Source organism: Rhizobium sp. AAP116 (assembly GCF_001295785.1).
GTDB lineage: Bacteria > Pseudomonadota > Alphaproteobacteria > Rhizobiales > Rhizobiaceae > Allorhizobium.
Genome location: NZ_LJIB01000027.1, coordinates 171,585 through 227,000, shown reverse-complemented (window position 1 = coordinate 227,000; position 55,416 = coordinate 171,585). Strand labels below are relative to the sequence as shown.

The 55,416-nt window shown below is 61.3% G+C and carries 58 protein-coding genes (2 of these 58 running past the window's edge); 34 read left to right on the top strand and 24 right to left on the bottom strand.

From position 1 onward, the window contains the following. Together IP85_RS17315 and IP85_RS17310 are read left to right on the top strand one after the other, a co-directional pair. Nucleotides 1–307 carry the final stretch of an HlyD family type I secretion periplasmic adaptor subunit gene (locus IP85_RS17315; protein ID WP_054150915.1) on the top strand. 986 nt of this gene lie to the left of the window's left edge, so the window shows 307 of its 1,293 coding nt (coding positions 987–1,293); its start codon lies off the left edge, out of view; its stop codon occupies nt 305–307. A gap of 3 nt (nt 308–310) precedes the next feature. After that, a complete protein-coding gene (locus IP85_RS17310; protein ID WP_245280892.1) occupies nt 311–967 on the top strand; it encodes a ribbon-helix-helix domain-containing protein in 657 nt (218 codons plus the stop codon). A 33-nt stretch (nt 968–1,000) separates the two neighbouring features. Here the strand turns inward: IP85_RS17310 and IP85_RS17305 are convergent, their stop codons facing one another. Then, nucleotides 1,001–1,963, bottom strand: a complete 963-nt coding sequence (locus IP85_RS17305) for a transglutaminase-like cysteine peptidase (RefSeq protein WP_054150914.1) — start codon at nt 1,961–1,963, stop codon at nt 1,001–1,003. Between the two features lie 328 nt (nt 1,964–2,291). Between IP85_RS17305 and IP85_RS17300 the strand changes: the two genes are divergently transcribed. From IP85_RS17300 to IP85_RS17290, 3 genes are all read left to right on the top strand, one after another. Then, nucleotides 2,292–3,470 (top strand): hypothetical protein, encoded by a 1,179-nt coding sequence (locus IP85_RS17300; RefSeq protein ID WP_054150913.1) that lies wholly within the window; start codon nt 2,292–2,294, stop codon nt 3,468–3,470. Nucleotides 3,471–3,612: 142 nt separating this feature from the next. After that, the gene (locus IP85_RS17295) at nt 3,613–4,149 is read left to right on the top strand and encodes a cytochrome b (protein WP_054150912.1); all 537 of its coding nucleotides are present in this window, start codon (nt 3,613–3,615) and stop codon (nt 4,147–4,149) included. A gap of 22 nt (nt 4,150–4,171) precedes the next feature. Then, a complete protein-coding gene (locus IP85_RS17290; protein ID WP_054150911.1) occupies nt 4,172–4,981 on the top strand; it encodes a RibD family protein in 810 nt (269 codons plus the stop codon). Here IP85_RS17290 and IP85_RS17285 read toward each other — a convergent pair. The 4 genes from IP85_RS17285 to IP85_RS17270 are packed head-to-tail and all read right to left on the bottom strand — an operon-like array spanning nt 4,934 to nt 8,286. Beyond that, on the bottom strand, nt 4,934–5,731 hold the full coding sequence (locus IP85_RS17285) for a class I SAM-dependent methyltransferase (protein ID WP_054150910.1): 798 nt from the start codon (nt 5,729–5,731) through the stop codon (nt 4,934–4,936). The two genes, IP85_RS17290 and IP85_RS17285, sit on opposite strands and share 48 nt — an antisense overlap. Continuing rightward, nucleotides 5,728–6,771, bottom strand: a complete 1,044-nt coding sequence (locus tag IP85_RS17280; protein WP_054150909.1) for a glycosyltransferase family 4 protein — start codon at nt 6,769–6,771, stop codon at nt 5,728–5,730. The genes IP85_RS17285 and IP85_RS17280 overlap by 4 nt, the downstream gene beginning before the upstream one ends. Then, entirely contained in the window at nt 6,768–7,166 is a 399-nt protein-coding gene (locus tag IP85_RS17275; RefSeq protein ID WP_054150908.1) for a 6-carboxytetrahydropterin synthase, read from the bottom strand. The genes IP85_RS17280 and IP85_RS17275 overlap by 4 nt, the downstream gene beginning before the upstream one ends. A 13-nt stretch (nt 7,167–7,179) precedes the next feature. Beyond that, on the bottom strand, nt 7,180–8,286 hold the full coding sequence (locus IP85_RS17270) for a zinc-binding alcohol dehydrogenase (RefSeq protein WP_348625563.1): 1,107 nt from the start codon (nt 8,284–8,286) through the stop codon (nt 7,180–7,182). A gap of 54 nt (nt 8,287–8,340) precedes the next feature. Between IP85_RS17270 and ribA the strand changes: the two genes are divergently transcribed. The 3 genes from ribA to IP85_RS17255 are packed head-to-tail and all read left to right on the top strand — an operon-like array spanning nt 8,341 to nt 11,043. Beyond that, a complete protein-coding gene (ribA, locus tag IP85_RS17265) occupies nt 8,341–9,447 on the top strand; it encodes a GTP cyclohydrolase II RibA (RefSeq protein ID WP_054150906.1) in 1,107 nt (368 codons plus the stop codon). Nucleotides 9,448–9,475: 28 nt separating this feature from the next. After that, nucleotides 9,476–10,288 (top strand): CDP-alcohol phosphatidyltransferase family protein, encoded by an 813-nt coding sequence (locus tag IP85_RS17260; protein ID WP_054150905.1) that lies wholly within the window; start codon nt 9,476–9,478, stop codon nt 10,286–10,288. Further along, nucleotides 10,285–11,043 carry an FkbM family methyltransferase gene (locus tag IP85_RS17255; RefSeq protein ID WP_054150904.1) on the top strand — a complete coding sequence of 253 codons (759 nt, stop codon included), beginning with the start codon at nt 10,285–10,287 and terminating at the stop codon, nt 11,041–11,043. Before IP85_RS17260 ends, IP85_RS17255 begins: the two co-directional genes overlap by 4 nt. Before the next feature lie 8 nt (nt 11,044–11,051). Here the strand turns inward: IP85_RS17255 and IP85_RS17250 are convergent, their stop codons facing one another. After that, entirely contained in the window at nt 11,052–11,972 is a 921-nt protein-coding gene (locus tag IP85_RS17250; RefSeq protein ID WP_054150903.1) for a lysylphosphatidylglycerol synthase transmembrane domain-containing protein, read from the bottom strand. A 134-nt stretch (nt 11,973–12,106) separates the two neighbouring features. Between IP85_RS17250 and IP85_RS17245 the strand changes: the two genes are divergently transcribed. Continuing rightward, nucleotides 12,107–13,708 carry a sulfatase gene (locus IP85_RS17245; protein WP_054150902.1) on the top strand — a complete coding sequence of 534 codons (1,602 nt, stop codon included), beginning with the start codon at nt 12,107–12,109 and terminating at the stop codon, nt 13,706–13,708. Here the strand turns inward: IP85_RS17245 and IP85_RS17240 are convergent. After that, entirely contained in the window at nt 13,695–14,615 is a 921-nt protein-coding gene (locus IP85_RS17240; protein WP_082347782.1) for a helix-turn-helix domain-containing protein, read from the bottom strand. The genes IP85_RS17245 and IP85_RS17240 overlap by 14 nt on opposite strands. A gap of 122 nt (nt 14,616–14,737) precedes the next feature. On the opposite strand from IP85_RS17240, the gene pobA reads away from it, so the two are divergent. Both pobA and IP85_RS17230 read left to right on the top strand, forming a co-directional pair. Next, nucleotides 14,738–15,910, top strand: a complete 1,173-nt coding sequence (gene pobA, locus IP85_RS17235) for a 4-hydroxybenzoate 3-monooxygenase (RefSeq protein ID WP_054150901.1) — start codon at nt 14,738–14,740, stop codon at nt 15,908–15,910. 207 nt (nt 15,911–16,117) lie between these two features. Then, nucleotides 16,118–17,563: an aldehyde dehydrogenase gene (locus tag IP85_RS17230; protein ID WP_054150932.1), complete on the top strand. Its 1,446-nt coding sequence runs from the start codon at nt 16,118–16,120 to the stop codon at nt 17,561–17,563. A 64-nt stretch (nt 17,564–17,627) separates the two neighbouring features. On the opposite strand, the gene IP85_RS17225 is transcribed toward IP85_RS17230, so the two are convergent. Continuing rightward, the gene (locus tag IP85_RS17225) at nt 17,628–18,140 is read right to left on the bottom strand and encodes a MarR family transcriptional regulator (protein WP_054150900.1); all 513 of its coding nucleotides are present in this window, start codon (nt 18,138–18,140) and stop codon (nt 17,628–17,630) included. A gap of 165 nt (nt 18,141–18,305) precedes the next feature. Between IP85_RS17225 and IP85_RS17220 the strand changes: the two genes are divergently transcribed. The 3 genes from IP85_RS17220 (at nt 18,306) to IP85_RS17210 (ending at nt 21,207) form a co-directional block, all read left to right on the top strand. Further along, entirely contained in the window at nt 18,306–19,862 is a 1,557-nt protein-coding gene (locus IP85_RS17220) for an AMP-binding protein (RefSeq protein WP_054150899.1), read from the top strand. Between the two features lie 49 nt (nt 19,863–19,911). Further along, entirely contained in the window at nt 19,912–20,739 is an 828-nt protein-coding gene (locus tag IP85_RS17215) for a p-hydroxycinnamoyl CoA hydratase/lyase (protein WP_054150898.1), read from the top strand. A gap of 276 nt (nt 20,740–21,015) precedes the next feature. Next, nucleotides 21,016–21,207, top strand: coding sequence for a CsbD family protein (locus IP85_RS17210; protein WP_054150897.1), 192 nt, complete (start codon nt 21,016–21,018; stop codon nt 21,205–21,207). 115 nt (nt 21,208–21,322) lie between these two features. Here the strand turns inward: IP85_RS17210 and IP85_RS17205 are convergent, their stop codons facing one another. The 5 genes from IP85_RS17205 to IP85_RS17185 are packed head-to-tail and all read right to left on the bottom strand — an operon-like array spanning nt 21,323 to nt 27,590. Then, complete coding sequence (locus tag IP85_RS17205; protein ID WP_054150896.1) at nt 21,323–23,059, bottom strand: biotin carboxylase N-terminal domain-containing protein; 1,737 nt, start codon at nt 23,057–23,059, stop codon at nt 21,323–21,325. Between the two features lie 47 nt (nt 23,060–23,106). Then, the gene (locus IP85_RS17200; RefSeq protein ID WP_054150895.1) at nt 23,107–24,708 is read right to left on the bottom strand and encodes a 5-oxoprolinase/urea amidolyase family protein; all 1,602 of its coding nucleotides are present in this window, start codon (nt 24,706–24,708) and stop codon (nt 23,107–23,109) included. 7 nt (nt 24,709–24,715) lie between these two features. Next, the gene (locus IP85_RS17195) at nt 24,716–25,522 is read right to left on the bottom strand and encodes a putative hydro-lyase (protein WP_054150894.1); all 807 of its coding nucleotides are present in this window, start codon (nt 25,520–25,522) and stop codon (nt 24,716–24,718) included. Between the two features lie 21 nt (nt 25,523–25,543). After that, nucleotides 25,544–26,308, bottom strand: coding sequence for a 5-oxoprolinase subunit PxpA (locus IP85_RS17190; protein ID WP_054150893.1), 765 nt, complete (start codon nt 26,306–26,308; stop codon nt 25,544–25,546). Between the two features lie 22 nt (nt 26,309–26,330). After that, on the bottom strand, nt 26,331–27,590 hold the full coding sequence (locus IP85_RS17185; RefSeq protein ID WP_054150892.1) for an NRAMP family divalent metal transporter: 1,260 nt from the start codon (nt 27,588–27,590) through the stop codon (nt 26,331–26,333). 319 nt (nt 27,591–27,909) lie between these two features. Between IP85_RS17185 and IP85_RS17180 the strand changes: the two genes are divergently transcribed. Further along, nucleotides 27,910–28,560 carry a GntR family transcriptional regulator gene (locus IP85_RS17180; RefSeq protein ID WP_054150891.1) on the top strand — a complete coding sequence of 217 codons (651 nt, stop codon included), beginning with the start codon at nt 27,910–27,912 and terminating at the stop codon, nt 28,558–28,560. 23 nt (nt 28,561–28,583) lie between these two features. Here the strand turns inward: IP85_RS17180 and IP85_RS17175 are convergent, their stop codons facing one another. From IP85_RS17175 to IP85_RS17165, 3 genes are all read right to left on the bottom strand, one after another. Next, nucleotides 28,584–29,339 (bottom strand): SDR family oxidoreductase, encoded by a 756-nt coding sequence (locus IP85_RS17175; RefSeq protein WP_054150890.1) that lies wholly within the window; start codon nt 29,337–29,339, stop codon nt 28,584–28,586. An 80-nt stretch (nt 29,340–29,419) separates the two neighbouring features. Next, nucleotides 29,420–29,929: an acyl-CoA thioesterase gene (locus IP85_RS17170; protein WP_054150889.1), complete on the bottom strand. Its 510-nt coding sequence runs from the start codon at nt 29,927–29,929 to the stop codon at nt 29,420–29,422. Between the two features lie 397 nt (nt 29,930–30,326). Continuing rightward, the gene (locus tag IP85_RS17165; RefSeq protein ID WP_245280891.1) at nt 30,327–30,866 is read right to left on the bottom strand and encodes a histidine phosphatase family protein; all 540 of its coding nucleotides are present in this window, start codon (nt 30,864–30,866) and stop codon (nt 30,327–30,329) included. Between the two features lie 265 nt (nt 30,867–31,131). Between IP85_RS17165 and IP85_RS17160 the strand changes: the two genes are divergently transcribed. Then, nucleotides 31,132–32,226: a GH25 family lysozyme gene (locus IP85_RS17160; RefSeq protein ID WP_054150887.1), complete on the top strand. Its 1,095-nt coding sequence runs from the start codon at nt 31,132–31,134 to the stop codon at nt 32,224–32,226. A gap of 22 nt (nt 32,227–32,248) precedes the next feature. Here IP85_RS17160 and IP85_RS22445 read toward each other — a convergent pair whose 3' ends face one another. Next, nucleotides 32,249–32,425 (bottom strand): hypothetical protein, encoded by a 177-nt coding sequence (locus IP85_RS22445; RefSeq protein ID WP_171901566.1) that lies wholly within the window; start codon nt 32,423–32,425, stop codon nt 32,249–32,251. A gap of 365 nt (nt 32,426–32,790) precedes the next feature. Here IP85_RS22445 and IP85_RS17150 point away from each other — a divergent pair, with 365 nt between their 5' ends. Further along, on the top strand, nt 32,791–33,045 hold the full coding sequence (locus IP85_RS17150; protein ID WP_054150885.1) for a hypothetical protein: 255 nt from the start codon (nt 32,791–32,793) through the stop codon (nt 33,043–33,045). 149 nt (nt 33,046–33,194) lie between these two features. Here IP85_RS17150 and IP85_RS17145 read toward each other — a convergent pair whose 3' ends face one another. Next, on the bottom strand, nt 33,195–33,470 hold the full coding sequence (locus IP85_RS17145) for a BON domain-containing protein (RefSeq protein ID WP_054150884.1): 276 nt from the start codon (nt 33,468–33,470) through the stop codon (nt 33,195–33,197). A 101-nt stretch (nt 33,471–33,571) separates the two neighbouring features. Between IP85_RS17145 and IP85_RS17140 the strand changes: the two genes are divergently transcribed. Together IP85_RS17140 and IP85_RS17135 are read left to right on the top strand one after the other, a co-directional pair. Beyond that, nucleotides 33,572–35,263, top strand: a complete 1,692-nt coding sequence (locus IP85_RS17140; RefSeq protein ID WP_054150883.1) for a sensor histidine kinase — start codon at nt 33,572–33,574, stop codon at nt 35,261–35,263. A 62-nt stretch (nt 35,264–35,325) separates the two neighbouring features. Further along, nucleotides 35,326–35,556: a hypothetical protein gene (locus tag IP85_RS17135; protein WP_054150882.1), complete on the top strand. Its 231-nt coding sequence runs from the start codon at nt 35,326–35,328 to the stop codon at nt 35,554–35,556. A 5-nt stretch (nt 35,557–35,561) separates the two neighbouring features. On the opposite strand, the gene IP85_RS17130 is transcribed toward IP85_RS17135, so the two are convergent. Together IP85_RS17130 and IP85_RS17125 are read right to left on the bottom strand one after the other, a co-directional pair. Then, the gene (locus IP85_RS17130) at nt 35,562–35,753 is read right to left on the bottom strand and encodes a hypothetical protein (protein ID WP_054150881.1); all 192 of its coding nucleotides are present in this window, start codon (nt 35,751–35,753) and stop codon (nt 35,562–35,564) included. Nucleotides 35,754–35,755: 2 nt separating this feature from the next. After that, nucleotides 35,756–36,076 carry a hypothetical protein gene (locus tag IP85_RS17125; protein WP_054150931.1) on the bottom strand — a complete coding sequence of 107 codons (321 nt, stop codon included), beginning with the start codon at nt 36,074–36,076 and terminating at the stop codon, nt 35,756–35,758. Between the two features lie 100 nt (nt 36,077–36,176). Between IP85_RS17125 and IP85_RS17120 the strand changes: the two genes are divergently transcribed. Continuing rightward, nucleotides 36,177–36,455: a hypothetical protein gene (locus IP85_RS17120; protein WP_054150880.1), complete on the top strand. Its 279-nt coding sequence runs from the start codon at nt 36,177–36,179 to the stop codon at nt 36,453–36,455. Between the two features lie 281 nt (nt 36,456–36,736). Here the strand turns inward: IP85_RS17120 and glgA are convergent, their stop codons facing one another. Further along, entirely contained in the window at nt 36,737–38,188 is a 1,452-nt protein-coding gene (glgA, locus tag IP85_RS17110; protein WP_054150878.1) for a glycogen synthase GlgA, read from the bottom strand. Between the two features lie 128 nt (nt 38,189–38,316). Next, nucleotides 38,317–38,580 carry a DUF2934 domain-containing protein gene (locus IP85_RS17105; protein WP_054150877.1) on the bottom strand — a complete coding sequence of 88 codons (264 nt, stop codon included), beginning with the start codon at nt 38,578–38,580 and terminating at the stop codon, nt 38,317–38,319. Nucleotides 38,581–38,867: 287 nt separating this feature from the next. On the opposite strand from IP85_RS17105, the gene IP85_RS17100 reads away from it, so the two are divergent. Then, a complete protein-coding gene (locus IP85_RS17100) occupies nt 38,868–39,674 on the top strand; it encodes a Ku protein (protein ID WP_054150876.1) in 807 nt (268 codons plus the stop codon). 6 nt (nt 39,675–39,680) lie between these two features. On the opposite strand, the gene ligD is transcribed toward IP85_RS17100, so the two are convergent. Both ligD and IP85_RS17090 read right to left on the bottom strand, forming a co-directional pair. Continuing rightward, a complete protein-coding gene (gene ligD, locus IP85_RS17095; protein ID WP_054150875.1) occupies nt 39,681–42,269 on the bottom strand; it encodes a DNA ligase D in 2,589 nt (862 codons plus the stop codon). A gap of 2 nt (nt 42,270–42,271) precedes the next feature. Beyond that, complete coding sequence (locus tag IP85_RS17090; protein WP_054150874.1) at nt 42,272–43,111, bottom strand: Ku protein; 840 nt, start codon at nt 43,109–43,111, stop codon at nt 42,272–42,274. A 415-nt stretch (nt 43,112–43,526) separates the two neighbouring features. Between IP85_RS17090 and IP85_RS17085 the strand changes: the two genes are divergently transcribed. The 13 genes from IP85_RS17085 to IP85_RS17025 form a co-directional block, all read left to right on the top strand. Beyond that, nucleotides 43,527–45,164, top strand: a complete 1,638-nt coding sequence (locus IP85_RS17085; RefSeq protein WP_054150930.1) for a globin-coupled sensor protein — start codon at nt 43,527–43,529, stop codon at nt 45,162–45,164. A 135-nt stretch (nt 45,165–45,299) separates the two neighbouring features. Then, the gene (locus IP85_RS17080) at nt 45,300–45,599 is read left to right on the top strand and encodes an STAS domain-containing protein (RefSeq protein WP_054150873.1); all 300 of its coding nucleotides are present in this window, start codon (nt 45,300–45,302) and stop codon (nt 45,597–45,599) included. Beyond that, the gene (gene cheY1 / locus IP85_RS17075) at nt 45,596–45,961 is read left to right on the top strand and encodes a chemotaxis response regulator CheY1 (RefSeq protein WP_006726298.1); all 366 of its coding nucleotides are present in this window, start codon (nt 45,596–45,598) and stop codon (nt 45,959–45,961) included. Before IP85_RS17080 ends, cheY1 begins: the two co-directional genes overlap by 4 nt. Nucleotides 45,962–45,977: 16 nt before the next feature. Further along, complete coding sequence (locus IP85_RS17070) at nt 45,978–48,245, top strand: chemotaxis protein CheA (RefSeq protein WP_054150872.1); 2,268 nt, start codon at nt 45,978–45,980, stop codon at nt 48,243–48,245. A gap of 4 nt (nt 48,246–48,249) precedes the next feature. Next, nucleotides 48,250–48,720: a chemotaxis protein CheW gene (locus tag IP85_RS17065; RefSeq protein ID WP_054150871.1), complete on the top strand. Its 471-nt coding sequence runs from the start codon at nt 48,250–48,252 to the stop codon at nt 48,718–48,720. Next, nucleotides 48,717–49,619, top strand: a complete 903-nt coding sequence (gene cheR / locus IP85_RS17060; RefSeq protein ID WP_054150870.1) for a protein-glutamate O-methyltransferase CheR — start codon at nt 48,717–48,719, stop codon at nt 49,617–49,619. Before IP85_RS17065 ends, cheR begins: the two co-directional genes overlap by 4 nt. Further along, nucleotides 49,619–50,665, top strand: coding sequence for a protein-glutamate O-methylesterase CheB (cheB, locus tag IP85_RS17055; protein ID WP_054150869.1), 1,047 nt, complete (start codon nt 49,619–49,621; stop codon nt 50,663–50,665). The genes cheR and cheB overlap by 1 nt, the downstream gene beginning before the upstream one ends. Further along, nucleotides 50,665–51,054: a response regulator gene (locus IP85_RS17050; protein ID WP_006726293.1), complete on the top strand. Its 390-nt coding sequence runs from the start codon at nt 50,665–50,667 to the stop codon at nt 51,052–51,054. Before cheB ends, IP85_RS17050 begins: the two co-directional genes overlap by 1 nt. Further along, complete coding sequence (gene cheD, locus IP85_RS17045; RefSeq protein ID WP_054150868.1) at nt 51,051–51,605, top strand: chemoreceptor glutamine deamidase CheD; 555 nt, start codon at nt 51,051–51,053, stop codon at nt 51,603–51,605. The genes IP85_RS17050 and cheD overlap by 4 nt, the downstream gene beginning before the upstream one ends. A gap of 13 nt (nt 51,606–51,618) precedes the next feature. Next, complete coding sequence (locus tag IP85_RS17040; protein ID WP_006726291.1) at nt 51,619–52,008, top strand: hypothetical protein; 390 nt, start codon at nt 51,619–51,621, stop codon at nt 52,006–52,008. Nucleotides 52,009–52,180: 172 nt separating this feature from the next. Then, on the top strand, nt 52,181–53,875 hold the full coding sequence (fliF, locus tag IP85_RS17035) for a flagellar basal-body MS-ring/collar protein FliF (protein ID WP_054150867.1): 1,695 nt from the start codon (nt 52,181–52,183) through the stop codon (nt 53,873–53,875). A gap of 268 nt (nt 53,876–54,143) precedes the next feature. After that, nucleotides 54,144–54,893: a helix-turn-helix domain-containing protein gene (locus tag IP85_RS17030; protein ID WP_054150866.1), complete on the top strand. Its 750-nt coding sequence runs from the start codon at nt 54,144–54,146 to the stop codon at nt 54,891–54,893. Between the two features lie 10 nt (nt 54,894–54,903). After that, a protein-coding gene (locus tag IP85_RS17025) for a helix-turn-helix transcriptional regulator (RefSeq protein WP_054150865.1) crosses the window boundary here: on the top strand, nt 54,904–55,416 show its 5' portion. It continues 237 nt past the right edge of the window; the window shows 513 of its 750 coding nt (coding positions 1–513); its start codon is at nt 54,904–54,906; the stop codon falls past the right edge of the window.

Here is a 55,416-nt window from a genome sequence, read left to right as displayed (position 1 = left end):
ATTCGTAACGCGCGGCCAGAAGGCGATCGTGAAAGTCACGGCTTACGACTTCTCGATCTTCGGCGGCCTGGAAGGCGTGGTGACCAATATCTCCGCCGACAGTATTGTCGATAAGGACAAGGGCGAGACCTTCTATCTGGTCCAGGTAAAAACGGACCAGTCCGAGTTGATGCGCGGTGGCAAGAGCTATCCCATCATTCCGGGCATGGTTGCCTCGGCGGAAATCATGACCGGTCGCAAGACCATCCTGAGCTATCTCATGAAGCCGATCAACAAGGCGCAATCCGTCGCCCTGACCGAGCGGTGAGCCATGGCCCTTCCCGATCGGCAAGCCGCCTACTCAGAACCGGCCGAGTTGAACCCGGCCGCGATGCGGCATGTCGAGGAAAATGACGCGGAACCGAAATTCCGCGCGATCATCGGCAAGGGTGGGGCGCGCCGGGGTATCAGGCTGGAAAGCGTATACTGGGACGGCCTTGCCTGGTTGCTGAACGGTTCGCGGCAATCTCTGGGCGATGTGGTGGAGCAGGCTGCCGGCCAGATGGGCGAGAATGGCAATCTGGCATCCATGCTGCGCGTGGTTGCATTTCGCTGGATGTGGCGTCGGCTGTCGCTGATGGAAAATGTTTATTCGGTTGAAAATCTGAATGCGCTGATCCAGGCCTGCCCGACGCCCGCCATAGTGCTTACACGTGACAAGAAGATCCAGTTTTTCAACGAACCCTTCATGACCATGCTGAAGCAGAAGCTTGTGCTGGGCAATATCGCCCAGCTGTCGGCGGGCTTCCGTTTTGTTCTCGACACGCAGGTCGATGAAGCGCTGCAGAGCCTTTCATCCAAGGGCAAGATGATCACGACGGGTTTCACCGCCACCTGCGCCGGAAAGCAGCTGACCGGCCAGATGAACCTTGCCATGGCCCCAAGCCATCAGAAGCAGATGGTCATCGGCTACGTCGTCCGAGGCTGAGGTCGAACTCCACGGCTGGAGCGGAAGATCCGCTCAGAGTTCCCCGCCTTCGCCCGGTGCGATGCTGTCGAAGCTCTTCATGGCCATGGCTTTACCCTTTGTGCGGGTACCGTGCAGAAAGCCGCGGCCATTGGAAATGGAAAATAGCGGCTGGTAATCGGGCAGGCGGCTGTCCGCCAGAACCTGATCCCGCATGTTGTCCAGGATGTAGTGCGTTCCCTGGATCTCGACCGACAGAACGGCATGATAGAAGTGCCGCTTTTTGTCGTAGAGGATGACGACGGTCATGTCCTGCAGTGAAAAGCCTTGTGCTTCGAGGACCGCCATTTTCAAGAGGGCATAGTCTTCGCAGTCGCCGTAGCCGGAAGCGAGGGTCTGGGACGGGGAGGACCACTGATCCACCCGACCGTGACTGTCGATATCCTTGCGGTACTTGATGCGGCGGTTCACCTCGTGATTGACGAGGTTGAGCTTGTCGCGGAGCGAAGACATGCCGCCGCCGGCCGATGTCCGGTGGACCACAGCATCCATGTCGAAACAATTGGCGCCGCCGCACTTAAGCGCGGTACCCTTGGCGATCTCAGCAAAGGTCGGTGCCGCCTTCTTCAGTGCGCCGAGTTTCTTGAAGGGAATGGCCACAGAGTCGAAGACATCATCGGTTGGTGTCTTGCGCCGGTTGGGTGCTATTTCTTTTGGCGCTGTCGCGACGGTGCCGGTCGAGAGGTCCGTACGCAGCGGAGCGAACGCGACGACCTGTGTGGCGATCGACTGGGCAAAGAGTTCCGTGGTCTGGGACCAGCGCTGCTCGATCTTGCCGAAGAGATTTGTGCCGAGTGAGCCTGCAAGGGGGCTCATTCCAAGCACGAGCGTCTGGGCGACGTTTGAGTAAGAAGTCATCGTATGTGGCAGCATGGGAGCCGCCATCGAACCGGATGAAACCAGGGTAGCCGCTACGAGGGCCGAGACTGCGACAATGTTTTTGTTCTTCTTGAGCATCGCTATTCTCCAATTGTTGCTTGAAGAATAGCGGCAATGCTTGAATTATCGGTTCGTATAGATGGCTTCTATACTTTTAATATGCATCGCTATATTAAAGTAAAATCCGGTGGATAATTGGCAGGTCTTGTTAACCAAGGTGGCCAGAAGGCAGGGAATCCAGGCGTTGAAGGCGTCTGGAATCTAAGCCGTTCTCCTGTATTGCCAGTCGAGCCCAGCCGTTGCCTTTGCTGCAGTCTGCCCAGATATGGAACACCTTCGCTCTTGCTTCGCCGAGTGCCAATGCTTAACGTTCGCCAACGGATCAGGAACGAGACTTGGCGCCATCATGGTCGGAATAAAACACTTTACGCGGAGCTTCCTGCGCGCCGGAGCTTCGGCTCTGCTGCTTGCCGCTCTCTCCTCTTGTCAGACCGATGACTTCAAGCCGAACGCTGGTGAAGGCGGAGCCTCTGCGGCCGTCAACCCCGCCAACGATACGGGTCTCTACAACCAGACCCTGGGATCCGGTTCGGTGAAGGTCGCCTATCTCGGTGTCCGTCGTGCGGATCAACCGGGCCGCCAGGCCGATAGCGAATACCGGGATGGCGCCGCTCTGGCCGTCAACATGCTCGGTTCCGACGTCGTGAAGCTCACCATGCTTGAGACGACGGAAAAGCCGGAGGCGATCGAGGCCGCGGCAAGGACCCTGGCGCGCCAGCAGGTATCCTTCATCGTCACCACCGCCCGTGGTGCGGAGTTTGAAGCGATCCAGCGTGGCCTGGGCGGACTTCAGGTCCCCATGCTTGCATTCCAGACAAACGAGGCGGTCCTGCCTGAAAATGTCTATCCCTTCGTATCCAGCCCTGCCGACAGCCTGATAGAAAGCGCGTCCTTCGCAATGGCCGAAGGGGCGACCCATGCGGTGATCCTCGCCTCCTCTCCGGCGGAAAAAGCTCAGGCCGATCGGATCGCCAGCCAGATCAAGGCCTTTGGCGGCAAGGTTGAGCCGATTATCGAACTGAGCGGCGGCACGCTGCCTGCTAAGGCTCTCAATTCGTGGAGCAAGGCCGACATGGTGGTTCTGATGCCAAGCATCAAGTCGCCGGGCGAGGTGTTGAAGAAGGCGGATGCCGCCAAGCCGCCGCGGCCGGGCCGCAGGATCGTTGCGAGTGCCGTTCTGACGGCGCAGGATCTCAATGAGCCCAAGCTGACCGGCAGCATCGTCTGTCGCTACGACCAGAACGTCCAGGCAAGGATCGGTAGCCGATACATGGCGAGTTATGGAATGCCGGCCTCTGCCCAGGCCGGCTATGGCTTCGACGCCATGGCGATGGCCATCGGCCTCGCTGGCCGTTTCCGGGAGCTGGCCTTCGGGCCCGAGCGGCTCATGTCGCCGGATGGTTTCTCAGGCTCGCTCGGTGTCTTCCGGCTGGAAGGCGATCGCAAGGTCCGGCGCAATTGCGATATCTTCAAGGTCGCCAAGGGCTCCTATGTATTCTTCCAGAAAGCGCCTCCGACGCTCTGATCACCACAGCGTGACATGATCTACGAGCCCTGATCTTCCGTTTACATTGTTGTCAAACCGTCACATCCTGATGGCGGATGACTGATGGGCGGTAGACGAGGAGGTCTGGCGCGCGAATGGTCTGGGATCGGAGCAAAGTGTAATGAACGGCGCACAATCGATGGATGCGGGCCAACGCTATGCAGGCACGCTGCGCATCCTCCATTGGCTGATTGCAGTCCTCGTTCTCATGACCTGGCCGCTTGGCCAGATGATTGGGTTCGTGAAGGACGACGTGAAACTCGATTTCTATCTGATCCATGAAAGCCTGGGCTTCATGGTCCTGTGGCTGATGCTGGTGCGGATCGGCGCAAGGCTGACAAGCGAGGCGCCTCTGGTCGAGGCACCGCGATTGGAAAAGGCAGCCGCCCACGTGGTGCACGGGCTTCTCTATGTCTTCTTGATCGTCATGCCGGTTTCCGGGTTTCTGGCAACCAATGCCCATGGCTTTCCGCTCAAATGGTTTGGTCTCTTCACCGTCTGGAGCCCGATCGGCAAGTCACCGGAAATAGCGTCCACTCTTTCGGCAATCCATGCCTGGAGCGCGTGGATCATTTTGGCTCTCTTTGCGTTGCATATTTCGGCGGTGGTCTTCCATCACGTGATCCGCCGCGACGGTACGCTTTATCGCATTTTGTAAAACTCTCCGGGACAGGACCTCGATGCGTAAGATCGAAATGACGGACCAGCTTTGGGCGCGCCTTCTTGCCATGCGCGGCAGCGCAAGCCAGACCGGTGCAGACGAAGGCGATCCCGTCATGGCCCTGTACGCACCGATTGCCGCCGCAGAGCGCGGCTTTGTTCTGGCGCAGGTCGGCCAGTCGCTCGATGGCCGCGTGGCCACGCCATCAGGTGACGCACGCGACATTTCCGGAAGCGACGGCATCGCCCATCTTCATCGCTGTCGCGCGCTCGTGGAAGCCGTGGTCGTCGGTGTCGGCACCGTCAAATGCGACGACCCGAGACTTTCCGTCAGGGCAGTGAAGGGCCCCAATCCCGTCCGCGTCGTGATTGATTGTCGCGCGGAACTGACCGGCGAGGAACGCCTGTTTCGCGACGGCGGCGCACCAGTCATTCTCGTGCAGGGGCATGATGCACCGGTCAAATCCCATGGAGCCGACGTCATCAGAGTTCGCAGGGGCAAGGGCGGCCTTGATCCTCAGGACATCCTGGATGCACTCGCGGACCGCGGCTTGCGTCGCATCCTCGTCGAGGGAGGCGCACGCACGATTGCCCGCTTCATCGAAGCCGATCTCGTCGATCGCCTGCACGTCGCGATCGCCCCGCTGATCATTGGCTCGGGACCTGCCGGCATCGCGCTGCCGCCGATCGACAAGCTTTCAAGCGCTCACCGGCCAGCCGCCAACGTCTATAGCCTCGGCAGCGACATCCTGTTCGATTGCGACTTGAAACAATCTGCTGCTTCAGTGGCGGGGGAGCGCGAGGATATCCGAGTGGCCGACCACGCATGAGCTGCCGGCCTCTGCGATCTTCGCAAGCCGGAAATCCAGCCAGTGCCTGATTTGGACGTCAGTCAGAGTACCGATCTCCGATAGCGGCTGTTCGAGCCCCTCGAGAAAAGCGGCCTGCAAGTCACCGTCATCCGGGCCCATCACCCAGGGGCTCGTGGCAACCGATATTGCATAGCCCAAACGCTCGAAACCTTGCTTCAGATGCGCGGTCGCATGTGGGCCGAGTGCCGGCCCAAAGCCCTTGTCGAAATGCTGGTGCTGATTGAAGTCGTGCGCGACCTGTTCGTCGAGCGGATGGGCAACCGACCATTCCATGACGCCGTCATAGTTCAGCGCAGCATAGAGCCCCGTTTTGCTCGCTGCCAGCGTCTTGGCAAAGTGATCGCAGAAGTCTGCCGAGCAGAGATCGAAGAGAGCCGATGCCGTCACCACGCTCACTTCGGTAAGCGGCAGCGTGTCGATCTCGTTCAGATCGAACTGGCGAAACGAAACGTCCTGTTGATCCCCGATGCGGCGCTCGGCCTCGGCCAGCAGCAGCGGGTCGTAGTCGAGCAACTGCCATTTCGCATGGGCCGGGAAGCGATGAGCCAGGCTCCGCCAGGTCGAGCCGGTGCCGCAGCCGATGTCGAGTATGTTGGGGCGCTCTATACCGCCGAGATGCTGCGACAATTGCTCGACAAGCGGCTTCCCCCGCGCCCTCATATCGACAGGTTCGCGAAGTGCCAGCCAGTCCTTGTTGAAGCCACTCATGAAATACCATCCAGTGTGTTGGAGATGATTGCTGCCGTGTCAGCCCATGTTGGCAGGAGGCTGCCGGCTTGAAGGGCCGCCGCAGACCGCGTCTCACGTTCCTGCGGGCTTTGCAGCAGACGACGGAGCGCCTCTCCGAAAGCCGTTGCGTCATCGACCGGCACCAGTATCCCCGCATCGGAAGGAACGACGTCTGGAACGGCTCCGGCATGGCACGCCACGATCGGAAGCCCGTGAGACAGAGCTTCGGCAAACACCATCCCATAGCCTTCGTATCGGCTCGCCAGTGCAAACATGTCCGCCGAGGCGAAGTGCACCTCCGGATCATCGACCTCACCGAGCAACTGAACGCGGGCTTCCAGGCCCAGCGCTTCCACCTGTCGCGCCAGCGCTTCGCTCGTCGAAGGATCGAGGCTCTTGCTGCCAATGATGACGGCCTGCCAGTCGAGATCCTCGACCGATTTGAGAGCCCTCAGCAGCACGTCATGACCCTTGCGCCGGGTGAGTGTGCCGACCGACAGGATCTGCGGGGCCGCATTGACGACGCGCCTTGTGTCGCTCTTGTCGATCCCGGGCAGGGCGACCGTAATGCGGGAAGACGTGACGCCATAATTGGATGCAAGTTCACGTGCCGTCATCGGCGAGGTCACGATCACATGCCGGGCTGTCGCTAGCGCCATCTGTTCGCTGTGACGGAAGCGCTGCTGCTCTTCATCCGACAGCCCCGTTTCAAGGGCGAGCGGATGATGAACAAGAGCAATGATCCGAAGCCGTTCGGCATTGGCTCCCGCCCAGGCATCGAGCACGCCGAAGGCGAGCCCGTCGATCAGAACGAGCGTCCCGTCCGGCAGTGTCGACAGGGCTGCTTCCGCCCGGTCCAGCGTGTCTGCGGTGGGAACCGGAAACCCGTCGCCAAGCGGCAGAAGCCTGACCTGCCAGCCGCATTCGCGAAGTCCATCGATAACTCGGCGGTCATAGCCATAACCGCCGGTCTTCAGAGCCAGGTCGCCCGGATAGGCGAACACGAGGGAAGGGTTCAAAGATCGGCCTCGTACCAGCCACGGGCCGCATGGGATTCGTGCAGCATGACCTTCAGGCGGCAGATTCGATGGCTGCCGGGGCCGAGACGCTTGTCGGACACGGCCTGCGCCAGCTGGTCGAAGATGTGTTTTGCAATGACTTCCGTCGTGCTGATCTTGCCTTTGAAGACAGCAAGCTCGTCCAGGTTCTGGTAGTTCAGCGGCTTCAAGACCTCGGACAGAACGGTTGTCGCAGCACCGATATCGACGGCGAGGCCATCCTCGTCCACGTCCTTGGTGAAAAAAGCCGCATCGACGACAAAGGTTGCGCCATGCATCCCCTGTGCAGGCCCGAAGACCGGACGCGGCAGGCTGTGGGCGATCATGATATGGTCTCGGACTTCAACAGCGAACATGAGATCTCTTTCGTCAGTAGCGGATGCGATGGCACAGGGTGTCCTGTGTGGAGAGGATACGAGCGTAGGCGTCTGGCAGTTCAGAAAAAGCGGTCTCACCTGAGATGAGGCGCTCGAGACGCGGATCCAGGAGCAGTTCCAGCGCCTTGCTCATTCGCCGACGATAAGTCCAGCGAGCCCGGCGTGACGAAGGAATTCCGCCGACTTGCGAACTGACGAGGGACAGGCGGCGAGAATGAAACGCACCGCCCAGGGGAATGCTGACCATGCGGTCGCCATACCAGCTGGCTTCGACAATTCTCGCTTCAAAGCCCGCACGGGCGATGGCGTTTTCGAGCGCGGCCGCGGCTGCGCTGGCGTTGATCAAGATGTCGAATTCCCCGTCGATCATGTCGGGCTCGGCAAACGTGAGGTCCAGATCGGAAGCCAGTTTACTGCGCGACGGATCCTTGTCGATCAGGACAGTTTCCGTGCCGGCGATCCGGGAAGCGAGATAGGCGACGAGCGTCCCGACAACGCCGGCGCCGAAGACGGCGACGCGGTCGCCCGGCTGCACGCCTGCATCCCAGATGATGTTGAGCGCTGTTTCCATATTGGCGGCAAGCACCGCCCGTCGCGGCGGCAGCGTCTCCGGTAAAAGGGTTACTTGGTCTGACGGGAGGATGAATCGATCCTGATGAGGATGAAGGGCAAAGACATTGCGTCCGATGAGGTCACGGGGACCATCGACGATTTCACCGACGGCCGCATAGCCATATTTGACCGGAAAGGGGAACTCGCCTTCCATATGCGGTCCGCGCATGCGTTCAAATTCGCTTTGAGGAACCGCACCCTGAAAGATCAGGGACTCTGTCCCGCGGCTGATCCCGCTGTAGAGTGTGCGCACGAGCACTTCGTTTTCAGCAGGCATGCCAAGCGGCTCGTGCCGGAGCCGGCAGATTTCTTTTGCCTCGAACCACAGCGCAGCCGCCGTGTCTCCGGCAGATACGGATTGTTCATTCACCTCGAGCTTCAAACTGCACGTCCCCCACCCTAAATATGCACACCAATGGAACGTATTGCCGAAGAAGACATTTTGTTCCTTAGCCGCCATCAAAATAAATTTATGGCGGATGCGCAAACCATCTCTGAAACTTCGGCGTAATGGTTGCCACTGATAGGGAGAGTACGCCTCATGTCCAAGTCCAGCCAGTCCGCTTTCCAGTTCTCGACCGCCGAGATCGAAGTAGAACGCGCCGTAGCCGAGCTGCGCTATGGTCGACCCGTGATCGTAACGGAGGGAGAACGAAAGCTTGCTGTCCTGGCGCTCGACTGTGTAGCGCCCTCGCTTTTCGATCAATTCGCAGCCGTCACCGAGAACCGGCACAGCCTCCTGTTGACCGCGCCGCGGGCCGGTCGTTTGGGGGTCGGAGCCGAACAGGACGTGATCACGCCGCTGGCCGGTCTGTCTTTCGATTATGCCTCACGGCTTGCTTACACACTTGGTGCGGAAAAGCCTGCATTGTGGCAGCCGGCGGATGCACTGGCGACACAGACGACAGAACTGGCCCGCCTGGCGCTGTTGCTGCCGGCCATGGTGCTGGCGGATGTCACGACCATGACAGATCGGTTCGGCGGTTGCTGCGAGATCGCCTCCAGCCGTTTGAAAGGCGCTGATGCCGCCCGTCAGCGCTTCGACCAAGTCGTTCGCACCCGCGTTCCGTTGAAGGATCTTGGTGATGCCGACTTCGTCGTCTTCCGCGGTGGCCTGGCTCAGAAGGATCAGGTCGCCATCATCGTCGGTAAGCCGGATGTCACGAAGACCGTGCCGATCCGCATTCACTCGTCCTGCCTTACCGGAGACCTCTGCGGCTCCCTGAAATGCGATTGCGGTGACCAGCTGCGCAATGGTCTTGCCCTACTCAAGCAGGCGGGCGGCGGCGTGCTGCTCTATCTCGACCAGGAAGGGCGCGGCACGGGCATCGGCGCCAAGATGCGTGCTTATGGCTATCAGCATCTCGGCCTCGACACGATCGATGCGGATGCCGAGCTCGGGCTCGCCGAAGATCATCGCCGTTATGAAGCAGCCGTTGCCATGCTCCGGCATCTCGAGATCGCGAAGGTGGCGGTCTACACCAACAACCCGACCAAGATCGCCGGCCTCAAGCTGGGCGGCATCGAAGTCGAGGCACGGGCGTCGGTCACCGGTCGGGTCACGGCGGAAAACGAAAACTATCTGCGCACCAAGACCTTGCGCGCCGGCCACATGCTCGATCTGGAAACTCTGGTCGCGGCAGAATAAGCTCCAGGCGGGCAGGGAGGATTGCAAGATGGCAAGCGAGCCTGAACGGCTTGGCGGCGATGGTTTCGGTCGGCCATGGGCAAATGCCCAGCTCGACTGGGTCGCGATGCTGCGACAGCGTCGTGGACTGCTGATGAACACACTGGCGGGCCTCTCAGGCCTGCTTGTCGGCACATCGGTCGTCGCGGTGATCGTCTCCTTTCACCTCCCGCTCGGCTGGGATTTCGTGGCCTCGGTCATTCTGTCGCTCGCGCTGATGTTTGCGCTGGTGGTCTATGCTCTGCCCGATCACCCCCATCGCAAGTTCGGCCCGGCCAATCTCGTCACCGCCTTTCGCGCTTGTCTCGTTAGCCTGACTGGCGCGACCGTGCTGTGCTTCGACAGTCTCGCTGCGACCGATACGGCACTCTGGACACTTGCCGGTGTGGTTCTCATCGCCTTGGCGCTCGACGGCGTCGATGGTTATCTCGCGCGCAGCTACGGACATGAATCGTCCTTCGGTGCCCGCTTCGATATGGAAGTCGATGCAGTGCTGATCCTGGTCCTGTCCGTCGCCGCAGCCTTCTTGGAAAAGGCGGGTCTCTGGGTATTGCTGATCGGCCTGATGCGCTACGGTTTCGTGGCCGCAGGCTGGGTGTTGCCGAAGCTGAACGGCGAGCTCTTCCCCTCGTTCCGACGCAAGCTTGTCTGCGTGATCCAGATTTCGGCACTCTGCCTGATCCTGATCCCCTTCGTGACCGTTCCCTATTCTACCGCCATCGCAGCGGTCGCGCTTCTGGCGCTCGCCTATTCGTTTACGGTGGACGTGATCTACCTGCTGCGTCGGCCCGTCACGTCATGACCAGTCTCACCGAGCGTCTCTCGACATCATTCGGGCTCGCCCGCTCGCTCGTCGTCTACTACGGCCAGCCCTGGCGCAGATCGGCGCTGCGGCAATTCTATGCGTCGATCGTCAAGCCGGGTGATCTCGTCTTCGACATCGGCGCCCATGTCGGCAGCCGCAGCAGCACCCTCTTGAAGCTCGGAGCGAAAGTCGTTGCCGTTGAGCCACAGCCGGCCTTTGCAGACTTCATCGAAAATCGTTTTGCAGGCGCGTTGACCGGCTTCGAACGGGTGGCCGTCGGTCGGACCGCCGGGCAGATCGATTTGCTGATCTCGAGCCGCCATCCGACGGTCACAAGCATCTCCAGCCGCTTCGTCGAGACAGTGAAGCAAAGCAAGGGGTTTTCGCAGGTCGTCTGGGACCGCAAGGTCACGGTGCCGATGGTGACGCTCGATCATCTCGTCGCGAAATACGGTATGCCTGCCTTTTGCAAGATAGACGTCGAGGGCGCGGAGGCGGAAATTCTCTACGGCCTTTCAAAGCCGATGCCCCTGATCGCCTTCGAATACATTCCGGCCATGCCCTCCGTTGCGTCCAACGCGATCGATCGTCTGATGGGCATCGGCAGTTATCGCTTCAACCGGGTCGTCGGAGAGCAGCATCGGTTCGTGTCGGACCGGTGGAAATCGGCAGACGAGCTGCTGGTTGAGCTGTCGCAAATGCCTCCCGAAGCGCAATCCGGCGACGTTTACGCCCGGATGGAGAGCCGATGACGATGCGTTCAGGCGCGACGCGGCTTTCCGCGGATGGCCTCGAGCGAGAGGATCGCGAGACCCGGCAGGGCGCCGGCAAGAGAGAGACCTCCATAAACGACGCTCGCAGCCAATCCCTGGCTCTCGGTGGCGCCAAGCAGTGGCCAGAGCGCCATCGCGGCGGCTTCCCGCGTACCCCAGCCTCCGAAACCAGCGGGGATCAGCATCGCGATCAGGCAGAGCGGAATGATCGTGAATGCCGCAATGCCGGGGAGGGGCGCGCCAATGGCATGGCTCGCAAGAAAGAAGGTCGCGACGTAACTGCCGACGATCACAAGGCTGAGCCCCGCCTGAACAGGCAGCGCGCCACGGCGGACGAAGACGCGCAACAGGTCATCGCCGATATGGCTGAACCCTTTGTACCGGCGCTTCACGATGATCAGGCCCGCGCAGACTGCGGCGGCAAACAGGAAGAAGCAGAGCACCAGCAGCAAGGCCTGACGTCCGGCATCCTCGCCTCCGAGGACCAGCGGCCAGGCGAACAGGCCGGAAAGCGCCAGAACGAAAAACGCAGCCTGGCCGGAAAGGCGCTCGAAGATCACCGCCTTGGCTGGTCCTTTCCAGCCGCCGGCGCCGGCATTGCGCATGCGGTAGGCGCGCACGGCATCACCGGCGACGCCGCCGGGAAGGCTTTGGTTGAGAAGGCTCGCCACGTAGTACTCGCTGATCGCGACGCTCGCCGGGAACGGTTCGCCGAGACGGCTCGCGGTAAAGCGCCAGCGCAGCGCCGACACGATGATCTGCAACTGCACCAGGGCAAGACCGGCGATGACATGCGTAACGGAGATCTGCGAGAAGGCGGCGCCCAGCGCGGTCAGATCCGTTCTGGACAGGAGAAATGCCAGGAGCGCGATCAACGCGACGGGAGCAAGGAGACGCAGAATGGGCAAGCGGCGGGGCTTTCGTCGGGGGTGAGTGGTCGTTTGCTGTCCTATACGCGGAAAGAGAGGCAGCGGACCTTCATGACGGCAAATCCTCCCGCGTGCAATCGATCTGCCCTTCTCGGTAGCGGAGTGACTGGATCATGAAGTCAGCCGACACGCTTAAGCCCTATATCGGCGCCCTCGTGGTGACAGTGATCGCCTGGTTTGCTTTCACCTTGCCGGACCATCCCGATGCGGTCGCCCTCAATGCTTTCGCCCGCCTGCCGCTCGAATGGGCATTGATGATGCTGCTCTTGCTCGCGGTCCCGCAGAGCCTGCGCCGACCGATCGGGCTTCTGTGCGGACTGGTCCTGCTTCTGATCCTGTTCCTGAAGATGGCCGACATCGGCACCCAGGCTGCCTTTCAGCGCCCGTTCAATCCCTATCTCGATATCAAGATGCTGGCCGATGGCTGGAATCTGTTTTCAGGGACCGTCGGCACATTGGCAGCCTTTGCTGCTGTCGCGGCCGCGCTGGTAAGCTTGTTCGCCATACTTATCCTGTTTCTGTGGGCGGCACGCCGATTAACGGAAATCGGGCGCCCCGTGCGCTCATGGCTTGTTCTGTCGCTGGTGGCGATCACCCTTCTCGGCGGGATTGCGATTGTTTTGGACGCGCCCCGGGTCGAAGCGCGCATGCCCTCTTACCTCAACAAGCGACTGACGCTTGTCATCCGCTCTGTTCAGGACATGCATGTCTTTGAAACCGCTCTGTCGCGGGGAGAGGGCCCCCGCAACGGCGCCGGGCTCTTCGGACGCGTCAAGGACAAGGACTTTGTGCTTATCTTCGTTGAATCCTATGGCCGCTCGGCGCTGGAGGATCCTCGATATGCGTCGATCACCCGACCGCGCCTCGCAAGCGTCCAAGCCGAGATTGAGCGAGCCGGTCTCGTTTCCGCCAGTGCCTGGGTCACCGCTCCGACCGTTGGCGGTCTCAGCTGGCTGGCGCACGGAACGCTCCTCTCCGGCCTCTGGGTCGACAGCCAGGCGCGCTACGACCGCTTGATGATCAGCCAGCAACCGAGCCTCAACAGGCTGTTTGCCGAAGCCGGATGGAAGAGCATCGCGGCCATGCCTGCCATTACGATGGAGTGGCCTGAAGCCGCATATTACGGATATCGCCAGATCCTGGCGGCAGCCGACCTCGATTACCAGGGCAAGCCCTTCAACTGGGTCACGATGCCGGATCAGTATACCCTGTCAGCCTTCGAGCGCCTGGGTCGCGCCCCTGCACGGGCTGCGGGCGAACGCGTGATGGCGGAAGTGGCGCTGATCTCCAGCCATGCGCCGTGGACACCCGTTGCCAGCCTCATCGACTGGGACGCCGTCGGCGACGGCTCGATCTTCAACGCACAGGCGGAAAGCGGCGACCCGCCTCGGGTCGTCTGGGCCGATCCTGAGCGTGTGCGCGCCCAATATATCCAGACGATCGACTATTCCCTTGAAACCCTCGGCAGCTACATGGCGCGGTTTGGCGAGGATACCGTCTTCGTTATCCTCGGAGACCATCAACCTGCGGCCATCATCACCGGTCCCAACGCATCGCGCGCCGTCCCGATCCATGTCGTATCGGCGGATAGGGACCTCGTCGCCCGCTTTGAGCGGGAAGGGTTCCTCCCCGGCATGCGCCCGGAGACGCAGACCCGCGAGTGGCCGATGAACGAGATGCGGCCGGTTCTGATCGATCTGTTCAGCCAGCCTTGACTGTTTCTGCATCTTCCGCCCGAGATCCCAGGCGGATCTGTTCCTGAGCGCGCCAGCTCGCCGGGGTCATCGCGGTCTGGCGACTGAAGAAGCGGGAGAAATAGGCCGGATCGGAAAAGCCGAGGCGGAACGAGACTTCCTTGATGCTGCCGGGCGTGAAGAGAAGTTCTCGTTGCGCTTCCTCGATCAGCCGCCTCGCCACGAGCTCCTGCGTACCGAGACCTGTCTTGGCTTTCAGCACGCGGTTGAGATGGGTTGGTGTGATCCCCAGCGCATGGGCGTAGAACGATGCCGGACGATGGTTGCGAACCTCCCGGTGCAGCAATGACGAGAAGGCCTCAAGCCTGCGATCATTCTCATCGGTCGCCTCTTTCTCGGTTTCACCCTGGGCAGCGAGACGGGCTGCAAGCGCCAGAGCCGCGGCGAGCCCCGTCTCCATCAGCACGGTGCGCCCCGTAAGCCGCCCCTGCCATTCGCTCGCGACCCTGAGCAGGTGGGAGAGAATCAACTGCCCCTCCGGATCCTGCGGGGCAAGGCGGGTCACGCTTGGTGTCGACAGGAACTGCCCGAGCGCGCTCGGCTCACCCGGTCGGACCGGCAAGCGACTCGCAAGAAAGGTAAAGACGTAGCCGTCGATCTCTGGTGAAAAGCGGAACCCGTGCCCGATAGCGGGCGGAACGGTGACGATCGAGACCGGTTCGAAACGGGCAATCTCTCCTTCGAAGACCGCATCGCCGGAGCCGCCTGTCACGAGCAGGATTTGGAAATAGCGTTCGTGTCTGTGCAGCCCGATTTCCCAGTGATGCAGTGCACTTCGGGCCGGAATTGTCTCGCAATGCACCCAGAATCGCGAACCCGCGGGATCGTCCTCGCCATAAAGCTCGTAGGTCGGGATCGAGGTCCGTATTGGCTGCTTGCGTTTCGTCATGTTCGATTTGTGCAACAAAAGACGCGATGCGTCCATTGTTGACGGCCGCGCTCGCCGTCAAAACTTGTCGAAAGACAAATGGCTGCATCGTGGGAGGAAACATGCGAACCAAAGTCGTCATCATTGGATCGGGCCCGTCCGGCCTCTTGCTCGGGCAGCTTCTCACCAATGCAGGCATCGACAATGTGATCGTCGACCGCGTCGGCAAGGACCACATTCTGTCTCGTGTGCGGGCCGGGGTGCTCGAAGAAGGAACTGTCGGCCTCGTGGATCGCGCCGGCGTCGGCGAGCGCCTGCATCGGGAAGGTCTTCCGCATGACGGTTTCTCCCTTGCGTTCGACGGCCGCGACCATCGTATCGATCTCTTCGATCTGACCGGTGGCAAGCGGGTCATGGTCTACGGCCAGACGGAGCTGACGCGCGATCTCATCGAGCGACGCGAGCGCGACGGCGGTGTAGTGATCTATGATGCCGCGAATGTCGTTCCCTCCGGTTTCGACGGCGACCAGCCGCATGTCACCTTCGAGAAGGATGGTGTCACGCAGCGCATCGATTGCGACTTCATCGCCGGATGTGACGGCTTCCATGGCGCCAGCCGCAAGGCAGTGCCCGAAGGCGCGATCAAGACCTTCGAGAAGATCTATCCCTTCGGCTGGCTGGGGATCCTCGCCGACGTGCCGCCGGTCAACCATGAACTCATTTATGCCAACCACCCGCGCGGTTTTGCGCTGTGCTCGATGCGCTCCGAAACCCGCAGCCGCTACTATGTTCAGTGCTCGCTCGACGACAAGGTCGAGATGTGGTCCGACGATCGCTTCTGGGACGAGCTGCGCCGTCGCCTGCCGGCCCACCACGCGGAAGTCATGGTGACGGGGCCGAGCTTCGAAAAGTCGATCGCGCCGCTGCGTTCCTTCGTCGCCGAGCCGATGCGCTTCGGGCGGATGTTCCTCGTCGGCGATGCCGCGCATATCGTGCCGCCGACGGGCGCCAAGGGCCTGAACCTTGCCGCATCCGACGTGCACTACCTGATCGAGGGGCTTCTCGAGCACTATCAGGAAAAGTCAAATGCCGCACTCGATGCCTATTCGGCCCGTGCCCTTAAGCGTGTCTGGAAGGCTGTTCGCTTCTCCTGGTCGATGACCACATTGCTGCACCGTTTTCCGGATACCGGAGATTTCGGCCAGAAGATCCAGGAAGCCGAGCTCGACTACCTCACCCATTCGAGAGCGGCGTCCACGGCCATGGCGGAGAACTATGTCGGGCTGCCCTATTGACGTCTCGTCCAGGCGGCACCACTTGTCAAAAAACAATTGTTTGCTAGACTTACAAAATAGAGCGGATCGGGGAGGTTGCCGGTCCGTTTAGGAATAACCTGCTCTCTGGAGGATCGAGACCTGATCGCAAGAGAGCAGGCGGGGCCGGAAGAAAACGACGGACCAATTTCTGAACCTGAAAATAATGGAGGAGGAAGATCCATGAATATGCATGTTTCGCTGTTGATCAATGGTGCCGAAAAGGCGGCCGCGGGCGGACGCACTTTTACCCGCATCAATCCTTTTACGCAGGAAGTCGCGACCACGGCCTCGGCCGCAAGCCTCGAGGATGCCAACGCAGCCGTAGACGCAGCTGCAGCAGCCTTCCCGGCCTGGTCGAAGACCGGCCCCGGTGAGCGCCGCAAGATCCTGCTCAAGGCTGCTGACATCATGGAATCGAAGACCGCCGAGTTCTCCGAACTCGTGGTCGCCGAAACCGGAGCCACCGGCCATTGGGGCGCCTTCAACGTCATGGTTGCTGCAAGCATGTTGCGCGAAGCCGCTTCCATGACCACCCAGATCTCGGGCGAAGTCATCCCGTCCAACAAGCCGGGTTCGCTCTCCATGGGCATGCGCCAGGCCGTCGGCGTTTGCCTTGGCATCGCGCCGTGGAATGCGCCGATCATCCTCGGCACCCGTGCGGTCGCCATGCCGCTCGCCTGCGGCAACACCGTGATCCTGAAGGCATCGGAGCAGTGCCCTGGTACCCATCGTCTGATCGCTCAGTGCCTCGTTGAAGCCGGCCTTCCGACTGGTGCCATCAGTGTCATCACCAATGCGCCCGAGGATGCAGCCCAGATCGTCGAAGCCCTGATCACCAACCCGGCAGTCAAGCGCGTCAATTTCACCGGCTCCACCAAGGTCGGCAAGATCATCGGCGAACTGTGCGGCCGTCATCTGAAGCCGGCCCTTCTGGAGCTCGGCGGCAAGGCGCCGCTCGTCATCCTCGATGATGCCGACATTGACGCGGCCGTGAACGCCGCCGCCTTTGGCGCCTTCGCCAATATGGGCCAGATCTGCATGTCGACCGAGCGTATCATCGTCGATGAAAAAATCGCCGACGAGTTCGTCGCAAAGCTCGCCGCCAAGGCATCGAAGCTGCCGGCCGGCGATCCGAAGGGCCACGTCGTGCTCGGCTCGCTCATCAGCCTCGAATCTGCAAAGAAGATGGATGAGCTGATCGCCGACGCCGTTTCCAAGGGTGCAAAGCTCGTTGCCGGTGGCAAGCGCGAAGGCAGCGTCGTCGAAGCAACTCTGCTCGACAATGTCACCTCGGACATGCGGATGTATCAGGAAGAAAGCTTCGGCCCGGTCAAGCCGATCATCCGCGTGAAGGATGAGGAAGAAGCGATCCGCGTTGCTAACGACACCGAGTATGGTCTCTCCGGCGCCGTCTTCAGCCGCGACATCCGCCGCGCGCTCGCTGTCGCCGCCCGCATCGAGTCCGGCATTTGCCACATCAATGGCCCGACGGTCTTCGATGAGCCGCAGATGCCTTTCGGCGGCGTTAAGGGCAGTGGCTATGGTCGCTTCGGCGGCAAGGCCGCGATCTCCGAGTTTACGGAGCTGCGCTGGATCACCATCGAAGATCCGAACCAGCACTATCCCTTCTGATCATGGAAATGAAACGGCCGCCTTCCGGGCGGCCGTTTTTCTTTCGCAAGCATGTCGACAACGGTCAGTCGGTCTGGCTGTTGCGTGGCATGATATCCGCATAGACACGCTTCAGCCCTTCGATGAATGCTTGCAGTTCCTCCGGCGTAAACCGCGCGGTGAAGCGCAGTTCATGCTGTTTCTGGATGTTGCGGGCCTGTTTCAGGATCTCGGCCCCCGCCTCGGTCAACAGCAGCTCCTGGCGTCGCCGATCGATGGGGGATGGTTGCCGTTCCAGAAGATTGCGGCTTTCCAGACGGTTCACCAGCGCCATCATCGTTGCCCTGTCCATGCTGAGCTGGTTGGCGATGTCGATCTGGCTCACCCTCGGATTTGCGGCGATCAGTTCGAGGACGGCAAACTGCTTCTGCGTCAGCCCGATGTCGCCCATGGCGGCCGTGTAGTCCTGATAGATGGCGACATTCGCCATCCTGAGGTGAAAGCCGAGAATGTCGTCGAGGCGGCCTGTGCGTAATGGCGAGCCCACTTCGAAGACATCGTCGTCGTTCGCGGGCTTCAGGTCATTGTGTCGAGTCATGGCTCCTCTTCCAATCATGCGGCATCGAACTTACGGAATCATTCATGATCACTTTCGACTGCAACAGTCAAATTGCCGCTTGTCAAACATTTGGAGGTCAATTAGTATGTTTAGCATACAATTCGCCAAGGAGGCCCCTGAGGGGTGGCGATGAGGAGGACAAACATGCAGCCTGAAATCAAGTCTGTTTTGGCAGTCAGGGGAGCCGTCGGTCTTGAGACGGACGATCCCGTCATCTACCGAGCCCAGGTGACGCCAGAACGGCCGGCGGTCTACGAAGTGGCGACCGGCCGAACCCAGAATTATGGCGTATTGGATCTGGCCGTCGCCCGCGCCGCATACCGGCTTCTGGAGATCGTTGGTGATAATCCGGTGATGCAGCGCATCGCCTTTTTCGGACGCAACTCCATCGAGCAAATCACTGTCTGCCTGGCCTGTCAGCGCGCTGGTCTGGTCTTCGTACCCTTGAACTGGCGTCTCGGAGCGGCCGAACTCGGACAGATCATCGCCGATTGTGAACCCTCGCTGCTGCTGCATGATGCAGAGTTCGCGTCGGTCCTCGCGGAGATCTCCGAGGCAATGCCGCGAACCATCCCCATTGAAGGCGACGGTGGCTGGGCCGAGATGGTCGCGTCTTCACCGCGGGCAGAGCCAGCCGCAGTCGATGCGGATGCACCCTGCATCATGCTCTACACCTCGGGGACGACAGGGAGCCCCAAGGGTGTGGTCATCACCCGCCGCAATGCCTTTGCCTCTGCCGTCAACTTTTCGCTGGTCGGTGAAGTCACCAGCCACTCCGTCACGCTCTGTGACCTGCCGTTTTTCCACACCATCGGTCTGGTTGCGATCGGCCGCACGACACTGATGATGGGCGGACGCCTGGTCATCTCCGATCGCTTCATGCCCGACCGCACCCTTTCCGTCCTCGGAGATCCGGCGCTGGGCATCACCCACTATTTCGCCGTCCCGCAGATGGCCGCGGCCCTTAGAAACTCTTCCGCCTGGGACCCGACGGCTCTGAAAGCACTGCAGGCGATCTTCATCGGTGGAGCACCACTGTCGCCGGCGCTGATCGAAACCTTCCTCCAAGACGGCATTCCGCTCGTCAACGGCTATGGCATGAGCGAAGCCGGCACGACCATTCACATGCCGCTGGATCGTGACGCGGTCGCGCGGCATCCTGGCAGCGTCGGCTATCCCGCACCACTTCTCGCCGTCCGGCTGGTCGGCGATGACGGTCAGGACGTGCCGGATGGCGACGTCGGAGAAATCTGGGTGAAGGGTCCCTCAGTGACGCCGGGCTACTGGAACAATCCGGGCGAGACCGCCCGGGCCTTCGTCGGCGAGTGGTATCGCACCGGGGATCTTGGTCGACGTGCCGAAGGCGGCGTCATCTCCGTCCCGGACAGGCTCAAGGACATGTATATTTCCGGCGGGGAGAACGTCTTCCCGGCGGAGATAGAGGCCGTCATCGGCGCGCATCCCAAGGTAAGGGATGTTGCCGTGCTCGGGCTGCCCGATCCGAAATGGGGCGAATGCGGCGTCGCCTTTATCGTTGCCCAGGCAGACTTGCCCTCTGCCGACGAAATCCTCGCCCATTGTGCCGATCGTCTGGCATCCTACAAGCGTCCCGCACGCATCGTATTCCTCGACCAGATCCCGCGAACGGCATCCGGAAAGGCGCAGAAGCACATTCTGCGCCAGGCCCATGCCAACAGCTGAACACCTTCGACCGGGCGTGAGCCCCCACGAAAAGCCTCAAGGAGCCACCATGACTGAGACAAACACCACGCCAGATCCGGTTCTGGTCGAATTCGACAACGGCATCGCCTTCGTCACGCTGAACCGTCCGGAAAAGCGCAATGCAATGAGTCCGAAGCTCAACATCCGCATGCTGGAAGTGCTGGACGAATTGGAAGCCGATGATCGCTGCGGCGTCCTCGTTCTGCGTGGCGCTGGCCAGTCCTGGTCGGCTGGCATGGACTTGAAGGAGTATTTCCGCGAGAACGACGGCAAGGGCCGTGCGGCCGTTCTGAAGAGCCGCCGTCAGTCCGGTGGCTGGTGGAACCGCCTGATGTATTTCGAAAAGCCGACCATCGCCATGGTCAACGGCTGGTGCTTCGGCGGCGCCTTCACGCCACTCGTTTCCTGCGATCTCGCAATTGCCGCTGATGAGGCAACCTTCGGCCTTTCGGAAATCAACTGGGGCATTCTGCCGGGCGGCAACGTGACCCGTGCCGTTGCCGAGGTGATGAACCACCGCGACTCGCTCTATTACATCATGACGGGCGAGACCTTCGGCGGTCAGAAGGCGCGCGAGATGGGCCTCGTCAACGAGTCCGTGCCGCTGGCTGATCTCGAGACCCGCGTCCGCGCTCTCTGTGCAAGCCTGCTCGAAAAGAACCCCGTGGTGCTCAAGGCTGCCAAGGACACGTTCAAGCGCGTGCGCAACATGCCTTGGGAACAGGCCGACGACTACATCTACGCCAAGCTGGAGCAGATGCTCTTCCTCGACAAGAGCAATGGCCGCGCCGAGGGCCTTAAGCAGTTCCTCGACGACAAGACCTATCGCCCCGGTCTCGGCGCCTACAAGCGCTGAGCGTCCAGTCAGACGGATCAATCAAACCGGTGATGCTTCGCGGTGTCACCGGTTTTTGTGTGTCCGGGAGAGCCGTTGTGAAGGGACAAGTCACGCCGTCACAGCACACATGAACCAGCCTCATGCAGTACATTTGGCCTCAAACATCGGAACGATTCTCGCCTTAAAGCATTGTAGGATCAAGCGGATCGTAAAGCAGCGCGAGATGGACTTTCCCGGCAGATGACCGGGTAGCGAATTGGAAGCTGTGCGTCACCGCCAACAAGGAGAACGAAAATGGGTTCCACATCCGACAAGATTTCCGGCAAGTCGAATGAACTCGCAGGCAAGGCCAAGCAGGCTGTCGGCGACGCGACCGACAACCACAGCATGGAAGCCAAGGGCGCCGCTCAGGAAGCCAAGGGCCATGGCCAGCAGGCCAAGGGTGAGGCAAAGGAAGCCGTGAAGAATGTCGTCGACAAGGCCTGAGGGTCTTCGGCTTCAGCGTTTGGCCCGCCATTGGCGGGCCTTTTGCTATTCAGGCGCGGCCGAGTAGATGAAATTGGTCGACGAGGTTTCGCCGACCCTGTCAGTGCACAGGCCCTCAGTCCAGATAGCGCGCGATCTCTTGCCCGGCAGCCAGATAGGCGCCTGCCTCGCTCTTGAAGCTGACACGACCACTGCGCGCAGCGATGACCTGGGTTTCCATCTTCATCGCTTCCATCACCGCAATCAGATCGCCGCTTTGGACCTCTGCACCCTCCTCGACCTTGAACGCCTGCAACGTGCCCGAAATGGGCGCGGCAATGCTCATGCTGTCTTCCGTCTTGCCGGATGAGGCTTGTGCACCGCCAGCCTGTCCGCCGGAGATATTGCCGAGGCCGGAAAGCAGTATGGCTGGGATCGCCAGTTCATGTCTTTTGCCATCGATCTCGACATGGGTCCGGATCAGGGACGTGTCACATACCGGCTCTGGACGGGAGGCGGCCGCAAGCGGCTCTGCGAAATCCGTCTCGATCCAGCGGGTGTGGACGCGGAAGCCCTCTTCTCCGGTGAAGTCGCGGCTTTCCATGGCAGCGCGATGGAAGGGCAGGACGGTCGCCACGCCTTCAATCTTGAACTCTGCGAGTGCCCTTCGAGCCCGCGCCAGCGCCTGCTCGCGCGTCGCGCCGGTCACAATCAGCTTCGCCATGAGAGAATCGAAGGTCCCGGGGATGGTGGAGCCACTAGTGACACCGGTGTCCAGGCGAACGCCGGGACCCGAAGGCGGATCGAAACGGGTGATCGTACCCGGCGTCGGCAGGAAGCCGCGGCCGGGGTCTTCGGCATTGATGCGAAATTCGATCGAGTGGCCGCGCGGGGCAGGGGTCTCAAGCACTTCGAGTGCCTTGCCTTCGGCAATGCGGAACTGCTCCACCACGAGATCGATGCCTGTGGTTTCCTCGGTTACGGGATGCTCGACCTGCAGACGGGTGTTCACTTCCAGGAAGGAGATGGTGCCATCGACCCCGAGCAGGAACTCGACCGTACCTGCACCCGAATAACCGGCGGCTGCGCAAATCTTCTTGGCCGCGTCATGGATCGACTGACGCTGCGCGTCGGTCAGGAAGGGCGCTGGTGCCTCCTCAACGAGTTTCTGGTTGCGCCGCTGCAGCGAGCAGTCACGCGTCCCGAGGACGAGCACATTGCCATGTTTGTCGGCGAGAACCTGCGCCTCGATATGGCGCGGCCGGTCGAGGAAACGCTCCAGGAAACACTCACCACGACCAAACGCGGCCTCGGCCTCGCGCACGGCCGAATGATAGAGCTCGGCCACTTCCTCCATCTTCCAGGCGACCTTCAGGCCGCGCCCACCGCCGCCATGGGCGGCCTTGATCGCGACGGGAAGCCCATACTTCCTGGCAAAATCAATGACCTCTTCGGCGGTTTCGACCGGACCATCGCTGCCTGCGACCAGCGGCGCACCGACCGACTGCGCGATCCGCCGTGCCTCTACCTTGTCGCCGAGCGCTTCGATGACTTCAGGGTCCGGGCCAATCCACGCAAGCCCGGCCTCCTGAACCGCGCGGGCGAACTCGGCGCGCTCGGAGAGAAAGCCGTAGCCGGGATGGACGGCATCGGCTCCTGAACGCCTCGCAATGGCGATGAGCTTTTCAATGTCGAGATAGGTCTCCGCCGGGCGGCTGCCACCGAGACCATAGGCCTCGTCTGCAAGCTTGACGAACAGCGCGTCCATGTCGGGGTCGGCATAGACGGCAACGGACTGGAGCCCGTAGTCGCCGCAGGCGCGGATGATACGCACGGCGATTTCGCCGCGATTGGCAATCAGCACTTTCTTCATCGGGGTCTCCTCAGTGTCTCCCTGGCCTCTCATCGCGGCGGTAAGCGTCATGCCCTGTCGGGCACGATCTCGGCGAAGCGCGTGATGGGCCGGAACTGGATTTTTGCATTCACCGGGATCTGCCCGGCAAGATCGAGATGATATTCGGCAACCGTGCCGATGACCGGATAGCCGCCGGTCAGCGGATGATCGGCGAGGAAGAGCACCGGCTGGCCGCTATGCGGAACCTGGATGGCGCCGGTCGCCGTTCCCTCGCTTGGAAGCTCCGCCTTATCCTTGCGTTCAAGTGATTCTGGCCCTGAAAGCCGGATACCGACCCGATTCGACTGCGGCGTCACGTCGTAGACCTGGGATGCAAGTGTGGCGATGCCGTGCTCGGTGAACCAGTCGCTGCGCGGCCCCATGACCACGTCTAGCGTGACGATGTCACCGGGTGTGGGACAGTCGAAGGCTGGGCTCTCGGTGAGCGATACAGGCGAAAGACCGCGCTCGGACGTGCCAATCGCAAGCACCGCGCCCAGGCCAACCGCCTCTGGTCCCACGACGGCCAAGGTATCTGTCGATGCGCTGCCGAGAACCGGCGCCACGTCGATACCACCGCGAAATGAAAGATAGCTGCGAGCGCCTCGTGCGGCAAAGCCGAGCGTCACGCGATCGCCGGCTTCGAGCGAGATCGGCTGATAGCTGGACGCCTCGGTCACACGGCCCTTCGCGTCCAGGATGGCGACAGGGCAGGGAGCACCGGTCAGCGCCATCACACCGGGGCCGGAGATCTCGAACGAGAAACCGCCTAGCGCAATTTCGAGACAGGCGGCCCCGACCGGATTGCCGACGGTGCGGTTCGCAGCCCGGAACGCGCCCTGGTCCAGCGCACCGGCGGACGAGACACCCTGGCCAGTCTGACCGAAGCGACCGAGATCCTGCACCAGTGCCGGCATCGGGGCGGCCGTAACCCTGATGGATGTGGATGCCGCATGCTCGATAACAGGGGGCGGGGCTACATCCGATGTGACCGAGGTAGTGACAGTCTGTGTCCGCTTGGCCAGATCGAAAAAGCGCACCCGGTATCCCGGCTGGAAGAGGGCCGGCGGCTCGCGCGTCAAATCCCACATTTTCAGGGGCGTCGTGCCGATGATCTGCCAGCCACCGGGGCTCGCCTGCGGATAGACACCGGAGAATGCACCCGCGAGTGCAACGGAGCCGGCGGGGATCTTCGTCCGAGGGCTCTGGCGTCGCGGTACCTGCAGCATCGGATCGCCGCCGACGAGATAACCGAAGCCGGGAGCAAAGCCGCAGAAGGCGACTGTGAACTCGCTCGCGGTATGTCGTTCGATCACCTCCGCAATCGACAAGCCCGTCAGGTCTGCGACATCCTGCAGGTCCTCGCCGTCGTAGCTGACGGGGATCTCGACCAGCATGTCGGATGGCGGGATCTTCGCCGAGAGGTCGCGCGTGCTGATCGCCGCCGCGAGCCTTTCAGCCGTCAGCGTCTCCGGACGAAAGCGGATCATCAATGTGCGCGCGGCCGGCACGATGTCGACGACGCCGTCGACCGGCTGCGCCTCCAGCGAGGCGAAGAGCGCGAGCGTCTCGTCGAGATCCTTCAATTCGACGATCAGAACGGTCAGGCTGACGGGAAGAAAACGCATCTTGGCCTCAGGCGTGATAGGCGGAATCGGGAATGTCGGTGATGAACATGTGGCCGGGAGCGTGGGTGATGGCAAACGGAACTTTCGAGGCCATGACCGCAGCTTGCGGCGTCACTCCGCAGGCCCAGAAGACCGGCACTTCGCCCGGCTCGATCCGCACGGCATCACCGAATTCCGGTTTGCCGAGATCGGCAATCCCAAGCTCTGCCGGCGCACCGATATGCACGGGTGCGCCGTGAACCGCCGGGAAGCGGCCCGAAATCGTGGCAGCATCCGCAACGCGCCCCGCCGGGATGGGCCGCATCGAGACGACCAGATTGCCTTGCAGTCGACCCGCAGGCCGGCAGGCGCGATTGGTCAGGTACATCGGCACATTCGAGTTGTCGGTGATGTGGCGGATCTCGATGCCCGCCTCCATCATCGGCGTTTCGAAGGTGAAGCTGCAGCCGATCAGGAAGCTGACGAGATCGGGATGCTCCGCCCAGGCTGCACTTGCGTCCGTCACCTCCTCGGCAAGCTGGCCGTCCCGCCAGATCCGATAGAGCGGCACATCGCGGCGCAGATCAGCGCCCTCGGCGAGCACGGTCGCATGCGAACCCGGATCGGACACGTCGAGCACCGGGCAGGCTTTCGGATTGCGCTGTGCATAGAGCAGGAAGTCGAAGGCCCAGTCGCGCGGCAAGACGATCATGTTCGCCTGTGTAAAGCCCGGTGCCACGCCGGATGTCGGCTCGACGGCACCCGCGCGATAGCGTTCGCGGGCCGTCCGTGCTTCGGCCGCATCGACATGGCGCAAGGTCTCAAGATCGATCATCGAAGTCTCTCCTTGCGGATATCAGCGATTGAGGAAGGAGCGCACCGCGATGCCGTACTTTTCGAAGGCCTGTCGGATTTCCTGCGCGATGGCGACGGCGCCGGGGCTGTCGCCATGGACGCAGATGGACTGCGCATCGATCTTGATCGTGGACCCGTCGATCGCCTCGATCGTGCCATCATGCACGAGCTGCAGCATGCGCTGTGCGATGACTGCGGAATCATGCAGGACCGCACCGGCTTCGCGACGGGACACGAGCGCACCTGCGGGCGTATAGGCCCGGTCGGCAAAGGCCTCGGCAACTACGGCGAGGCCTGAGGCGCGAGCGAGTTCCAGGATCGGTGATCCCGCAAGGCCCATCATCACCAGTGTCGGATCGATCGCCTTGATGCCATCGATGACGGCCTGACCCTGCTGGGCGTCGTGGGCGATGCGGTTGTAGAGCGCCCCATGCGGCTTCACATAGCCGACGCTGACCCCCGCTGCCGCCGCAACGCCCTTGATCGCGCCGATCTGGTAGATCACGTCGGCGGTCAGCTCCGCCGAGGTGACATCCATGTCGCGCCGGCCAAAGCCGACGCGATCCGGATAGGAGACATGCGCCCCGATCGAAACGCCGCGCTCGGCGGCAGCCTTCACGGTCTTCCAGATGCCGAGCGGATCACCGGCATGGAAACCGCAGGCGACATTGGCGCTGGAGACGATGGAGAGCATCGCCTCGTCGTCGCCCATGGCCCAGGCGCCATAGCTTTCGCCGAGGTCGCTGTTCAGATCGATGGCAGTCATGTCGTCCTCCCTTTGGTGCGAGTTACGCGGCGGTCAGCAGCGCGAAGATTGGCCCAATCGACTTGTAGCCCATGTACCAGGTGAGCGCGCAAGTCAGAGCGCCCAGGATCAGCAGCCAACGCGGATAGCGATAGCCGCCCATCAGGTCGGATCGGGCCCAGCCGGCATAGATGAAGATTGTCAGACCGATCGGCAGGATGAGGCCATTCAGACCACCGACGAAGACCAGCATCTGTGCCGGCGGCGTCGTGATGATGATGTAGAAGAACAGCGAGACGGCGATGAAGATGACGGTCGCTATGTTGCGGGCGCGTTCGGTCATGTCCTTCTTGAAGACTGTGACGAAGGACACCGAGGTATAGGCCGCGCCGATCACGGAGGTGATCGCGGCTGCCCAGAAGATGGCCCCGAAGATCCGCATGCCGACATCGCCGGCCGCCGCCTGGAAGGCCTGGGCCGCCGGGTTGGCACCCTTGCCAGTGACGTCGATGACGACACCACTTGCGACGACGCCGAGGATGGCGAGGAAGAGTACGTAGCGCATGACGCCGGTGACGGCGATGCCGGTGAGGGCAGCGCGGTTCACGGCGCCGAGGTTCTCGATGCCAACAGTGCCCTTGTCGAGCAGGCGATGTGCGCCGGAATAGGTGATGTAGCCGCCGACCGTGCCGCCGACGATCGTCGTGATCGTGGCAAAATCAATCGTGCTCGGCAGGAAGGTCTGGAAGAAGGCGTCACCCACCGGCGGCTGCGAGACAAGCGCGACGTAGACGGTCAGGACGATCATCAACAGGCCGGCGACCACGATGACGCGGTCGATCGCCACACCTGCGCGGTGCGACAGGAAGATGCCGATCGCAATCAGTGCGCTGATCGATCCGCCCAGCTTGGGGTCGAGGCCGAGAAGCGCATTCAGGCCAAGGCCCGCACCGCCGATATTGCCGATGTTGAAGAACAACCCGCCGACGATGACCAGGATCGCCAGCACATAACCGGTGCCGGGAATGGCGGCGTTCGCGATGTCGGAGGCACGCATTTTCGTCAGCGTGACGATCCGCCAGATGTTCAGCTGCACGACGAAGTCGATGAGGATCGAGGCGAGGATCGCGAAGGCAAAGGCCGATCCGAGCTTGGTTGTGAATGTGGCTGTCTGGGTGATGAAACCAGGCCCGATGGCGGACGTTGCCATGAGGAAGATTGCGGCGATCAAGGCGCCGCGGCGCGTCTTGGCGGACATGCCGCCGGATACGGCTCCATCGGGAGCTGTCGATGTCTGTTCCATGTTACCCTCTCGGTTGACCTGCCCTGCTTTGCGCGGGGCTTGTTGTTCACCTGCGAGGTTAGCCTCTCGTGGTTCCGCAATTCTGTCAATATTGTTCAACGATTTTATTTTATCGTTCTACTTTATTGCCGTAATGTTGAGCAATTTGATGCTCGGATAAGCAGATTTCGAATCTCCAAGAACAATTTTTGGCCGTGATTGGCTCCCGCCTTGCTGCGATTTCGCACATGGACGATAAGGCAGCGAAGCTGTCCACCGATCGTCGCTTCGGGATGGCTTGTGAAGCTGCACCGGGCTGACCGGCACCTGGGGAATGAGCATGGCAGAGACGGAAACGACGGCGGCCTTGGCGCCACGCCTGGCGGAAGCAATTCGCGACAGACTGATCAGCGGAGAGCTGAAGCCCGGACAGCGCTTGTCGGAAGCTGCCTTGAGCGCCGACTTTGCTGTTTCGCGCAACTCGCTGCGCGAGGCCTTCCGGCTCTTGACCAAAGACGGTCTGCTTCAGCACGAACCGAACAGGGGTGTCTTCGTCGCAACGCCCAGCATGGCCTCGATCATTGATATCTATCGCGTTCGCCGCCTGGTCGAGTGTCAGGCACTGTCCAATGCCTATCCCAACCATCCCGCAGTTGCTCGCATGCGGGCGGCAGTCGAGACCGCCCGTGCGGCGAGCAAGGTCAACGACTGGACTGCGGTCGGTAGCGAGAACATGAAATTCCACGCAGCAATCGTCGATCTGGCCGACAGTGAAAGACTGGCAGGGTTTTATGCGCAGATCGCTGCCGAACTGCGCTTGAGCTTCGGCCTCCTGAAGGAGCCGGAACTGCTCCACGCGCCCTATGTCGAGATGAATGCAGCCATTCTCGAAAAGCTCGTGGCGGGCGATCCGAAGGGAGCGGCTGCTGCCTTGGAAGCCTATCTCCTGCAGTCCGAACGGACGGTGCTGGCGGCCTTCTCCCGGATCTGATGACAGATACCTACAGGTGGCGCTCAGAGGGACGCGGTAATGCCTCCGTCCACATAGAGGATATGGCCGTTAACGAAGGACGACGCATCGGACGCGAGAAAGACGCAGGCCCCAGCCAATTCCTCGACCTTGCCCCAGCGTCCCGCCGGCGTACGCTTCGACAGCCAGGCCGTGAACTCCGGATCTGCCACGAGGGCTTCGTTGAGCGGTGTCTCGAAATAGCCAGGCGCAATCGCGTTGCATTGCAGCCCATGGCGCGCCCAATCCGTCGCCATGCCCTTGGTGAGGTTCCCGACGGCTCCCTTGGTCGCCGTATAGGGCGCGATCGTCGGACGCGCGAGCGCCGTCTGGACGCTGGCGATATTGATGATCTTGCCACGCTTGCGTCCGATCATGTGACGCGCGACGGCCTGACCGACATTGAAAACGCTCGAGACATTCGCGGCCAGTAGCTTTTCGAACGCATCGGCCGGGAAGTCTTCCAACGGCGCCCGGTGCTGCATGCCGGCATTGTTGACAAGGATGTCGATCGGACCGACTTCTGCCTCGAAGCGATCGACCGCCTCGCGCACAGCCATATGATCGGTCACGTCAAACGGCAAAATCCGCACCTCGGGTCCAAGCTCGGCTGCAGCCACCTCGAGTTTGTCCAGACTGCGTCCGTTGAGCACGATCTCCGCGCCGGCCTGCTGCAAGCCGGATGCGAGCGCAAGCCCGATGCCTTGAGATGAACCGGTGATCAGCGCCCGTCGGCCCGAAAGATCGAAAAGCTTGTGCATGGTATCCGCCTTCACTCACAATGATCGTCACCCCGGACTTGGCCAAGGCACAATCAAAGTCAAGGCAATTGGACGGCTACTCAGTTTGCTGGAAGAGTTTCGTCCGCGGTCTGGCTCGCTTCCCTGAAGCGCGCTTCGAACTCCAGGCGCAGCGCCCGTCGTGTTTCGGCAGCGCGCTGGCGGCGTTTGCGAATGTCGGTTTGCGCCGCATAGAGAGGGACAGCCGTCGGTCTGCCTTCGGCATCGACAGCGACCATGGTGAAGTAACAGGAATTCGTGTGCCGCCGCTCGCCGGTCCGGATGTTCTCGGCCTCGACCCGAATGCCGACTTCCATGGAGGTCCTACCGGCATGGTTGATCGAGGCGCGGAATGTTACGAGCTCGCCGACATGGATCGGCTGGCGAAACACGACCTGATCCACCGACAAGGTCACCGCATATTGCTGCGAGTAGCGCGAAGCGCAGGAATAGGCCACCCGATCGAGCAGATTGAGCAGCGCGCCGCCATGCACCTTGCCGGAAAAGTTGGCCATGTCGGGTGTCATCAGGACCACCATCTCGAGTTGACTGGTGTCGTGCGGTTCGTCCATGAGATGCCCTCTGCGCTTTCTATTCTGCTCCCCATCCTATTGTGCGGCGCGATAGGCGCAAGTGTCACGCTGTGCAGGCAGAAGAGTTGTTGAAGCACCACTCACGCAGTCGAACGCTTCGCGCTTCCTGCCAACTCTGCGAGGTCAGCACAGCGTGCACGATTTTGCCGTGACTGCGACGACACCTCGGGATTGATCCCATTGACACGGCAGACCACGCGCACGAACCGATCGATGCAGATTTTAGACTCCCGTCATGCCCGCATTTGGAGAAATATGCGGCCGCCGACCCTGCCGGCGCGTCCGCTGGGGCATGTTTGGATTGCCGCCGCACCTAAGCCTGTTTCAAGCCATTTCATCACGCGCGGTCCCCATTTGTGCCGCATGATTTTTCCTGTCATGCCCCGGCGGACTGCCGGCCGATAACGCTGACCGCGCCGGCTGCATTCATGCTCGTGAAGACGAGTTCACCGCTGCGCGGAACGATCGATGTCAGCCCCGTGATGTTGACCTGATGCGTGACGAGTACCAGAGGCAGGTCGCCCGGACTGCTCGATAGCCAAGCCCTGAGCGCTTCCGTCTGTGTGGCGCCGTTCTCCGCCCGGCCGAAAAAGGAATTGAGAAGCGGCTGCGGCGACACCGGCCCGAGGTCCAGTAGACGCGCGGTGTCGAGACACCGGCACCATTCGCTCGAATAGACCGCCGCCCTGTCGATCCCGTTTTCGCGCAGCAAGGAGCCGATGCGCTGCGCCTGGGTTCGGCCCTCATCGGAGAGATTGCGCTGTGTGCTGCAATCGCCGAGGCGCATGCCCGGAGGATCGCCTGTCCCCGGCGCGATCGCATGCCGGAGAAGCACGAAGGCGCGCCTGGTGCGCAGTGCTTCCCAGGGATCGGCACTGCGCGCCGGCTGGCTCGCAAGTACGAACAACGAAGTCATCAGAAAAGAGCGTCGCGAAGGCATGGCGGTCGTTCCCTGGGCTCAAGATATCCGAATACACATTTTACGGAGTCCGAAACCCTTAGGATCGCGCCGAGGCTGCACATCTGTGTGAACGGACAGTATTTGGCGTCACAGCGTCGAAGCCTGATGCGGCCCGTAAAGATTGCATTCACCTTTTCCCGGTAAAGCTTTGTTAGCAATTCCCAGAGGCCCCGGGTGTCCGACTTCGAATGCGCCCGGCATTAGTTTTGAGTTCTGTGCCATGCGTTCCAAGGTTGTCCCTTCGCTCCTCATCGGCTGTCTGGTACTTGCCGGCTGCAGCGCTCGGACCAATCCGATAGAAGCCCTGCAATTGCGTTCAAACCCAGCGCCTGAACAGGTTCAGACTGCAGCAGCCCCGACACCCGCCGTTGCCGTCAGCGAGCAAACCGGTTCCATTTCGTCCAGCGCCTCGACCTCCGGCCGTGACCCGCAGGCTTTGTCCTGGGCTGGTGACACGCCGAACCAGGCGCATTTCGATACGCCGTCGATGACCGCCGGCATGCCCGTACCCGACCAGCGGCCAATGGCCATGCTGTCGTCCCCGATACGCGCGGTCCTGGCACCCCGTGACCCGGCAGCGCGTTCCAGCGGACGTCATCGTGTTTACAATCAGCGCTTCAGCGACGCCAAGCCGATCAATTTCGGCAAGGTGGCACCGAAACATCATGCCGTACACGGCGTCGACGTTTCGCGCTGGCAGGGCAACATTGACTGGCAGACGCTGCGCAGCCAGGGCGCCAACTTCGCCTATATCAAGGCGACCGATGGCGGTGACCATCTCGATCCGATGTTTCGCACCAACTGGGATCGAGCCAAGGAGGCCGGCGTAAAGCGCGGCGCCTATCACTTCTTCTATTGGTGCCGCGTGGCCTCGGAGCAGGCGGACTGGTTCATCCGCAACGTGCCGCGTGATCCGGATGCCCTGCCGCCTGTTATCGACGTCGAATACAATGGCGAATCCAGCTGCCGCTTCCGCCTGTCGCCGGAAAAGGCGCGCGAAAAGATGCAGGTCTTCATGGATCGTCTCGAGCGGCACTACGGCAAGAGGCCGGTCATTTACACGGCCCCTGACTTCTACAAGGACAATCTGCGCGGCCACTTCCGCGATTATCCCTTCTGGCTGCGCTCTGTTGCGGCCCATCCGTCCAAGGTCTATCCGGACCGCAAATGGGTCTTCTGGCAGTATTCCGGCTCCGGCCTGTCGCAGGGCGTCAACGGCAAGATCGACCTGAACGTCTTCTATGGCTCGGTCACCGACTGGCAGAATTGGGTCGCCGGAAAGAAGAGCTGGGAGCGTGTTGCGGGCCTGCGTTGAGGCCCGCGTTCACATCTTCGCCTCAGATTGGTGATGGCTCCGTCACCGGCGGATCACGCGTCTCGTCGGGATTGGGTGTCGGCACCTCGTCCGGCAAGACATCCGGTTGCGGCTCATCGATCGGGACTTCCGGGGTCCAGGTCGGAGCGGGCATCGGGGGCTGGTCGTCATAGGGTGTCGAAGGGGTTGGGGTCGTCATGATCATCTCCCTGAGAGCCGCCCGCCGCGGGATGCGGCCGGGTTCGGCATCATGAAGAAGCAATTCCGCCGCCCTCGACTTTGTTCCTGAAAACCCTCCCGCCCTTACGGCCGCCATTCTAGGTTCCTCGCATCAGTGCCGTAACCTCCCGCTTCTCCCCATGCTTCGATCCGCAGGATGCACCGAGCGAAAGGGCGAGCGGTCATGCCGCAACATGCTCAACCATACACGCGGCATCTCTCACGGTTCGCGGCAGGAAGCCTGATCGTTACCTGCGGTTAGCAGGCGCTGACGAAGAAAAATTGCATCTTGGCAGGAACCCTTCAGCCGATCGCGCGTTCGGGCGGTATCAGGAGGAGTGCGGCATGACACAGGTGTATTGCGATATAGTCCCCCAGGCGAACGGTTGGTGTTTCCTCTCGGAGGAAGGACAGTCGGCCGTCTATCCGAGCTATCGGCTCGCGGTAGAAGCCGCACGGGATCGTTCCGCTAGCCAGGTTTCCGTCCAGAAGGTGACGGTTTTGCGCCAGCAGGATTTGCGGGGGCGCATGCAGGAGATTGCCGGCATTGCGCAGGCTTGGGGGCCGGACGGCACGACCGGAATGGGTGGGCGCGCCTGACATTTCGTCTGGCGAGAAAAATCGGAATATCGGTGAGATCGATCATCGCAAAGGTGGCTTCGACGGGTCCGTGGGGTTGGTGTGAAGCCTTTCCCCAGCGGCCGTCTGTCATGCGGCAGCGCGACATTTGCGAGACCAAGTCTCCGCTGTCAGGGCGCTTCGCCGCTTTCCATCCGAACCGTGACCTTTTCGACCCCGGGAATTGCAAGTGCAACTTCCACGGCCCTGTCCATCTCGTCGCGCGTCGCCACCACGCCAAACAGGAAGATCTCCTTGCCAGTTGCGACGACGCGAAGGCCTTCGGCCCCGACGCCGTCGGAGGCGGCCAGCGCGTCGGCAACCTGCTGCTCGAGTCGCGCCTCGGCCGGGAACTCTTCGGCCACTTCGGGCGCCTCTCCATGGAAACGCTGCGGCTTGAAAATCATGGAAACCTCCTGTGTCGCGGTTATCTTCCTAACGCCCGCCCTCGGATTTGGTTCGCCAAGGTGCCCATGATTTCTGAGCTCAGCTGCGGGAGGGTAGCGCCTTGAACCGCGTTGGCAGGTTGTTTGCTGGTCTCTTTCCGACAGCGTCGATCGGCTCATACCTCGCCGCGATGGCCGTTCTGGCGACAGTGCCGCTGCTCGCCTTTGTCGCCTTTTTGCTGTTGCAGCTCGAGAGATCGCAGTTTCAAACCATGCGAACAGACGTGGCAGATGACGCTCAGGCCATAAGCCGAGCCGTCGAGCGCAAGATCGCAGATATGGAAACGACGCTTGCCCTTGTGGCAAACTCCGTCGAGTTGCAGCAGGGCGACCTCCAGGCATTCCACGCGCGCGTCGGAGAAAGCCTCAAGGAAAGCTCTCTCTATGTCATGTTGGCGCGGCGGGACGGGGTGCAAATCCTGAACACGCGGATGCCTTGGGGCGCTACGCTGAAACCCATGGCCAATCCGGGCTCGGTCATGGCGGCTCTGCGCTCCGGCAAGGCCGAGCTCTCAAACGTCTTCTTCGGCGCGACGAGTGAGCGCTGGGTGGTCAACCTCACCATGCCCGTCACCGCACGGACATCGGACGGTATCGACGCCATCGTGCTCACACAGGATGCGGCGAGCCTTGCAAGCCTTGCCGCCCGCGACGCCTTACCGCCCGGATGGTCGTCCGCGCTGGTGGATGGCGATGGTCGCATCGTCGTGTCAAATGGCGCCGAAAACCAGCCTTCCGGTGCTGAGATCGAGCAAAGCTGGCTGGATTTGATGTACGGCTCCAACAACAGTGCCGTCTTTTACCAGAACGGTCGGCAGTATCTGATGGGATATGCGAAAGTCGCCGACTGGCCATGGCGGGCTCTGGTCTGGGGCCCGGTCGACAGCCTCAAGGGCTCGTTCATCACCCTGTGGCAGAGCCTCTTGATCGGCAGCCTCGTGCTGCTCACTCTGCTGCTTGGCATCGTTCTCGTTGCGGCACACCACTTGCGCTCAGCGATCCGCAGGATTGCCTTGATGGCGGAGCGCATCGGCCATGGCGAGATCGTCTCGCCGGAGCGCACCAAGATCGTCGAGGCCAACCAGGTGGCAGTGGCTCTGTCGAATGCCTCCTTCGATCGGGCAGAGGCGGAGGAACGCATTCACTTCATTCTGCAGGAACTCGTTCACCGCACCAAGAACATCCTCTCGCTGGTCCAGGCGATGATGCGGCAACTGGCGCGCGGCACCGATGATGTCGAGGAGTTTCAGCGGGCCGTCAGCGGTCGCTTGGCAGGGCTCGCCCAATCGATCGAGGCGCTTGCCAAGCAGCAATGGGGAGGCATTCCGCTGACCTCTCTCGTCGATTTGCAGCTGACCACCGTCACCGGATCGGCTGACCGCATCCATCGCCGTGGTCCGGATCTGCTGGTGAATGCGAATGCAGTCCAGAACCTCGGCCTGGCTTTTCACGAACTGGCGACCAATTCCGTCAAATACGGCGCGCTATCGGTTCTCGAAGGCCGGCTTCGGATCGAATGGGAGGTGCTGGAGCCGGAGACGCCAGATGAAGAGCCCCGACTTCGGCTGCAATGGATCGAACAGTACGGCCCGCCGGTCACAAAGCCCACTCGGCGTGGCTTTGGATCGACCGTCATCGATCGTCATGCGGCCAGCGCATTTGCCGGCGACGTCACCATCGATTTCGACCCCGCAGGCTTGCGTTGGACGCTGGTCGCGCCGCTGTCCTCTTTCCTTGCAGGATCCACCGACTAGGCGGTCATAGGAACCTTTCGGTACGCCACGGGGTTGATGATGACCACTTTGGAGGACCGACCATGACTGACGATCACCGTGAAGCCGACAAGACCCGAATTCATGACGATGCGAAGGGCCAGTTCGCGGGCACACAGGCCGGCGGCGACAACAACGGTGTTGCCAGCGCCAAGCCGACCGTGGTGACAGGATCCGAAGACGCCACCGTCAACAAGTGGCCTCCGGGCGAGAAAGACGCGCCGAAAGACTGGGACGCCAATTTCGACATCCGCGAACAGACCAACCGTCGCTGATCAGGTCAGAATTTGCCTGACCCCATACGCGCGCCATTGATCTGCGCGGGCACTGCCACGAGCGCGCGGGAGCGCTCACGAAGCGGCAGATCGGCGCGCAGCGGCAATGCCACCTGCGGGTGTTCCTTGGCCGCTGTGCCGCTATGCTTCGGCTTGCGCACCTGTGCGAGCAGTCTCGTCATTATTTTTGTGATCATATTCATTTCCTCTCCTTGATCGCCTCGGTAAAGCCGTTCGGTTCATTGAGGTCAGTCACTGTGCGCCGGAGGGCGGCTGCGCGCGCCTTGGCCGTGTCGAGGATCTCCCGGATCACCTCACCCTTCTCATGACCGCGCCCAATGCCGGCGGACGGCTCTGCGCCCGGATCTTCCGCACCGTCGCGCAGGAGCACTTCCTGTTCGAGATTGCGCAGCAGTTCTGGAGCAACCTCCGGTGAGATCAGGATTTCGCTCAGGAGCGAGACCAGGATTTCCCGGTGTGCGTTGAGCCGGGCCTCCAGCGTCTTCAGATCGCTGTCCACTGTGCTTTCTCCTTCTGTGATCAGCCTTAGAAAGGGGAACATTGGGCCGCCCCAAATGTTTCCTGAAGGCGTAATTTCTTCTGTCGAAAAGGAGTGGATCATGTCCGAGACGGTGCGTCCGCCACGCTGGCGTCGCTTCCCCGATCCGCGTGACCGGCTGATTGTCGCGCTGTTCGCCCAACTGGAGGCGGAACGGCAGACACGCGAAACACTGCGCCAGGCAATCCGCTCTGGCGCCATCGACCCCGCTGTACTCGAGGCCATCGCCGAAGACCCGGTTCCGGCGAGCAGCGATGACATTGCAGCACTCGAACGCACCATAGCTTTTCGTGAGCGCTTCAACGGCGATGGCGACTATCACAGAGAGGATTGGAGATGACCTGGACGAAGACAACGGCTATTTTTGCCGTCCTTGCATTGCTCACCGCATGCGGCGATGGCAGCAACAGCGCGGGGAACTCCACGAACTCGCAGCAGGACGTGGCCCCCGGCACTTTGCCGGCAATGGAAACCGACCAGGACCCCACCCCGCAGACGGGGACGGGGGGGGCGGGCCAGAGCAGACCGAGCGGACGGACAAATCCCTGATCGCAGATCCTGAGATGAACAGAGGGCCCGGTATCTTCCGGGCCCTCTGTTCATGCGGAATGACAACATGGGTCAGTGATGCAACTCTGCACTGGGTTCCGTCAGCCTTCCATAGACTTCCGCATAGCTTTCGGCACTGCGGTCCCAGGAATAGTCCGCACGCATCGCCTGCAACTGCAGCCTTGCCCATTGGCGCTTGTCGCCATAGGCATCGATTGCGCGACGCAAGGCATGGCGCAGCCCTTCCTGTCGAACCGGATGGAACTGGAAGCCGGTAGCCACGCGGGCTGAAATCGCCGCATCATTGGCGTCGATGATCGTTTCGGACAGGCCTCCGGTGCGTGATACTACGGGCACGCACCCGTAACGCAGCGCATAGAGTTGAGTGAGGCCGCAGGGCTCGAAACGCGACGGCTGAATAATTGCGTCGGAACCGCCATGAATGAGATGCGCCGTGGGCTCGCTGTAGCCGACCGACACTGCCATGCGTCCCGGGAAGCGCGCCGCAGTCGCCTTCAGGGCATCCTCGATGTCGTGGTCACCCTGGCCATGCACGATGAGCCGCCCACCCCGGTAGAAGATCTCGTCCGCGACTTCGGCCAGCATGTCCATGCCCTTTTGCCACGTAATCCGGGTTACAGCGGAGAAGAGAGGACCCTCGCCCGGCTCCAGGTTGAAGCGTTCGAGCAGGAGGGCCTTGTTCTTCCTCTTGTTGCGCACCGTCTTCACATCGTAGCGGAAGGGCAGGTAGGGGTCCGTGGCCGGATTCCAGACCTCCTTGTCGATCCCGTTGACGATCCCCTGCAATCTGTCCATGCGCGCATTCAGCACACCGTCCAATCCCATGCCGAAGGTCGGCGAGAGAATTTCGCGCGCATAGGTGGGGCTGACGACGGTGATGTGATCGGCCGTCACCAGGCCACCCTTGAGGTAGCTGATGTCGCCGAAATACTCCATCTGCTCGACGGAATAGACCTCCGGCGGCAGACCGATCTGCGGCAGCAGCGATGCCGAATACTGCCCCTGGAAAGCGAGGTTGTGGATGGTGAGCACAACGGGCACCGCAGAGCCCATCTGCCGCAGATAGACCGAGGTCAGCGCAGACTGCCAGTCATGGGTATGGACGAGATCCGGCTTCCAGCCGGGCAAGACCCCAGCCGCAATCTCGGCGCCGGCAAGCGAGAGCACCGCAAACCGCTTCCAGTTGTCGGCATGATCGACGCCGTGCTCGTCGACATAGGGACCGCCGGGACGATCATAGAGCGTCGGTGCATCAAGAACGAAGAGGCTGAGGCCGTCGATTTCCAGGTGGCGCAAGGTCGCCTTTTCGCCGAGCAGATCGTCGAACTCCATGAGCGGCGGATGAAGACGCGCGAGCGCGAGGATCGACGGATATCCGGGCACGAGCGTATGGGTTTCTATGCCATAGGAGGAAAGCGCCTTTGGCAGCGCTCCGGTTACGTCCGCCAGGCCGCCGGTCTTGATCAGCGGATAGATTTCCGAGGTGACCGCCAGCACATGCAAGGGAACCCTCGTCGGGTAGCGACGGCCCGGGCGATGCTCTTCCTCCTCCCGGTGATAGGCGTCCCGCACCCGCTGGATAAATTGCGCCCGGCTGAGCGCCAATGAAAGATCGCCTCCTGGCACCTTGGTCACCCTTTCCGGCTCCTTACCGCCTTTTTGGCCGGACGAACCGGTTCCTCGGTGATGACAAGACCTTCTTGCTCTGCCGAAGTCTGGGCCTCTGCGATCCGGCGGCCGGACTTGGCCGTGGTCTGGCGTGCTGCTGCCTGCAGGGTTTCCCAGTCGGTGAGTGCTGTCTGCCAATGAGCTTCGTCCCGACCATCGGGACGGCCTTCCTCTTCCCACAGCGAATAGGCCCGCCGGGCAATCCAGTCATAGTCTCGTTCAGGCATGGCAATTCTCCGTCGTCGCCCATTGCCCGTTCCGCACGCAATCGTCTTCGGCCGAGCGCGGTCTCGTCGCACCCGCCGGCTCCCCGGTCAGATCTGTCTTCGATACCCCCATACCGACTTCAAATCCTCCGGCTCATCATTGGAGAGGAACAGGCAAGAGAGGAACGCCATCAGGGGCAAACGGTTCCCGTTGCAACTGGCGATTTGAGCGCTCATCGGAACTGTTCCTTGCCGGGGGCGTTTTCAGTGGCAGTGCCGCGGCTGATGCCGTTCGGGAGGTTGGGCAAATGGTGCAGCGCGCGTTCTGGAAAGGCTATCTGAAACTCTCCCTCGTGACCTGTCGGGTGGCGATGACACGCGCCGTCACCGAAAGCAGCAAGCTTCGTTTTCACAACATCAATCGCAAGACCGGCAACCGGGTTGTAAGCCGCTATGTCGATGCCGAAACCGGCAAGCCCGTCGACGATGAAGATCAGGTGAAGGGCTACGAGCGCAGCGAGGACGATTACGTCTTGTTCGAGGACGACGAACTCGATGATGTGGCGCTGGAAAGCACACGAACGATCGACATTGAAAGCTTCGTCCCGCGCAGCTCGATCGGCTGGATCTGGTACGACAGTCCGCACTATCTCGCGCCCGCCGACAAGGTGAGCGAGGAAGCCTTCGCGGTCATCCGCGAAGCCATGCGTAAGACCGACACCGGCGGCATCGCCCGGCTCGTTCTCTATCGCCGCGAACACGCCGTTCTTCTCGTCCCCCGCGATGAAGGCATGGTCGTCTGGACGATGCGCTGTGGCGACGAGGTTCGCGAACCCGATCCCTTCTTCAAGCAGGCAGGCCGTTCCGAAGTCTCGGCCAGTGCCAAGACCATGATGAAGAAGCTGATGGAGGCGCGCCTCAGAGACTGGGATCCGAAGCTGGTCCGGGATCCGGTCGAGGAGCGCCTGCACGAAATCATCGAAAGCCGCACGAAGAAGTCCAGGCGGACGAAGCCGAAGAAAGCGGCAGAGCCGGAGCGCAAGGACAATGTCATCGACATCATGGAAGCCCTCAAGCGAAGCCTTGCTTCCGAGAAGACGACGACGAGGAAATAGCGGTCCCTAGCGGGTCTTTCTCTTTTTCCCGAGTGTAAACATCAGCGGCACTTCAGCCTTGCGGAAGTCGGCCCACGGATCGGCATCGAGGCTCGCCAGCCGTGCCGGCACGTTTTCGACCGTGAAATGGTTGGGAAGGATGTCGGGGCTCAACTCCTCGAACGCGAGCGGCATCGACACCGGAGCGCCGGCCCGGGCTCGTGTGGAATAGGGGGCGACCGCCGTTGCCCCCCTGCCATTGCGCAGATAGTCGATCAGGATCTTTCCCTTGCGTTTTGCCTTGCTGACCGTCGAGACGTAATCGGTCGGACTGTCAGCGCTCATGCCGTCCGCCAGTGCCTTCATGGCCGCTTTGACTTCAGGCCATTTCGCCTTCGGTTTGAGTGGCGCCACCACATGCAGGCCTTTCCCACCGGATGTCTTCACGAAACCGGTAAGGCCCATGTCTTCAAAGCGCTGACGCACCTCGAAGGCCGCTTCAATCACCCGTTCCCAGGTGACATCAGGACCGGGATCGAGGTCGATGTTCACCATGTCGGGCCGCTCGAGATCGCCCGCTCGCGAGCCCCAGGGGTGGATCTCAAGCGCAGCCCCCTGCACCAGGGACAACAGCCCTTCGATATCGTGGATTCCAACGTGACCCTCGTCGTCTTTCGGGTCGCGTATTGTGATGATCTCCTTGCGCATGCCACGCCACCCATGCTTCTGGAAAAAGCACGTCTTCTCGTGCCCCTCGGGGCATCGCAACAAGGCGAGTGGTCGGTCGACGATGAACGGGGCGATACGGGGCCAGACCATGGCGTAGTAGTCCGAAAGCCCTTCCTTCGTGACGCCGGCCTCCGGCCAATAGAGCCGGTCGGGATGTGTCAGGGTGATGTCACGGCGTGCAGCCTGCGCTTCGGTCTTTTTCTTCCTGTCCGTCACTGAGCCGTTCGTGCCGGCCCCGGCCTTCTTGGTCGATGCAGTTTCCGTCGGCGCCTCCCGGACCACGTCCCGTGCGGCCTTGTCCTCGCGCAGCCCCCGGAAGGAGGCATGGCGCAGGTGAGCGTCTCCCGTCCATCCGCGAAACTCGATCTCGGCGACAATCTCCGGCTCGACGAAAACCGCGTCCTTTCGTTCGGTGCCCGTCAGCTTGTCTTTAAACGGGCTCTTGTCGCGCAACAGTGGCTGAAGCTTGGTGAACATCTGCCGGGCCAGCGTTCGGCTGTATCCAGTGCCAACACGCCCGACATGGCGCAGTCCGTCCACTTCGTTGACGCCCATGATCAGAGAACCGATGGCCTTGTCTGAAACGGAGGAGGGCACATAGCCGCCGATGATCAGTTCCTGGCGGGCCGTGCATTTCGACTTGACCCAATCCCGTCCGCGGCCGGACCGATAGGGCGCATCGGCGACCTTGGAGATCACCCCTTCGAGACTGAGGCGGCAGGCATGTTTGAGGACGAGATCACCGCTCTCGTCGAAATGGCTGGAATATTTGAGCGGTAGGCTGACCTCGCTGATCAATGACTCCAGCACTGCCTTGCGGTCCCTGAGCGAGGCACCCGTCAGATCCTTTCCGTCAAGATACATGATATCGAAGAGGTAGTGTGTGAAGCGATCATCGCGACCGTCGCTCAGATCCTGCTGCAGCAGGGAAAAGTCGCTGCTGCCATTGCCGCTCTCGACCACGATTTCACCATCGAGCAGCGCGGTCTGAACAGGCAGCCCCTTGAGGGCCGATGCGATCCGCTCACCGAAGCGCTCCGTCCAGTCCAGACCCGTCCGCGTCAATAGCTGCACCCGACCATGATCGATCCGTGCCTGGATCCGGTAACCGTCCAGCTTGATTTCGTGCAGCCATCGATCACCCTTGGGCGCCGACTTGACCAGGCGCGCAAGGGCAGGCGGCAGAAACTCCGGGAGGCTGCCTGGCTTTGCCCCCTTGATCTTCGAGCCATTCTGGCTGGAAGAGGCATGGCGAGTTACTGGCGCCTTCCCTGTCTTGGATGATTTTGACGTCTTGCGTGAGTTCCAGACGGCAGCCTTGCCATCGCCCTTCAGGCTTTCGATCGGTCGGCCGCTCTTCACCGAAAGCGGCTTTTCCTCGACGATGTCGGGATCATCCGGTTGCCGTGCCGCCTCGTCTTCTCCTTTAATCAGGAGCCAGTTCTCGCGTGTTTCGTCTTCCTTGCGCGCCATGCGCACCAGATGCCAATGTCCGCCGAGTTTCTCGCCCTTCAGCGTGAACTCGAGGTGGCCCTTCTTGTAACCTTTGCCGGTGTCGTGGAGCGGTTCCCACGTACCACGGTCCCAGACGATCACTTCGCCGGATCCGTATTGTCCGGGCGGGATGACACCTTCGAAGTCGCCGTAAGCGAGAGGGTGATCCTCCACATGCACCGCCAGCCGCTTCTCGCCCGGCACAAGGCTCGGACCGCGCGTGACGGCCCAGCTTTTCAGCACACCGTCCATTTCCAGACGCAGGTCGTAATGCAGGCGTCTGGCCGCATGTTTCTGGATGACGAAACTATTGCCCTTGCTCGTGACCTTTGCGGCCTTCGGTTCCGGCGTGGCCTTGAAGTCGCGTTTGCGGCGATACTCGGAGAGCGACATGGTCAGCTCGCCTTCTTCTGCTTTGTCGTAGCCGCAGCCGTCTCCCGCTTCGGTGCGGATTTCTCCTCCTTGCCGCCGGCACTCTTGCGCAGTGCGTCTAGCAGGCTGGTGACGTTCTCCGGTTTCCGCTTCGGCAGCTTCTTCGGTTTGCGCCCTGCGATCTTGGCCTTCACGAGCTCCGTCAGGGCCGCCTCATACCGGTCCTCATACTGGCCCGGGTCGAATTCCCCCATCTTTGTGCTGATGATGTGACGGGCAAGATCCATCATTTCCTTGTCGATCCGGACCTTGGAAATGTCGGAAAAGCTCTCGGCCGGATCCCGGACCTCGTAGTCATAATTGAGGGTCGTCGCGATCAGCCCGCGTCCCTGAGGTCTGACAAGCACGCTCCGGACCCTGCGAAACAGAACGGTCCTGGCAATCGCAGCGACACCTTGCGTTTCCATGGTAATGCGGATCAGGTCATAAGCCTCAACCGATTGCCGATCGGCCGGCGCCAGGAAATACGGACGCTCCAAGTAGAGGGTATCGATCTTGTCGCAATCCAGAAAAGCCGACAGTTCCAGACGCTTGTCGCTTTCGGGAACGGCATCGCGGATCTCGTCAGGCTCGAGAATGACGGTCTGGCCCTCTGTCGTATCGTACCCCTTGACGAGATCGTCCTTGCCGACAGGCCGACCGCTGTCCTCATCGACATATTCGCGTCGGACGCGGTTCCCGGTATCTCGGTTGATGATGTGGAAGGAGGTGCGCTCCTGCGCATTGACCGCAGAGTAGAGCGCAACGGCGCATCCGAGATCGCCGATGGCAAGATGCCCTTTCCAGATAGCCCGTGCGCTCACGTTCCACTCCTGTTGCTTTTCGGCGCAACGACGCGGAGTGCGGCTTTGTTCCGCCGTCTGCAACCTCCGGCATATGGGGATGGAACGTTATTTCCTCATATTAGGGATTGCGGCTTGAAGTGGAGATTTCATTAACCTTCAAGCAAGGAATTAACCATAAAGATTGGGTGACACGTCGGAGTGGGACTCGCTTGAGAGTTTCCTTCGGGCATGACGCCATCCCGTCGTACCGGTTCTGGTCCGGTCTGTATTTAACATGGAAACAGTTCGATGAGCTGTCAGGCCATGATGCGGACGGCAACGGGAGCGGGTTCCCGAGCATTCTTTCCTCCGCCATCTGGCCTGCAGCACTGTCGAGCGACGGAAGGTCCGCCGTACAGGCGGCCATAGTGCGGGACGAATGACGGGTCAGGGGATGTCCACGGAGCGGGCGACAGGATCACAGGCAGGCAGCCTGCGCGATCGCTTGCGCTTTGCCGGCCTCGACGAGGCCCAGTGTGAGCTTCTCCGTCAGAACCGCCATGTTCTCTCTCAGCCCTTGAAGACGGCCCTTCGCGATCTTTTCCAACGCCTCCAGTCCTCTCCGGATGCAGCGCGCGTGTTCAGCAGTGAACGCCAGTATGACCGGCTTCACGATCTTCTTTCATCCCACTGGGATGTCCTCACCGATGCCCGCTTCGATGCGCTCTATGCCGAACGGGTAAAGGTTCTCTCCGACAGCGAAAGCCGCATGGGTCTCGATCCGCGCTGGCACGTGGCGGGACACGCGGTGGTACTGGAGCATCTGGTGGCGAGCGCGATCGGAGAAGCGATGGGTTCCGGCCTGCTGCCGTCGAGCCGCCGTCGCCAAAAGGAAGTTTCCGATCTGGTCGCCGCCCTTGTCCGGCTGGTGATGGTCGATGTCGAGATAGCGGTATCGCTTCGCTTCAACGAATTGCGCCTGAAACACCATCGCGATCTCGCAGCTCAGCGGGAACATGATCGCGCCGAATTCGAAGGCGTGTTCGGCCCGGTCGTCGATGCGCTGACATCAGGCGATTTGACCGTCCGCACCGCAGCAGATGTGCCGGAAGCCTATGCTGACCTCGCAGGTCGCATGAATGAGGCGCTCGAGCAGCTCCAGACCGCCTTCCTCTCCTCCGAGGAGAAGCTCGCAGTCGCCCGAGACGCAACCGGTCGAATGGCCGAAACTGCCCGCACCTATGCGAACCGCGCCGAGGATCAATCCGGTGCGCTGGACGAGACGAGCCGTGCCCTGCAGGACCTCACCAGCAGCGTGCGCGAAAGTGCCGGCCAGACGAAGCGCGCGGAAGCCACGGTTGCCGCGACCAGAAACTCCGTTCAGTCGAGTGGCGAGGTCGTCGGGCAGGCGATTTCCGCCATGGCCGACATCGAAGCATCTGCCGAGCAGATCGGCCACATCATCGGAGCGATCGACGAGATCGCCTTCCAGACGAACCTTCTGGCGCTGAACGCCGGGATCGAGGCTGCGCGTGCCGGCGACAGTGGCCGTGGCTTTGCCGTCGTCGCTCAGGAAGTCCGCGCACTCGCCCAGCGCTCCGCCGACGCTGCCCGTGAAATCAAGACGCTGGTCGCGACGACGAAAAACCAGGTCGAAGCCGGTGTGGAAATGGTGGCGAAGACACAAGGCGCAATCGCCGACATCGTGCTCCAGGTCGGCGATATCAGCGGAACCGTGTCGGACATGGCCGCCACGACCGACCGCCAGGCCAGCGAGCTCGCCGGCATTGCCGGAACGGTCGCTGCGCTAGGCGTCGACATCGGTAACACCGCAACCGTCGCGCGCCAGTCGAGCCAGGGCACGGACGATTTGCACAAGGTCATCCTGGAGCTGGGTGCGACGATCCGTGAATTTCACATCGAGCGGCAGACCCGTCGGACGCCCAGTGCAGCCGGTCGCATCCAGCTTTCCGGTCAGCGCGGACAGGGGGCACCGGTTGCGGTCGCCACCGCTTATGCCGCTCCGGAAACGATGGAAGACGAACCCGCCGATTCTGGCTTCCCGGTCCATATCGCCGGGCTCGGAGGGTGAGGGGATTGTTTACCACCATGCGCTACACAAGGAAGTTAAGGGCGGGAAGTTCGGCAATCCATCCGGGGGAATGGTTCTCCTGGGAACCACATTCGGGCCTGGATGCCGCAGCCTTGGGACATAAGGAAAGAAATGATGGCAAGTAAGAAAGGCGATCAGAAGAGTCTGAAACTGGCCGCGGTATTGGACCTGAATGAGGCATCCAATCTCAAGGCCAACATACTCTCGATGCGTGGTGCCCCTTTGACGATCGATGCCTCTGGCGTCGAGCGTGTCGGTGCTCAGTGCGTGCAGGTCCTGATGGCAGCCGCCAAGGCCTGGGAAGCTGACAAGCATCCCTTCTCGTATGGAAAGGCCTCCGAGGCTTTCCTGAAAACCCTTCAACTGATTGGCGTGAACATCGATCATCTGCTCGCTAAGGAGATCCGGCAATGAAGAAAAAAGTGCTCACCGTGGATGACTCCAGAACCATTCGAAACATGCTTCTGGTCACCCTCAACAACGCAGGCTTCGAGACCATTCAGGCCGAAGACGGCGTCGAGGGCCTGGAAGTGCTCGAGGAATGCAATCCCGACGTCATCGTGACCGACATCAACATGCCGCGTCTCGACGGGTTCGGTTTCATCGAGGGTGTCCGCCGCAACGAAAAGTATCGTGCGGTTCCGATCCTGGTCCTGACCACGGAAAGCGATGCTGAAAAGAAGAACCGCGCCCGCCAGGCCGGTGCGACAGGCTGGATCGTCAAGCCTTTCGATCCGACCAAGCTGATCGATGCCATCGAGCGTGTAACCGCCTAAGCCGGGATTTTCTCCTATGGATATGAACGAAATCAAAGAGATCTTTTTCCAGGAATGCGAGGAGCAGCTCGCGGAACTGGAATCCGGTCTTCTGAAAATGAATGATGGAGATCGCGATCCGGAAACGGTCAATGCCGTATTCCGCGCGGTTCACTCCATCAAGGGCGGCGCAGGTGCCTTCGGTCTTGATGACCTGGTTGCCTTTGCGCACGTCTTCGAGACGACTCTTGATTGCGTTCGTTCCAACAAGCTGGAGCCTGGCCCGGAAGTCATGAAGGTGATGCTGAAGTCGGCCGACGTTCTGGCCGACTTGGTCAGCGCCTCGCGTGACGGCGGCAGCGTTGATGAAAGCCGCTCGAGCGGTCTCGTCAAGGAGCTGGAAGCGCTGGCGAACGGCGACGTTCCGGCACCGTCCGCAGCCCCTGTGGCCGCAGCCAAGCCCGCTCCCAAGGCAGCCGCTCCTGCTCCTGCTCCGGCCGCAGCCCCTCCGACAGACGACAGCGGCTTCCAGCCGATCCCCTTTACCTTCGACGGTTTCGAGGGCGAAGAGGAGGAGACCATCGTCCCCTCGGCCTTCGACGTCAGCTTCAAGCCGCGCCGCGAGCTTTACTCCAAGGGCAATGAAGCCGCCCTGTTGCTGCGTGATCTCTCTCGCCTTGGCGAGATGAGCATCAACTGCAACATGGACGACCTCCCGACTCTCGACGAACTCGACCCCGAAGCCGCTTACTTCCACTGGACAATCCAGATCAAGGCCGAGAAGGGTGAAGAAGGCATCCGTCAGGTCTTCGAATTCGCAGAATGGGATTGCGATCTCGAGATCAAGTTGCGCGAGACCGAGACCGCAGCGACGACCGAAGAATTGCCGATGGTCCCGGTTCCCTTCGATCTCTCTGCCCTGGATGAGGGGCCGGAAGATGCCGCTGATGAAACCGTAGTCGCTGCTGTCGAAGCCGCAGAGACCGCGTCCAGCGTCATGAAAATGGCCGCCGGCGCTGCCAAGCCTGAGAAGAAGGAATCTCCGGCTGCCGCCGCAGCGGCCGCAGCCGCAGCCGCCGCTCAGGCTAACAACGCCGCCGGCCAGACCATCCGCGTTGACCTCGATCGCGTTGACCGCCTCATCAACCTCGTCGGCGAACTCGTCATCAACCAGGCGATGCTCTCCCAGAGCGTCATCGAAAACGATGCGACCGGTACATCGGCCGTCAACATGGGCCTCGAGGAGCTGCAGCAGCTAACCCGCGAGATCCAGGACTCGGTCATGGCAATCCGCGCGCAGCCTGTGAAGCCGGTCTTCCAGCGCATGTCGCGTATTGTTCGCGAAGTGGCCGACATGGTCGGAAAGTCGATCCGCCTCGTCACGGAAGGTGAAAACACCGAAGTCGACAAGACGGTCATCGACAAGCTGGCCGAGCCGCTGACACACATGATCCGTAACGCCGTCGACCACGGCATCGAAAGCCCCGAGAAGCGTGCCGCCGCCGGCAAGAACCCGGAAGGCACTGTCAGGCTCACCGCGAAGCATCGTTCGGGCCGCATCGTTATCGAACTCGTCGACGACGGCGCCGGCATCAATCGCGAACGCGTGCGCCAGAAGGCCATCGACAACGATCTGATCGCGGCCGATGCCAACCTGACGGACGAGGAAATCGACAACCTGATCTTCATGCCGGGCTTTTCCACGGCGGACAAGATCTCGGACATTTCCGGTCGCGGCGTCGGCATGGACGTGGTCAAGCGCTCCATCCAGGCACTTGGCGGTCGTATCTCGATCACCTCGCGTCCGGGGCAGGGCTCGACCTTCACCATGAGCCTACCGCTGACCCTCGCCGTCCTCGACGGCATGGTCGTCACGGTTGCCGGCCAGACCCTCGTCGTGCCGCTTACGGCCATCGTCGAGACGCTGCAGCCGGAGGCCCAACACGTCCATTCGTTCGGCGCAAACCAGCGCCTGATTTCGATCCGCAACTCCTTCTGCCCGCTGGTCGATGTGGGTCGAATCCTCAACTTCCGATCGTCTCAGGCAAACCCGATCGAAGGCGTCGCCCTTCTGGTGGAATCCGAAGGCGGTGGCCAGCGCGCTCTGATGGTCGATGCCATCCAGGGGCAGCGTCAGGTCGTTATCAAGTCGCTGGAAGCCAACTACACCCACGTTCCGGGCATTGCTGCCGCAACCATCCTCGGTGATGGACGCGTCGCACTGATCCTTGATGTGGACGCCGTTGTCGCCGCTTCGCGTGGTCAGTCCCTCAAGCAGGAAATGTCGTTAGCCGTCGCAGGGTAATAGTATGTCGTATGCGGTCAAAAACTTGGTCCAGGGAGATCGGGAGCTCATCGCCTTCCGTATTGGCGATCAGGAGTTCTGCGTAAACATCATGTCGGTACGCGAGATCCGGGGATGGACCCCGGCAACCCCGCTGCCGCATTCCCCGCACTACGTTATGGGCGTCATCAACTTGCGTGGTGCCGTCCTGCCGATCATGGACCTGTCCCTGCGTCTGGGCATGAAGCCCGCCGAGCCAACCGCCCGCCACGTTATCATCGTGGCCCAGGTCAAGTCTCGGGTCGTGGGTCTCCTGGTGGATGCCGTCTCCGACATCCTCACGGTGAGCGATACCGACATTCAGCCGACGCCGGAGGTCTCCTCCGACCTCGAAAAACAATATGCCCGTGGCATTCTCGCCATCGACAAGCGGATGATCTGCATGGTCGAGCTTGGTGCACTTTTCAACGAAGCCGCCGAAAGCGAGGCTGCATGACCTTTGCAATGAGTACATCCCGTCAATCGGACGACGAAGTTCTGGCCAGCGGTGAATACCCGCTGACCCGACGGGACCTGAACGAGATTGCTGCCATGATCTACTCGGATGCGGGCATCGCGCTGAACGACAGCAAGGCTTCGCTCGTCTACTCGCGACTGTCCAAGCATATCCGCAATCTTGGCCTGTCCGGTTTCCGCGCCTATTGCCAGCTCGTCGCCTCGCCGGAGGGATCGGCCGAGCGCCGCGAAATGCTCTCGCACCTGACGACCAACTTCACGCGCTTCTTCCGCGAGAACCATCACTTCGAGCATCTTCGTGACGAGGTACTGCCGGGGCTCATTCAGCGTGCGAAGTCCGGCGGGCGCGTGCGCATCTGGTCCGCCGCAAGCTCGGACGGCCAGGAGCCCTATTCGATTGCCTTGACCGTATTCCAGGCTTTTCCGAACGTGCTGGACTACGACTTCAAGATCCTTGCCACCGATATCGATCCGAAGATCCTCGCCATCGCCCGACAGGGTGCCTATGACGAGCAGGCGCTCGAAACCGTGTCGCCTGCCATCCGCAAGCAGTGGTTCAAGGAAGTCGAGATCGGCGGACGCCGCAAGTTCCAGGTCGACGATCGCCTGAAGCGTCTGATCACCTACAACGAGCTGAACCTGATGGCCCAGTGGCCCTTCAAGGGCAAGTTCGACGTCATCTTCTGCCGCAACGTCGTGATCTACTTCGACGAGCCGACACAGATGCGCATCTGGACCCGTTTTGCCGATCTGCTGCCGATCGGCGGACACCTGTATATCGGCCACTCCGAGCGTGTCTCGGGTGACTCGAAGAACGATTTCGACAATATCGGTATCACCACCTATCGCTACATCGGCAAGAACGGAGGGCGAAAGTAATGGCGGCACCTGCACGCGTTCTCGTCGTCGATGACAGCCCTACGATGCGTGGACTGATCACGGCCGTCCTCAACCAGGATCCGGATGTCAGCGTCATCGGTCAGGCCGGCGATGCCATGGAAGCTCGCGCAGCGATAAAGCAACTCAATCCCGATGTCCTGACCCTCGACATCGAGATGCCGAACATGAACGGCCTTGAGTTCCTGGAAAAGATCATGAAGCTGCGGCCCATGCCGGTAATCATGGTTTCGACCATGACGCATCGCGGCGCGGAAGCCACTCTGGCGGCACTCGAAATCGGCGCCTTCGACTGTGTGGCGAAGCCCCAGCCAGGAGAGCCTCGTCCGTTCGGCGAGCTTGCCGAGAAAGTCAAGGCGGCGGCGCGTTCTCAGCACCGGCATCATTCGGCACCACAGATCCAGCCGGTCGCGACTGCGCCTGCTGCAGACTTCCGCGTCGGCCGCAAGATCGTGGCCATCGGCTCGTCCACCGGCGGCGTCGAAGCGCTGATCGCCGTCCTGCAGAAATTCCCGCGCAATTGCCCGCCGACGGTGATTACGCAGCACATGCCTCCAACGTTCACGAAGAGCTTCGCCGAGCGTTTGAACCGTCTTTGCGCCCCCGTGGTGGAGGAGGCCACGGATGGCGCACGGCTCGAGATCGGCAAGATCTACCTTGCCCCGGGCGGCGAGCGTCACATGCAGGTCTCGAATGCATCGGCGCCGTGCTGCCGACTGGTGGATCGCGCGCCGGTCAACGGACACCGGCCTTCTGTCGATGTTCTCTTCGACTCAGTTGCCGAGCTTGCCGGCCGCAACGCCGTCGGAGTGATCCTGACGGGCATGGGGCGCGATGGCGCCTCCGGTCTTCTGAAGATGCGTCACGCCGGTGCTCGCACCATCGGCCAGAACGAAAAGACCTGTGTGGTCTACGGGATGCCACGAGTCGCCTATGAGCTGGGCGCTGTCGAGCATCAACTGCCTCTCACCTCCATTGGCGAGGAAATCCTCAAACTCACTGCTGCCCGAAAAGAAGGTATCGAATAATGTCCCTAGCCGAAAAAATCAAAGTTCTGATCGTCGACGATCAGGTCACAAGTCGCCTGCTGCTCAGCGACGCGCTGACCCAGCTGGGCTTCAAGCAGATCACTGCCGCCGGTGACGGCGAGCAGGGCATGAAGATCATGGAGCAGCAGCCCCATCACCTGGTCATCTCGGACTTCAACATGCCGAAGATGGACGGCTTGGGCTTGCTCCAGGCGGTACGCACCAATCCCAACACCAAGAAGGCGGCCTTCATCATCCTGACCGCGCAGGGCGACCGTGCGCTAGTCCAGAAGGCTGCACAGCTGGGTGCGAACAACGTCCTGGCGAAACCGTTCACGATCGAGAAGATGAAGGCGGCCATCGAAGCTGTATTCGGAGCGCTGAAATGACTGAAGACGGTGCAGCAAAGCGCGTCCACATTATTCAAGGGGAGTGGAAGGTCAGCAAGGATCCGAATGTGGTCCTGTCGACGATCCTCGGTTCGTGTGTTGCTGCCTGTATTCGGGATCCGATTGCAGGAGTAGGTGGCATGAACCACTTCCTGCTTCCGGGTTCGGCAGTGCCCGGTGCTGGTGGCGGCGACGCAACCCGCTACGGCGTTCACCTCATGGAGCTGTTGATCAACGGCCTTCTGAAGCAGGGCGCTCGCAGGGATCGCCTGGAAGCCAAGGTTTTCGGTGGCGCCAAGACGATCGCGACGTTCTCGAATGTCGGCGAACAGAACGCAGCATTTGCTCAGCAATTCCTGCGCGACGAAGGCATCAAGGTCGTCGGGTCCTCCACGGGCGGAGACCACGGCCGCAAGCTGGAATTCTGGCCGGTCAGCGGCCGGGCAAGACAGTATCCGCTCACGGGCGCAGAAACGCAGAAGACGGTGGCGCTGGAGCAGCGTCCGGTTCCTGTTTCGAAGCCGGTGGAAACCTCAATCGAGTTCTTCTAGTACTGGACATCGGATGCAAAACGAACACTTGGCGGGAAACCAGGATACACGGGAAGAACTTCCGGAAATCCTCATGCGCATCGTCAGCGAGCTGCATGACGTGGCTTATCTGATCGAGCGTGTGGAACCGCACCTGCTCGAACTCGGCGGCCCGAAGGTACTGGAGCATCCAGACAGCCTCAAGGTTCTGCAAGGCATTGACCTTGCCGTTCAAAAGGCGCGCGGACTGGCCGAATTCGTCGACACAATCACCGGGACGATCCCGTCGGACTGGATGATCGACATGACGACGGCCTTGAGCCTCGTGAAGCTGGCCGACATGCAGAAGGCGCTGGGGGCAGGCCTTCGTCACGGCCATTCGCAACCGCTGGTCAAGGCTGCAGGCGACTTCGACTTCTTTTAACCTACCTTCAGAACTCTCTCTCTGTACGTACGGGCCGCAGATCCTGAATCTGCCGGATGCCGAAATGAATTCGGCTTTCCCGTCCCGCGAAACGTTCGCACAAGTTTCGATTTCTATTGTCGCGCCAAGGGCAAAAGCGCCCAGACCCTCCTTGTAGATGGTGCGAGACAGAATGAATCTGTTAAATCAATTACTTCAGATACCTAAAAATTTCGCGGCGATGGGCCAGACGAAGATCCTGGCCATGGCTGGGGTTGCTGTCGTTTCCTTCGCGATCATCATTGCAGGCGCTCTTTACGTCAACAAACCCTCCTACGAGACGCTCTATGTCGGCCTCGAGCCGGTCGACATGAACCAGATCAGCATCGCTCTTGCCGAATCGGGCATCGATTTCGAGACCGGTGCCGATGGCCAGAGCATCAGTGTGCGTGCCGGCATGACCGGAAAGGCGCGCCTCCTGCTCGCCGAGCGTGGACTGCCCAACAGCGCCAATGCCGGCTACGAGCTCTTCGACAACGTCGGCTCGCTGGGTTTGACCTCGTTCATGCAGGAAGTCACGCGTGTCCGCGCGCTGGAAGGTGAAGTCGCACGCACCATCCAGCAGATCGCAGGCATTGCCGCAGCCCGCGTCCACATCGTCATGCCGGACATCGGCAACTTCCGTCGCGGCGAACAGAAGCCGACGGCGTCCGTCATGATTCGCGCCTCGACGGATGCCGGCCGCAAGGCAGCAGCATCGATCCGCCAGTTGGTCGCCTCGTCCGTCCCGGGTCTGGACGTCGAGGACGTGACGATTCTGGATTCCACCGGCCAGCTGCTTGCAGCAGGCGACGAAACGGGTGGCGAAGCCTCCCGCTCGCTGGGCGTTGTTCAGTCCGTTCAGCGCGAAATCGAAACCAATATCGACAAGGCCTTGGCGCCTTTCCTCGGAATGGACAACTTCCGCTCCAGCGTCACGGCCCAGATCAACACCGACAGCCAGCAGATCCAGGAAACGATCTACGATCCGGAATCGCGCGTCGAGCGCTCTGTTCGCGTCACCAAGGAAGCGCAGAAATCCCTGCAGCGCCAGTCGGATACGGCAGCCACAGTCGAACAGAACATTCCTCAGGCTGCGCCCGATGCCGGCGGCGGTGGCCCTGAATCGTCCGACGAGCAGGACAAGAAGGAAGAGCAGACCAACTACGAGATCAACAGCAAGACCGTCGCGACGGTCAAGAACAGCTACACCGTCGAGAAGCTCTCCGTCGCCGTCGTCGTCAACCGCGGTCGCATTGCCATGATGGTGGGAGAGCCCGTCGACCAGGCCAAGATCGACGCCTATCTCGCTGAGATGCAGAAGATCGTGACCTCTGCAGCTGGCCTCGATACCAATCGCGGTGACGTCGTCACACTGACGGCCATGGAATTCCTGGAAAACCAGTTGCTCGAAGAATCCGCGACGGGCCCCGGCTTCATGGAAATCCTGAGCCGCAACATCGGCGGCATCATCAACTCCTTGGCCTTCGTCGCCGTCGCTTTCCTCATTGTCTGGATGGGCATCCGTCCGATGATCCGCACCGCGGGTGGCGGTGGTGCCGATACGGCACTCGCCGGCGGAATTGGCGAGCAGGCTGCCGGTCTCGAGCTCCCCGACTTCTCGCCTGCCCTCGGTGGCGGGTCAGGGGGCGGTCTTATGGATGGTTTCGGATCCGACTTCGGCTTCGACTCGACCGACGACCTTCTTACGATGGACGACGACCCGAATGGCGGCTTCAACCGCCGGGTCAAGGAAGGTCCGGAGCGGCGCCTTTCGCGCATGGTGGAAATCTCGGAAGAGCGCGCCGCCAAGATCCTTCGCAAATGGGCTGTGGACAACGCCGCCTGATTTTGAAGAACAAGCCAGTACCGACCGCGCCCTCCGGGCGCGGTTTTGCATTGTAGTCCCATATCGATACGGGGTTGCGCCAAAGGTCATCGCCGGGCATGCTTGGACCCGTCTCGCAATACCGCAAATGCTTGTGACCTTTGCCACTTTATATTTTACAGTGAACATGATTCGGTAGTCGGAGATTGGGCCGTATGTGAGTCGCCTGCACTCGGACGTGGCGAAGACTGCGACAATGCTAGGCTGTCACTTCAAAGGGGCACATTGAATGGATGCCGAGCTGACAACAGAGGGCAATGAGGGGCGGTCTCGTGCCGCTTCTCCGGCAGAGCCTCTGCAGAAAGGCTCATCGTCGAAGGACGTGTTGATCCGAAGGCTGGCGACCCCGGCGCTCTCGGGCGACATGGGCCATTGCCTTCGCGTCCTGTGTGATTATGTCGGCGCCTCGCATCACTTGCTCGCGCGCTACGATCTCGTCCAGGAAGAAGGGCTCGACTTCGTCGTGGCCGCCGATTGGCCGTTCGATCTGGTCCGCCGCCTCGAGAGCGAACTGGCCGCGAGCTATTCCCAGTCGACCGAGCTCGAGAAGTGCCTTTCGGTGCTGCAGCCTAAATATGCCATTCTCCCCGACGATGCGCATGTCCCTGCCGGCACCAGCCGCCAGTATTGCACGGTGACCCTCAATGTCGGACGAACCCGACTTGCACTGCTTCTGCTCTTCCCGCAGGACTATGTGCTGTCGCCCGAGCGCTTGCGGGAAGTCGGCCTGCTTGCCGCTTATGCGCTGAGCCTGTCTGCGAACAAGGGGCACAAGAGCGATCGCGACTTCGATTTGACCGATCGTGAACTGGAGTGCCTGTTCTGGATTGCCGAGGGCAAGACCAGCGACGAGATCGCCACGATTCTCGGCATCTCGCGCAATACGATCAACAACTACATCACGAGCGTGATGCGCAAGACTGCGACGAAGACACGCTCGGAAGCCATCGCCTATGCGGTGCGCAACAATCTCGTTTGAGGGAGCAGGAATGGCCACGACCACCAGACCAGGCGGAAACATCCTTGAAGATGCGACTTGGTCAGGCCAGCGCCCCGTCACTTCCCGTTCGGACATCTTCCCGAAGCTCGTGTCGCTGCAGCGATCTCTGAATGCACGCGGCTTTGCAGCGTTCCGCGTGGCCGGCGCCAGCCTGCCGCACAAGCGACGCCTCGATCCGGAATTCGAGAACTGGAGCAGCGGCCTCAGCAGCGGCCGGGAAGCTTTCATCGGTGCCTATGGGGATGCACTTCTGGCGCATATTGAGACTTCGACCCTGCCTCTGCTCTGGAGCGCAGAAGAGAAGACGAGCTTCCTGGATGCATCCGACTTCACGCCCTTTGCCGTCCAGTTGCAAGAGCGTCTGCTACCCTATTCCGGTATCGCTTTTCCAGTGCGTCTCGGTGCTGTCGGGAACGGTTATGTTGTCTTTCCGACGATTGGCGGAGCCGATCTGCCCGGCGAGCTGATCCTTGCGGTGCATAGCCGCTGCTACAAGGTGATG

Bases quoted from the DNA above. Each gene is read 5' to 3' on its own strand.
- IP85_RS17105 (WP_054150877.1), bottom strand. From the start codon at position 38,580: ATGCCTGAACGAGACTATGACTGGATTGCCCGGCGGGCCTATTCGCTG.
- IP85_RS17100 (WP_054150876.1), top strand. From the start codon at position 38,868: ATGGTGCAGCGCGCGTTCTGGAAAGGCTATCTGAAACTCTCCCTCGTG.
- IP85_RS17170 (WP_054150889.1), bottom strand. From the start codon at position 29,929: ATGGACGAACCGCACGACACCAGTCAACTCGAGATGGTGGTCCTGATG.
- IP85_RS17185 (WP_054150892.1), bottom strand. From the start codon at position 27,590: ATGGAACAGACATCGACAGCTCCCGATGGAGCCGTATCCGGCGGCATG.
- IP85_RS17215 (WP_054150898.1), top strand. From the start codon at position 19,912: ATGACTGAGACAAACACCACGCCAGATCCGGTTCTGGTCGAATTCGAC.
- pobA (WP_054150901.1), top strand. From the start codon at position 14,738: ATGCGAACCAAAGTCGTCATCATTGGATCGGGCCCGTCCGGCCTCTTG.
- IP85_RS17300 (WP_054150913.1), top strand. From the start codon at position 2,292: ATGGTCGGAATAAAACACTTTACGCGGAGCTTCCTGCGCGCCGGAGCT.
- IP85_RS17275 (WP_054150908.1), bottom strand. From the start codon at position 7,166: ATGTTCGCTGTTGAAGTCCGAGACCATATCATGATCGCCCACAGCCTG.
- IP85_RS17135 (WP_054150882.1), top strand. From the start codon at position 35,326: ATGACTGACGATCACCGTGAAGCCGACAAGACCCGAATTCATGACGAT.
- ligD (WP_054150875.1), bottom strand. From the start codon at position 42,269: ATGTCGCTCTCCGAGTATCGCCGCAAACGCGACTTCAAGGCCACGCCG.
- IP85_RS17165 (WP_245280891.1), bottom strand. From the start codon at position 30,866: ATGACTTCGTTGTTCGTACTTGCGAGCCAGCCGGCGCGCAGTGCCGAT.
- IP85_RS17205 (WP_054150896.1), bottom strand. From the start codon at position 23,059: ATGAAGAAAGTGCTGATTGCCAATCGCGGCGAAATCGCCGTGCGTATC.
- IP85_RS17190 (WP_054150893.1), bottom strand. From the start codon at position 26,308: ATGACTGCCATCGATCTGAACAGCGACCTCGGCGAAAGCTATGGCGCC.
- IP85_RS17030 (WP_054150866.1), top strand. From the start codon at position 54,144: ATGGATGCCGAGCTGACAACAGAGGGCAATGAGGGGCGGTCTCGTGCC.
- IP85_RS17305 (WP_054150914.1), bottom strand. From the start codon at position 1,963: ATGCTCAAGAAGAACAAAAACATTGTCGCAGTCTCGGCCCTCGTAGCG.
- IP85_RS17150 (WP_054150885.1), top strand. From the start codon at position 32,791: ATGACACAGGTGTATTGCGATATAGTCCCCCAGGCGAACGGTTGGTGT.
- IP85_RS17230 (WP_054150932.1), top strand. From the start codon at position 16,118: ATGCATGTTTCGCTGTTGATCAATGGTGCCGAAAAGGCGGCCGCGGGC.
- IP85_RS17295 (WP_054150912.1), top strand. From the start codon at position 3,613: ATGAACGGCGCACAATCGATGGATGCGGGCCAACGCTATGCAGGCACG.
- cheR (WP_054150870.1), top strand. From the start codon at position 48,717: ATGACCTTTGCAATGAGTACATCCCGTCAATCGGACGACGAAGTTCTG.
- cheD (WP_054150868.1), top strand. From the start codon at position 51,051: ATGACTGAAGACGGTGCAGCAAAGCGCGTCCACATTATTCAAGGGGAG.
- IP85_RS17200 (WP_054150895.1), bottom strand. From the start codon at position 24,708: ATGCGTTTTCTTCCCGTCAGCCTGACCGTTCTGATCGTCGAATTGAAG.
- IP85_RS17285 (WP_054150910.1), bottom strand. From the start codon at position 5,731: ATGAGTGGCTTCAACAAGGACTGGCTGGCACTTCGCGAACCTGTCGAT.
- IP85_RS17245 (WP_054150902.1), top strand. From the start codon at position 12,107: ATGAAGTCAGCCGACACGCTTAAGCCCTATATCGGCGCCCTCGTGGTG.
- IP85_RS17310 (WP_245280892.1), top strand. From the start codon at position 311: ATGGCCCTTCCCGATCGGCAAGCCGCCTACTCAGAACCGGCCGAGTTG.
- IP85_RS17070 (WP_054150872.1), top strand. From the start codon at position 45,978: ATGGATATGAACGAAATCAAAGAGATCTTTTTCCAGGAATGCGAGGAG.
- IP85_RS17130 (WP_054150881.1), bottom strand. From the start codon at position 35,753: ATGATCACAAAAATAATGACGAGACTGCTCGCACAGGTGCGCAAGCCG.
- cheB (WP_054150869.1), top strand. From the start codon at position 49,619: ATGGCGGCACCTGCACGCGTTCTCGTCGTCGATGACAGCCCTACGATG.
- IP85_RS17040 (WP_006726291.1), top strand. From the start codon at position 51,619: ATGCAAAACGAACACTTGGCGGGAAACCAGGATACACGGGAAGAACTT.
- IP85_RS17180 (WP_054150891.1), top strand. From the start codon at position 27,910: ATGGCAGAGACGGAAACGACGGCGGCCTTGGCGCCACGCCTGGCGGAA.
- IP85_RS17145 (WP_054150884.1), bottom strand. From the start codon at position 33,470: ATGATTTTCAAGCCGCAGCGTTTCCATGGAGAGGCGCCCGAAGTGGCC.
- IP85_RS17290 (WP_054150911.1), top strand. From the start codon at position 4,172: ATGCGTAAGATCGAAATGACGGACCAGCTTTGGGCGCGCCTTCTTGCC.
- IP85_RS22445 (WP_171901566.1), bottom strand. From the start codon at position 32,425: ATGACGACCCCAACCCCTTCGACACCCTATGACGACCAGCCCCCGATG.
- IP85_RS17120 (WP_054150880.1), top strand. From the start codon at position 36,177: ATGTCCGAGACGGTGCGTCCGCCACGCTGGCGTCGCTTCCCCGATCCG.
- IP85_RS17195 (WP_054150894.1), bottom strand. From the start codon at position 25,522: ATGATCGATCTTGAGACCTTGCGCCATGTCGATGCGGCCGAAGCACGG.
- IP85_RS17175 (WP_054150890.1), bottom strand. From the start codon at position 29,339: ATGCACAAGCTTTTCGATCTTTCGGGCCGACGGGCGCTGATCACCGGT.
- IP85_RS17085 (WP_054150930.1), top strand. From the start codon at position 43,527: ATGTCCACGGAGCGGGCGACAGGATCACAGGCAGGCAGCCTGCGCGAT.
- IP85_RS17065 (WP_054150871.1), top strand. From the start codon at position 48,250: ATGTCGTATGCGGTCAAAAACTTGGTCCAGGGAGATCGGGAGCTCATC.
- IP85_RS17255 (WP_054150904.1), top strand. From the start codon at position 10,285: ATGACCAGTCTCACCGAGCGTCTCTCGACATCATTCGGGCTCGCCCGC.
- IP85_RS17225 (WP_054150900.1), bottom strand. From the start codon at position 18,140: ATGACTCGACACAATGACCTGAAGCCCGCGAACGACGACGATGTCTTC.
- fliF (WP_054150867.1), top strand. From the start codon at position 52,181: ATGAATCTGTTAAATCAATTACTTCAGATACCTAAAAATTTCGCGGCG.
- IP85_RS17220 (WP_054150899.1), top strand. From the start codon at position 18,306: ATGCAGCCTGAAATCAAGTCTGTTTTGGCAGTCAGGGGAGCCGTCGGT.
- IP85_RS17080 (WP_054150873.1), top strand. From the start codon at position 45,300: ATGGCAAGTAAGAAAGGCGATCAGAAGAGTCTGAAACTGGCCGCGGTA.
- IP85_RS17160 (WP_054150887.1), top strand. From the start codon at position 31,132: ATGCGTTCCAAGGTTGTCCCTTCGCTCCTCATCGGCTGTCTGGTACTT.
- ribA (WP_054150906.1), top strand. From the start codon at position 8,341: ATGTCCAAGTCCAGCCAGTCCGCTTTCCAGTTCTCGACCGCCGAGATC.
- IP85_RS17210 (WP_054150897.1), top strand. From the start codon at position 21,016: ATGGGTTCCACATCCGACAAGATTTCCGGCAAGTCGAATGAACTCGCA.
- IP85_RS17260 (WP_054150905.1), top strand. From the start codon at position 9,476: ATGGCAAGCGAGCCTGAACGGCTTGGCGGCGATGGTTTCGGTCGGCCA.
- cheY1 (WP_006726298.1), top strand. From the start codon at position 45,596: ATGAAGAAAAAAGTGCTCACCGTGGATGACTCCAGAACCATTCGAAAC.
- IP85_RS17050 (WP_006726293.1), top strand. From the start codon at position 50,665: ATGTCCCTAGCCGAAAAAATCAAAGTTCTGATCGTCGACGATCAGGTC.